The sequence below is a fragment of the Methylobacterium sp. 1A genome (assembly GCF_058072805.1).
This window is the reverse complement of sequence record NZ_JBYQVE010000003.1, coordinates 167384-223015: the sequence shown is the minus strand read 5'-3', so window position 1 is coordinate 223015 and position 55632 is coordinate 167384. Positions and strand designations below refer to the sequence as shown.

The following is a 55632-nucleotide window of genomic DNA, read 5'->3' as shown; positions in this document are numbered from 1 at the left end:
TTCAATCTGACAACGCCCGCGGCCGCCAACAGGTGCCTGCTACCGGATACTCACATCGCTAGTCCCTAAGCTCGCCCTGGAGTGCACCCTGTTTGACCGGACAGGCAGCGGGGCGGGTTTAGGCAGTCCGGCTGAGGTACTCTCGGGGCGAGAGCATGCGCAGGCCGGAGTGCGGGTGGATCGTGTTGTAGTCCTCGAACCAAGCCGGCAGAAGCCGCATCACGGTCTCGGCGTCGGCCAAGATGGCAAGGCGGGCATAGTCGCGCTTGAGCGTCTTCACGAACGCCTCCGCGATGCCGTTGCTCTGCGGCGAACGCACCGGGGTGAACAGCAGCCGTAGGCCGAGCGCGGCGGCCGTCTGCGCTGTCTCCTTGGCGATGTAGGCGGAGCCGTTGTCGGATAACCACTCGACCGGGTGCGGGGTCTTCGTCGCGCCGAACCGGCGCTCGCAGCAGGCGATCATCAGGTTGCAGACCATCTCGGCCGAGACGCCTGTCGTGGTCGCCGACCACGCGATGATTTCACGGTCGCACGCGTCGATGGCAAACAGCACGCGGACGACCGCACCGTCCCGGCAGCGCAGTTCGAGGTGATCCGAGCACCAGCGCACGTTCGAGCGTAACGCCACCACGGTGCCGTCGTGGGTGCGGCCGGGCCGCCGGGCGGTGTGCGGCGCGAGGGTGAGCCCGTTCGCCCGCAGGATGCGCAGCACCCGCTTGGCATTGACGCTCGCTTCGCCGCGCGAGCGCAGGGCCCGGTTCACCAGTGCGGTGACGCGGCGATAGCCGTAGCTCGGGCGGGCATCGACGATCGCGCGGATCGTCGGCAGCAGCTGCGCATCCTCAGGCTTGCGGTAGGGACCGCGCGGCTGGGCGGGGCGGCTCAGGCGCTCGGCCAGGTGGGAGCGGGCCACGCCGAGCGTGTCGGCGACCGCCTTCACCGCGAACCGCCCGTCGAACCGCCCCAGGAGCTGAGCGGCGAGGTCGGTTTTTTTGTGCGGGCGAGGTCGAGCGCCTCCTTCAGGATCTCGACCTCCATGGTCTTGCGCCCGAGCAGACGTTCGAGGTCGCGCACGCGCCGCTCCAGCTCACGAACCCGGCTGGTGCCGACGACCTCCTCGTCGGCGTGCACGGCCTGATGGCCGCCCTCCAGCATGCGCCGCTTCCACGAGAACAGCAGGCTGGGCGAGATGCCGTAGCGGCGGGCGACGAACGACACGGACGAGCCGGGCTGCTGGCTCTCCTCGACGAGGCGGATCTTCTCGGTGGTGGACCAGCGCCGTCGACGCTGAACGCCGGTCAGGATCTCGCCGTGCACCGGTGGGGCGGTCGGATCGGATGACATAGCCTTACCCATAGGCCAACGCCTATGCCTTCGTGAGCTATGCCGCCTGTCCGGTCAAAACGGGGTGCGGTTCACGCCCCGTACTCGCGGCGATCACCGGCTATTTTTACCGAACAAAGAGTGTGCGGGTGGCGTTGATGTACGGCCCCAAACTCGGGACCATTGAGGAAACGCCTATGCGCACGAAGATGTACGGCCTTGCTGCCGCGCTTGCCATTGCTCTGACCGGAACAGCCTATGCCCAGCAGCCAGCCGGCGGCGGTAGCGCTACGGGCAACATGAATAACCCGGGTTCTGTGAAGAGCGAAGGGCAAAAGGCGGCCGAAGAGACGACAGGTACCAGCACACGCTCACCCGCAGCTGGCGCCGCAGCTGTGCCCGGAACCGGCACCGCGCGTCCTGACGTCGGTGCTGGCGGGAGCACCACCGCACCTGCGCGGTAAAGACCGCGAGATTACCCGCACCACATACTCTGTAAGTTTACGGCAGAGCCGCTTCGAAGGCGGCCCTGCTGTCGCCGCGGATCATGCATTAGTTGCAGGCATAACTGCAGCCGCTTGGGCCTGCTGCCGACCCGACAAAGCCGTTCCCGGCGCGTCGCGCTCTGCCTGAAAGCATCCAATCAATACGCCCTAAAATTCAGGACGCATCACAAGTGCCATCGCCGTGCGCTGCCTGATAATCGCGAGGCGACAAGCCAAAGCGTCTCCTAAAACTCCGATTGAACGTAGGTACGTCAGTGAAGCCGCACGCATAGGCAACTGTAGAGATTTTCATCCTCTCATTCCCAGGCGCCGCCAAGGACCGCTGCACCAAATCAAGACGCGCATCGCGGATTACTGCTGCGATGCCGCCGGTTTCTACAAGAGCTCGATACAACGATGTTCGAGAGACCCCGAGAGCGATGGAAATAGCAGCTGGGTCTAGTTCGGGATCTCGAAGGTGGCGGATGATATACGCTTGGGTCAGCGAGGCAATTGTTGCGTACTGGAGAGGTCTCTCCCGTGAAGATGCGGAAGCATCAATGGCGCGGCCTATCAGGTGCAAGGTTCCTTCGAGCGCGGCCTGCGCTTCACATTCTGTCATCCAGCCCAGCGACGACGCCAGTCTTTGAAAATTCGCCCGGGCTTCAGCTGTCGTAGGATGCTCGCTGATGGAGTGGCCTGCCAACGCGTCGACGCTGCCGACTAGGCTTTCGAAGGTTGCTCGTGGCACAGCAAGCCGGATCTCCTCGTATGGGGTCTGGGTGCCTGTCACTAAAGGCCGGCTCCTTGTTAGGAAGCTCAGATCACCAGCAACGAGGCGGCCTCCACGATCGAGCTGCATCTGGTAGCCGAGCCCAGCCAAGCCCAGCCGGATGACCACCATATCCTGCGCGTTTCGGTCGATGTGGCGCGACCTGATCTCTAACGAAACCGGACTGCTGACCGTATGCAAAAGTATACAATCGCCAATTGTTACGGTGAGACGCTTGGCGGAGAACGGCTCCCGAGGCCTTATTGGTTCAACATCACCAAATCCAGCCAACGCACTGTAGCGCCAGAACTCGAAGGCACGCTTCTTATCGATGTGGGCAGTTGTTTCGATTAGAGTTGGCACAACCAATAAATTCGACACGCAGAACTCTTTGCCGAGATTTGACGGTTCCTAGATAGGCTCATGCGCCCAATTGCTCGGATCTCCGTCGGTTCCGAGTCCAATCGAGACATCGGATTAAAACAGCGTGTTTTTTCTGCTCGGGAGTGAAGTTGCGCGCCAAGGTGTAGCGGCTGCTGGAGCCCGGCTGTCGAACGGCCACTGCACTCAAATATGACTGACGACAGCCAGGGGTTCGCAAGCCGTAGGCCAAACGGCGACGTCTGCTTCGATGCGTGAGCCGCTCAAGAGCGGACTGGCCGAAATCCACCCCGAGCGGTAATTCCGCTTGCGACCCAACTCGGCCCTTCAGCATCTCTTTGTCGATGCTCCGAAGCAGACGCGATATTCGTTGCGCATGATCAGGACGCCATCTGGGAAGGCGAAGCCCGTCCACGATGGACGACGGGACGATCTCCACCGACGCGGTCGGCGCTGCTGCGACTTCCAAACGTCGATGCCGACCGCGCGGTTACAGCGATGGGTCTGTGCGGGTGCCGTCGCCGGGCCGACCATCGACCAGCCTGCGGATCTGCTTCCTGACGGACGGCGTGGTGGGGTTATAGACGATCAGGCCGAGGTCGGGGCGACCGTCGACGGCGAAGGAGGAATACTCAAGCTCGATGGCGCCGAGGATTGGGTGCTTCAACCGCTTCGTCCCCTCGCCGTGATGGTGCACCTCGTTCTCGCGCCACAGCGCCGCGAAGTCCTCGCTCGTCCGGCACAGTTCCTCGACCAGCGTGCCGACCTCGGACGCCGCACCGGCGCGGGCCGCATCCGCACGAAACGCCGCGACCACGTAGCGGGCCACGCTGTCCCAGTCATGCTGGATCGCGCGAACCTGACCGGAGCCGAACATGCGGCGAAGGATGTTGCGCTCGCCCGGCGGGACCGTGTTCCAATCGGTCAGCACGACGGCCGAGGCACGGTTCCACGCGACGACGTCCCAGGTGGCTGTCTTGATCAGTGCAGGGCTGGTCTCCAGCGTGTCGAGCAGTCGCTGCAGCCGGGGCGTGACCCTCTTGGCGACCGCGTAGCGGACCTCCGGCGGGCGCCCGAGGCCCAGCATGAACAGGTGCTCGCGCTCGGCATCAGTCAGCTGTCGACGCCGGATGAATGATGGGCGGAGGCGCCGACTGAATAATCCCCAGTTACGCGTGCCTCCGCTGAGGCGGGCGCGCAGATCCGGGCAGCCGGGCGTCGTCACCTCGCCGATGATCAACCCTCGTGAGCGCACGAGGAGCATTGGCGATGGTCCAGCTCGGGGAACTCGTCATGATCCTGGACCTGCACCGCCAGGGCCTGTCCGTCACTGCCATCGCCCGGCAGCTCAACCTCGACCGCAAGACGGTCCGCAAGTACATCGCCCGCGGCCTCGAGCCACCCGCCTACAAGCCGCGCCCACCTCGCGAGCATCAGCTCGATCCCTTCATCGCCTATCTGCGCGAACGCGTCGCCGCCTATCCCGCGCTGACTGGCTCCCGGCTGTGGCGGGAGATCAGGGAGCGCGGCTACACGGGCGGCTACACCGCGGTGACCGATTACCTGCGCACCGTTCGACCGGCGCTACCCGCTCCCTTCGAGGTCCGCTTCGAGACCCCGCCCGGCCAGCAAGCTCAGGTCGACTTCGCCCGCTTCGAGGTCACGTTTGCCGACGAGCCGGGTGTGACCCGCATCGTCTGGCTGTTCTCGATGGTGCTGGGCCACTCTCGCCACATCTGGGCACGCTTCGTCCTGCACCAGGACCTGCAGACGGTCCTGCGCTGCCACATCGCCGCCTTCGCGGCCTTGGGCGGCGTGCCCGGCGAGATCCTCTACGACCGCATGAAGACCGCGGTGACCGGCGAGAGCGAGGACGGCCACATCGTCTACAACCGCTCGCTCGTGGCGCTGGCCGCCCACTATGGCTTCCTGCCGCGCGCCTGCCGGCCCTACCGGGCCAAGACCAAAGGAAAGGTGGAGCGGCCGTTCCGCTACGTGCGCGAGGACTTCTTCCTCGCCCGTCGCTTCCGCGATCTCGAGGATCTGAACGCCCAGCTCGGCGGCTGGCTCGCCACGGTCGCCAACGTGCGCCTGCATGGCACCACGCAGCGCGTCGTCGCGGAAGCCTTTGCCGAGGAGCGGCCTAGCCTGCAGCCGCTCCCGCTCGTGCCGTTCCGGGCGGTGCTGCGTCTGGAGCGGCGCGTCACGCACGAGGGTCTCGTGAGCGTGGGCGGCAACTTCTACAGCGTGCCGGACCGGACGCGCCGTCTCGTCGAGGTCCACCAGTTCGCCGAGGAGATCCAGATCTTCGATGCCGGGCGCTTGGTCGCCGTGCACCCCGTGATCGAGGGCCGTCGGCGCACCCAGGTCGCCTCGGGTCACCGTCGCGGGTCGGGCCTTCCTCCGCGTGCGCAGGGGCCGGCACGTGAGGGCAGCCTCATCATCGGCCGCGCCGGAGAGCAGGTCGCGCGGCGTTCACTGGAGATCTACGCGGCGGTCGGTCGCCGCCTCGCCGCGGGAGGCCAGCCATGACGGACGGGCTCGATCCCGCCTCGACGCTGGAGCGGATCCGGCGCAACCTCGTCGGGCTGAAGATGGCCCGGGCGCTCGAAGTTCTCGACCAGACCCTGCGCCGGATCGAGCAGGGACAGATCGGTGCGGTCGACGCCATCGACGTATTGCTGTCCGAGGAGCTGACGCTGCGCCAGAACCGGCGGGTGAAGATGGCGCTGATGACCGCGCGCATCACGAGCGTGAAGACGCTCGCCGGCTTCGACTTCGCCTTCCAACCCTCGCTCGACCGCAACCGCATCCTGGCGCTGGCGGGTTTGGACTTCCTCGACCGCCGCGAGGCGGTGCACCTGCTGGGGCCACCCGGCACAGGAAAGAGCCACTTGGCTGTGGCGTTGGGTGTGGAGGCGATCAAGGCGGGGCGCAGCGTCTACTTTGCGACGTTGGCCGACATCATCGCCTCGCTGGCCAAGGCGGAGCGGGAGGGGACGTTGCGCGAGCGCATCCGCTTCCTCTCGGCCTTCGCCCTGCTGATCGTGGACGAGATAGGGTACCTGCCCGTGGTGCCTGGCGGGGGCAACCTGTTCTTCCAGCTCGTCAACGCACGCTACGAGCGCGGCGCCATGATCCTGACCTCGAACCGCGGCTTTGCCGAATGGGGCGAGGTGTTCGGCGATCCCGTCGTGGCCACTGCGCTCCTCGACCGTCTGCTGCATCATGCTGTCGTGGTGCAGATCGAAGGGGCGAGCTACCGGCTGCGTCAGCATGCTGATCTGGTGCCTGAGCACGTGCGCTCGAAGGCGCTCATCACACCGCCACCGGCCCCGAAGCGACGAGGTCGACCGCCCCTGCGACGCGATCCTGAGGTTGGCCCCAGCTGATCAAGCTGAAGTGAGGATTTTTCCTTCGGCGGATCTGAGGACGCTGCACTCGGCGTTGACAGCGTATTCCTCACGGGCGCTACTGGCTTCATCGGCTCGGCGCTCATCCCGGAGCTCGTTGCCTCCGGGCATCAGGTCCTGGGGCTGACCCGGTCCGAGGCCGGCGCGGCGGCGCTCCGAACGGCGGGGGTCGAGCCGCACCGGGGCGACCTCACGGACCGGGTCAGCCTACACGATGGGGCCGCCCGGGCCGACGGCGTGATCCATGCCGCATTCGATCACGACGACTTTTCGGACTTTGTGGCTAACTGCGAGAAGGACCGGCGGGCCATCGATGCCCTTGGCTCCGCGCTGAAGGGCTCGGATCGGCCCCTGCTGATCACGTCCGGCGTAGCGATGGGATGCCCGTCGTCCGGCCGTACGGCCACCGAGGACGTCTTCGACAGGGACCACCAGAACCCCCGTGTCGTCTCCGAACAGGCGGGTGAGGCGCTCCTGCAGGCGGGCGTCAACGTGTCGGTGATGCGGCTCCCGCAAGTGCACGACACCGTCAAGCAGGGCCTCGTGACCTATCTTGTCGCCCATGCTCGAGCCAAGGGCGTCTCCGCCTATGTGGGCGACGGGGCGAACCGCTGGGCGGCGGGACCAAGGCGCGACGTCGCCCGCCTCTACGTGCTGGCCCTGGAGCGTGCCGAGGCGGGGGCCCGGTACCATGCCGTCTCAGAGGAGGGCGTCCCGCTTCGAGCCATCGCGGAAGCCGTCGGCCGGGGCCTTGGCGTCCCAGCGGCCTCCGTCGCGCCTGATGCCGCCGCCGCGCATTTCGGATGGTTGGCGGGGTTTGCCGGGGCCGACATGGCGGCGTCGAGCGCGTTGACGCGGTCCCGGCTCGGCTGGCAGCCTGACGGCCGGGGCCTCATCGCCGACCTCGACGCCATGGATTACGCCCGCGGTACAGCGTGAGGCGTCAGCGCCCAGCCGCATGATCGGTGGGGTCGTGGGCCGCGAAGTCCGGCCCGAGGTCCGTGATCGAGGTCCGCACGAAGCCCTCTCGCGGCACGCGTTGTCATGCCCTTGGCCACGAGCATCAGCTGGAATTCGACGCCGGTCGGTGGTCGGTGGAAGCAGGCGGCGAGGAAACACGAACGTACGCTTCCACCCTATGTCGAGCGGAAGCAGACTGGCGGCAATCCACCCAAGCGGTCCTACGGCTTGCGACAGACCCCAGCCGTCCGGACCGCCGCTGGCAAGTCTACAAAGCGGCCGCCCGGACGTTGATTGTTATGGTACTATACGAAAGCTAGCCATTTCGATCCTTGATGCATCGTTCAAGCTAAGCCGCCATTCTGTCTCGGCCTGCTCAAATTTAACATTGTACACGTCGCAGTCGTCGGCCATCGAGATGCCCCTGAATTGGATGGATTTCAGCTCGCCCCACCTTTTAAGTGCTCGCTTGTTATCTGGGATCTGCTCTTCGAAAGCTCGTGCCAGGCCGGCAGCCATTAAATCAGGTTCCGAAACGCCAAGTTGGGTTGCTTTTATGATGCGACGAAGCGCCTGCTCGCTACCGGATCTTGGCTCGTTCGTAGCCTTTCGTGCTTCGATGGATTGCTCGACTGCAGCTGCCTTTTCACGGCTGATGCGCGGTGCGGATTGTTCAATGCCGTTTTGGTGAAGCTCTAATGAGATCACCGCGCCAATGTCGTCTCTTTCAAAACTAAGCTGCGCCTTAATAAGCGAATTTCTATAAAAGAACTTCGTCGGACTTTCCGCAAGCAAGGAATAGAATGTTTGGCCCGTCAGCCTTGACATAAGTCCATCTTCGTCGCGCTCAATGGTCAAGATACTCTTGGGAGCCAATTGGTAGAAGCCGATAAATTGACCCAGCGTTGTGGGATCGATGGGCCGCGCTTTGCGAGGGAGCGCCTGTTCCGCGGCTAGGCGTTCAACCTTATCGGCAGTACTTTCTGCGCTCGTTTGACCCGTTAGCTTCTGAACCTCTGCCCGCAGTCGGCGCCAGCTAGAGAACCCGTATTTGCGGGCAACCTCCTTTTGAGCTTTCGACAACTGCGCAGTTGGATCTGACACACGCAGCGTCTTAAGCCGCGCCTTCGCTTCGTTGCGAAGATACTCAAGGTTCGGACGCTCTGGGAGCGTATGCCTTTGAATGGCGTGCGATAAGACGGCTTCGGCCATGGAATCCTTCCTTCCTCAGCGCCCATCGTCCGCGTTGCTGGGCAGGAAGTCAGGTCATGATCAAGGATTCCGAATGGGCTAAGCCCTTCACGCGGACCGTTGGCCTATCCTGAGGCCGGATAGACGTTACGTCCGGACTTGGAGGACCGCAAGTGGAGTGTGCTGAGGGGCCGTTTACGGAGGGAGCGGCAACGTCTTCTTCGATGCCTGAGACGCTCGGAAGCGGACCGGCAGAAATCCACCCTGTCCGATCATTCCGCATCCGACCCAACCCAGCCGCTTGAACCACCGTCAGCAGTTCTCCAAAGCGGTCGTTCATCTTTCATCCAGCAACTTCGGCACGGGGGTGGTAAGCAGACGGGCGCAAAGCGCAGCTTGGAATTCTTCCAGATTTGAACTGTTGTAAGTGTGTGTTTTGGAACACGTTTTCGGCTTGTTCAACGAGCCGTGAACGGTGATCACACTGGCAATGCGCCGCTCGGGCGCGTGTCAGCGTGATCTATGTCCCACCGCTCTTCGCTCCTCGCTATCCTTCTCGCCACAACCGCCCTCGCCGGCCCCGTAGCGGCGCAGGACGGGACCGTCCAGCTCAACGAACTCTCGGTCGAGGCAGCAAGACCCGGCAACTCAGCTCCCGGACCGACGGGCTCCGGTGGGGTCAACCTCAGCGGCGGCGACGGCGGCACGGCCGCCACCAGCGGCGGCGGTGGCGGTCCCTCTGGCATCACCGGCTACACCGCTCGCGTCGTCACCGCCGGGACCAAGACCAACACCCCCGTCATCGAGGTCCCGCAAGCCATCTCCGTCGTCACCCGCGAACAGCTCAACGACCGCAACGTTCAGGGCTTCGCCGAGGCGGTCCAGTACATCCCCGGCGTCTCGGTCGCCACGCAGGGCTTCGACCCGCGCTTCGACCAGATCTTCATCCGCGGCTTCGACGTGCTCACCAACCAGGGCATCTACCGCGACGGCCTGCGGGTGATCGGAAGCGGCTTCAACTACCCGCGGCTCGAGCCCTACGGCTTGGAGGCGGTGACCGTCCTGCGCGGGCCCGCCTCCGGCCTCTACGGGCTGGGCTCGCCTGGTGGCATTCTCGACGCGACCACGAAGCGACCGGTCTTCACGCCCTTTCGCGAGATGTGGCTCCAGGGCGGCAGCTTCGGTACCGCGCAGGGCAACTTCGACTTCGGCGGCCCAGTCGACGGCACTGATGGCACCTTGGCCTTCCGCATGACCGGCATGAGGCGCGAGGGTGGCACCTTCATCGGGCTGGGCACCAACAACGACCGGCTCTATCTCGCCCCGGCGCTCACTTGGAAACCGTCGGCCGATACCACACTCACGTTCCTGAGCGAGTTCCAGACCAATAAAAACCCAACCACCTCATTCTTCTATAACTATCCGGGCTTCCGGGTGAGTCCGTACTACCTGGGCGACCCGGCCTTCGACGGCCTCAATCAGACCCAGTTCCGGGTCGGCTACGCGTTCGAGCACCTCTTCACGCCCGACCTCGTGTTCCGCCAGAACTTTCGGAACTACGGCTCGTTCGTCGATGCGGCTTACACGAGCATCGACAGCATCAACGCAGCGAACACGATCGGCACGCGGAGCACCGGCTACATCCGCTCGGGCCTGATGCAGCAAACCCTGGACAACCAGTTGGAAGCCCGCTTCGCAACCGGACCGATCGCCCACACCGTGGTCGGGGGCGTCGACTACGCGCGGTACAGCCTGAGCCAACGCTTCGGCTTCGGCCCCGCCCCGGACCTCAACCTCATCACCCGGAACTATGGCCAACAGTTCATCGCGACGCCGCCCCTCGCGGCGGCGACGCGCCAGACGCAGGACCAAGTCGGTATCTACCTGCAGGACCAAGCCAAGCTCGGCAATTTTATCCTGACGCTTAACGGGCGCTACGACCAGACCTTCCAAGACAGCTTCGCCACGCCAAGCAGCGCGGTTTCGCGCCAGGACAACTCGGCGTTCACCGGCCGCGTCGGGTTGGGCTACATCCTGGCACCTGGCCTCGTGCCCTACGCGAGCTACGCCACCACCTTCACGCCGCAGGTCGGCACGGACCGGAACGGGCAGGCGTTCAAGCCAGCCACCGGTGACCAGATCGAGGCGGGGGTGAAGTACCTGATCCCCGGCACCAACATCCAAGTCGCGTTCGCGGGCTTCGACATCGTCCAGTCGAGCATTCTGCGCACGGACTCGGGCAACATCGCTTTCCAAGCCGCCACCGGCGCGGTGCGCTCCACTGGCTTCGAGGCGGAGGCTACCGCCAACCTCGCGCCGGGCACGAACCTGACGATCGCCTACTCGCACGTCGACATACGCTTCATCAACGGGACAGGCTTCGATCCGAGTGGAAACGTCGTCTCGACCAATGGGAACCGCGTCTCCGGCATCCCCGGCGACACCTACGCCTCGTTCCTCACCTATGCCTTCCCGCCGTCATCGCCCATGCGCGGCGTTCAGTTCGGCGGCGGCATCCGCTTTATCGGTACGAGCTTCGCGGACGATGCCAACACGGTGCGCAACACGGCCGTCACGCTGTACGACGCGTTAATAGCCTACGATTTCGGGGCTATTGACCCGAAGTACAAGGGCTTCCGTGCCCAGATCAACGGCTATAACATCTTCAACCGCAACTACACGAGCTGCTCGTTTGGGTTCTGCAACCGCAACGAGCCGGGTCGGATCCTCGGCAGCCTGATCTACCGGTGGTAAACGTCGCGCCAGCCACCGGGGCGTCCGCCCCTGCCTGGCTGGAGGCCGCCGTGAGGCACGTCAAGTGAGTACCCTCGTCTCACGCCGAGCAGCGATGTGTCTTCCGGCGGCGATTTGGCCGATGTTCCTGCCGCGCTTCGCTAGCGCGGGCGCAGACGAGCCGGCCCGGCTTGCCCGCACGGTCACCTTTGACCTCGGCAGCAGGGACGGACAGGCGCCGTGGCGGATCACACTCTACGTCCCGCCCGGAGATGCACCAACCACTGGCTGGCCTGTCCTTTACCTACTGGACGGCAACGCGGTGATGGCCACTGCGACCGACATTGAGCGCGTGCAGGCACCATACCCGGATGCGACCGGGGTTGAATCACGGTTTGCGATTGTCGGGATCGGGTATCCCGGGGATGAAGCCTATGACGGCGTACGTCGCTCCTGGGACTACACGCCGCCGCCGGGGCAGTCCTACCCGCCGTACAAGCCTGGCGGTCCCGCCCTCCGAACAGGTGGCGCCCAACAGTTTCTACATTTCGTCTTAACCGAGCTTAGGCCCGCGATCGAGCGGCGTTGCCCGGTTGACTCCACCCGGCAAGCCCTCTTCGGCCATTCATTCGGCGGGCTCTTTGTCCTCTATGCCCTTGCCAACGCGCCGACGGCCTTCTCCCATTGGATTGCGGTCAGTCCTTCTATTTACTGGGAGGATCTTGTGCTGCTGAAGAGCATTGCCGGGCTCGAAAGCGGGGCACCCGTTCGTGCGCATGTGCTTCTTTTGGCGGGGGCCTACGAGGAGGAACTCGCGCCGTTTCAGCGGGATGCGCCGGATCGCGAAGCACGCATGAAGCGCCTGAAAGCGGCACGAACGGTTGAACTATCGCGAGAGATGGCGGACCGCCTCTCACGCATTCCCGGATTGACAAGTCAGTTCCGATTGATCCCCGAGAGAACGCATATAAGCGTTTTACCGGAAGCCGTAAACGATGCAGTCGCCTTTTTCTTGAAACGGTGAGGATGGGACTGCCCTAACGGTCGTCGACTTGCAATGACTAAAGATGCGTTGCTCCGAGAGTGCGCCAAATGGGGCATTGGGCCACGCAACTATAAATCAATATTCGCATTCACGATTTTGCCCTTCGTAGTCATTATAGAGACCACCAACTCAAATGTTCGAAAGAGCCCTGACCAGCCCCCACGCGGTGGTCCGAGTTCAAAGTTAGTGCAGGGTCAGGGTCAAGGCCTCTGCCTCAACAGCCTAGAGCGGTTTCGGTTTAATCGGGGTCGTATCCTGCCGCGACGAAGAAGTTTGCGGCCTCGTCGGGCGTAACGGCATCGACGAGCCGCCCGATTGTGGTCCAGAGCCCTTCGCGCGTGCGCGCCGCGGCCTTGCGCAGCCCCGCCTTCAACTTCGAGAACGCCATCTCGATCGGATTGAAGTCCGGCGAGTAGGGCGGGAGGAACAGGAGCCGCGCGCCCGCCGCCTCGATCGCCGCGCGCACGGCCGGGCCTTTGTGGCTGCCGAGATTGTCCATGATCACGATGTCCCCGGGTGCGAGTTCGGGCACCAGGACCTGATCGACGTAGACTTGGAAGGCGTCGCGGTTGATCGGCCCGTCGAGCACGAACGGCGCGGCGATCCCGGACAGGCGCAGGCCCGCCACCAGGGTCGTGGTCTTCCAATGACCGTGCGGGACGGGGGAGCGCAGCCGCTGGCCGCGGGGACAGCGCCCGCGGGTGCGGGCCATGTTGGTGGCGGTCCACGTCTCGTCGAGGAACACCAGCCGGTCCGGGTCGAGATCGGGCTGGCTCTCGAACCACGCTTCCCGGGCGGCCTTCACGTCCGGCCGATCCTGCTCTGCGGCGTGGGCCGTCTTTTTTTGTACGTCAGGTCGCGCGCGTCGAGGAAGGCCCACAACGTGCCGAGCCCGACGGTGAGGCCATGCTCGTCCTGCAACCGGGCGCGCATCTCCTCCAGGGTGATGTCGACCGTCTCGTCGATCAGCGTACGCAGGAACGTCTCGTACGGGTCGAGCTTGGAGCGGCGGGCACGCCCCTGCGGCCGGGCGGCCACCGTCCCAGTCGCGGCGAGCGCCGCCATCCAGCGGATCGCGGTTGCTTGGCCGACCCCGAAGCGGGCGGCCGCCTGACGGCGCGAGGTCGCCGCAGCCGCGGTCACCACCCGCTCGCGCAGGTCCAAGCTGTAGGGGCGGCCCATGCATCACTCCGGCTGTCGACCGGCCTGAGTGAATCAGCCTCCCAGCGCCGCGTGAACCCTACCAACCCGACTCAGCCCAAACCGAAAACGCTCTAGCACGCGGTTGCCCAGCCAAGGTCCGTAGAAAGGCCAAGACGCGGGGTTCTGCCGCAGCACCGATACGGCGCGCCTCGGGTTGGTCGGGAGCCAACCCAGGAGACAGCATGGCGGACAAGGCTGACGTGACGACCTACACGGTGAAGCAGGCGCTGGCCGCCAAGGTCGACGATCACATCGAGATCGCGATTGAGGCCCAGGACGGCACCAAGCTGAAGCTCAAGGCGACAGCCGACCAGCTCGACGCACTGGTGGGCGATCTGGAAACGATCCTAGACGGTGATGACGCGGAGGTTGAGGCGGCCGAGTAGCCATCTGCGGCTTTCTAAATTGTTGAATGAGACGCCGCTCCGCAATCATGGAGTGGCGTCTTCGGCAACATCGCCCTCCCGTCTGAGATCGCAGAGGCCGACTTGCTGAACAGTCTTAGCCCCCTTCTGTACAATGAGGGTCGCCTCTGTGAGCAGCCACGGTAGCAGCCGTGATCAGCATCAGCTTCACGGCATACGGCGACTCGAGAGAAGCTGCCGGCAATTTGTTTGATGGCCCATAGTCCTGTTTAGGCCTCGATCGATTGCAGTGCTGAGTGATGGCTTCTGTCCTAAGGGCGGAGCCATTCTGTCGCACAGCACAGAACTCATGCTCGGTTTGTTGACCCCGAAACAAGCTGGGAGCCACGTAGCTTTGTCTCTTCCCCTAGTCATCATGCTCGTGGCGGCGGTCTGCGCCATCGCCCTCACGATCGCAGCCCTTCCCGGCCTGGATCGGTTCATCAGATGGTGAACGGTGTCCTGAGAAACTTCGCCGACTCCAGATGGTTGATTGCCCACAATCGTTTTGGAGGTGGAGCGTGGAGTTTGTGGTGATGGTCGCGGGGGTGGTAGGAGCCGCTGCAACGCTGGCTTTCCTGATGCCAGGACTGGACTCGTTCTTCTCTTGGTGACGGCACGAAAATGCCGGGCTAGGTCAGATAAGCAGCATCCTGCTTGATCACCGTTGATCCGTCGAATACGTAGCGCTCCCCGGACAGAAAAAAGGCCACTCCCGACGGAGCGGCCCGAAGTCTTGGGAGGAAACGCCCTTGGGAAGGGCTGCGAAACCGCGACGCCATCGCGATCTCACGTGGTCGACCTAAGCCTGCACGGTGCAGCGCACAACTGCCGCAGGGCCTCGTAGCGTGCATAAGTCGCCCTGAATGTGTGCCAAGGTGCGCCTCCACACCATGACTCAGGCTTCCGCCGTGTCTTGGGGCTGCGTCACGCCTCACTTTAAGGACGACGCAGTCGTGTCGTCCGTCAGCGGGCTAAGGCGTCGGCCGGGCCACCGGCGTGCTGGCCCGAGTACCGATAGGCGGGGGCCGCACGGTAGTGAGTCACCGAGATCTCTGGCAGGACCACAGAGGCATTGCCGACGTAGCCCGAGTAGGCTGAAGCCGGGTAGGGGCTGTGCTTGCTGTCGATGCCCTGCGCCAAGGCGGGGGTGGCAACGGCAACCAGAGCGGCCGCGGCGAGCAGATGCAGCTTCATGACGATCTCCATGCGGGTTCGTTTGACTTCACAAGGAAGCCATCCGGTAAGTCGTGTCGCGTGAGGAAGATCGTCGGTCTGGCGGTCTTGATCGCGGCGGCTGTGCTTGGCCGACTGTGACCTCTCAACGGCATACTCTGCCAATCGTTCGCCGGGTTTTGTGCGCCGCCACACAGGACACGAGCGCGCTAACGGGCGAGCTCGTCCGCTGGAGAGCTATTGCTTCGACAGGCCCGGCCACGTCATAGCGGGATCGAGAGCGTCCGTGTCGATGCTGGTGCTTTTGGATGTCTCAACGACCAGCAGCCCCGCCACGAGCAGGACCGCGACAGTCGACAGGACGAGTCCAATCCGCTCAGGATCAAACCAGCGTGTCCTCAGCACGGCGCAGCCGAACGTGAACACCGCCGTCTCGGCCAGCGGTATGAGGTTGATCAGCGCCAAAGCTCACTCCTCGTCGAACCGCACTATTCGGCGGCAGCTGCCTTCGATTTGGCCGGAGGGAGGGCGGTCGCAGCTGCGGTCAAGTTGCGTCGAGCCTCGGAGATCGCTGCCGTCGTCGCCTCGCCTTGCGCGTTCAAGGCCTCGAGGAAGGCGATCCAGTCCGGTCGTGCGGCAGCCGGGATCTCGGCGTCGAGCTTTGCCCTCAGGTTTGCCACCCGCGCCTCGGGCGTCGCGCTGATCGGTGCAGCGATATCGGCATCGTAGACACCGACCGCGCAGGTCTGATCGCCGGCCTTGGTGTAATAGGTCGTCTTGGGTTCTTCGACCGTGCTCCCGGGCTTGGGGAACAGGTAGCGGATCACCGAGATCTGCCCAGGCTTAGCCGTGTCCATCATCGTTCGGATGAAGTGGTTGCCGGTCCGATCGTGCAGGTCCCGCACATCCTGCCCTCTTAGGATCGGGTTTGGGTGGGCGTTCATCACTCCATCCGGACCAACACAGAAGACGTAAGTCTCCGCTGTGCGGAAGCCATCAGCGCCTTTGCTGAACGCATCGAGCGCCTTCGCCTGATCGGAGCTTACCGCCTTGCTGGCGCGCGTCAGAAGCCACTTGGCGCTCGCTTCGATACCCGTACCGGCATCATCGCAGGACAGGCCTGCCTCGCTATCGCCGCAGGCATAGACGGCGTGCGGTAGCGCTACCCAGGCCAGAACAGGAGCAAGAATGGCGATGCGCAGGCTCATGGCAGGCCTCACGAGCTATGGGCAGCGAGCTCAGTCCGGCGCTGCGCCAGGGCCCATTTCCACGATGGCACCTGGGTAGAGCGACAACACCCGGCGCGCGTCCTCCAAACGAGGGAAACGGTCTGTCTTAATGTTTCAGCTACGTAGCCTGAGCGTTCGCCAGACCGACCGCCCATAGACCCTCACCGCATAGCTCGGCCCATCTACCGCCGCGAGAATTCTCACAGGATCGCTTCGGCTCGGGTCGACCGCTGCCCCTCGGCAGCCTTTCCTCGGTACCAACTCGTCCGCCCTCAGGGTTTTTCGTCGCTTTTCTGTACAGGCTCACCGGACCGACGTTCGGTCCCGGAGGATGGGTCGATGTTGGAGAAAGGCTTGCGCACGCCCCTTACGTGGGCGCCCGGGAAGTAGCCCGCGATGATGGAGGCTTGGCTCCTGAATGTCGCCCCCGACAAGCGGATGTCATGCGGCGCGCTCCGCACTGCGGTGGTCCTGAGCTTCGCCTTCAACGCGACCACAGGGGGGTGCTGGCAGACCAAATCCACGATGGCGAAGTCGGCCGCCGTCAGCACCTCCAGCATCAAGCAGGGCCTGTCGGAGCTTGAGATCGGCGGTCACATCCTCCGCAGAGAGGAGCCGATCCGGGGGAAGCCCATGGGGTGATCTATCCGGTGCTCAACGCCGAGATCGAACTGCAGGAACCTCGTGCGCGGCGCGGAGGGGTTCCGAAGGGTGTCGACCCGCGGCGACGGGCGGCAGAGAATGCGGCTCGCAACTGTGGCGAGGTCAAAGCCAAGAGCGTCGTGCCGACGCCCGCAGAGGTCCTTAAGACGCCGCAGCCCACCCCAGAGCCAGCGCCCGCTCCAAGCCTAGTCGCCGACGCGACGATCAGCGCGGCCGTCCCCGCCGCGGCGGCGCCCGAGCGCGAGGACCACCCTATCGAACCTAAAGCTGGGTCGGCTGGAAACGTGATGAATGAGGAGCACCCGAAGCGCGGCATCCCGTATCACGCCGTCCGGCAGCGAATGGGCATGCAGGGCTTCAGGTCCCGTCCCGGGATCCGACTGACCCCGGACGATCTCCGAGCCGGGAGCCAAGCCTGGGCAGACGGTCAGTTCGATAGCTGGGCAGAGCATCTGACCGGGGAAGGGCCAATCCATCGGTCCCCCACCCGGACAGAGGGTCAGTCCAAGCCGCGGGCAAAGGGTCAACCCCCATGTATCCAGGAGAAATCAAAGAGCATTATCCCAGACCCTATCGAAGAGAGGCGAACCCCATCTAGCCAAGTCGTGGCCGGGTGCTCCCATGGCGGGTGCAGATCGGCGGCAACATACCGCTGCTCCCGAACCGACCTCGCCTTTTGCGTTCGACACCGTGGCAACTCTTACCCCGCGGTCGAAATCCGTGAAGGCCTGTAGGGTACGCACGAGACGCGTACCCCTGAGAGGAACTTAGGTCGTCGCCCTAGCGCAGGCGGCTTCCATATCCCGCTGACACTGCCCGGCTACATCGTCGGGATCCGGGTCCGGGACGAGGCTCGCGTGATAGGCGGCCAGTGCTCGGAAGCCGGTGGCCGTGGTCGGGGTCGTGCGTCGAAGCTCCTGGCGCTTGCTATGCCGCAGCTTGCGCAGCCGCCTCATCTCGGCGCGCAGTTCGCCCGTGCAGCTGAGCCCGAGGCGAGAGGCGTGCGCCAAGGCGGAAACCGCGGAGGCCTCCTCCCGCGCCACCTCTCGGTGCGTCTCGATCGCCGAAAAGATGGGATCCGGCGACGGCAGGGCCATGGCCGGCGCGGGTAGGCCCAGCCCGAGGAAAGCGCCGAGGCTCCGGCGGGTGACGGTCGCGTGCATGGTAGGCTCCTCTCGGTAGGCGTGAGACAGCCGCCGGCCGTCGCTCGCGCGCGTGGCACGAGGCGTTGTTCCGGTTCGGCGGGTTGATGTCGGATCAGGCGGCGGGATCGCCCGACCGCGGATCCTCGAGCGATGCACGCAGGCGCAGGGCCTGCGGCGGCTCGGGTGCGTCGAGGAAAGTGGCGATCCTGGCGCTACAGGCCAGCCATCGCCGCGCGGCCCGCTCCTATCGGGCAAGCCCACGGTCCGGCCCGATCCGGACCATGCGCCGAGCTGCGGCACGGCGGCGGGCGCCATGCCAGTGGAAGGGCGCCAAGAGGAGGGTCAGCCAGACCCCTCCCCAGGGGGTCGGAAGGCGGCGCGGAAGTCCCGTCGGCACGGCTATGCCTCAAGGTCGCGGTCGGAGCCGCGAAGCCAGACGACTTGGCTGCCGTGATGGTTCTCCGGCGCTCCGAGGCTCGGCTCCGCGTCACCGCCGTCCTCGCGGTCTGGATCGCCGTCGCCTTCGTCCAGAATGGACACGATGCGGTCGACGATATCGAGCGCCAGTTCGGCAAGGCGCTCGAACTCCTCACGCGGGATCGGATGGGCGGCGGGCAGCTTCTGACGGCCGTGGGGCGGGAACGGGACAATTTTGCTCATGGGTGTCTCGGTTGTTGTTGGTGGGACCGGTAGTCCGCCGGCAGGCCCGGCCGGTGCGGGACGCGGTACGCAAGGAGGTGGAGGGGTCAGGCCCCTTCGTTCTCCGTCTCGGCCTCGACTGCGGCGAGCGAAGCCAAGAGGAAGTCGCCACAGAACTCCTGCTTGGCCTTGGCTCGCCAGTCGGCGCCGAAGGTGAGTTCCGCCTGGAAAGCCGCATTCTGGACGAGCGCGGCACGGCCCTCGGCAGTGGTCGGCACGGTGGCCCAGACCGCCGCGCGGGTGGCCCGCTGATCCTGCTCGATGGCATCCTCTTGGATCCGCTCGGCATCCGTCAGGCAGCGACCGGTAACGGTTGCAGCAAAGTCCGTCATCGCAGCCTCGGCGCTCTGGCTGGCGGCGATGGCCGCGAGAACAGGATCCGGAGTGCGAAGAGCCAGTGCGTCCTCGTCCGACGCCACGGGGTACTCATCCGCATGAGCCAGGGCGAACAGCTCCCCGCTGCGCAGCTCGTGCGCGATCTCGGCAAGGCGCAACTCGCGCTCGCTGGCGATAGGCTGCAGCCGAGCGAACTCGGCCACGGTGATCTCGCCGTCCTCCATGGCCCGCATCAGCCCCCGCGTGGTCCATGCGCCTCCCTGTAACCGCGGCGACGATCATCCCGAACTTCGGCCAAGCGCCCGGCAGCCCATCCCCCGCCCTGCACTCCTGGTGGGCTGGTCCTGCGGCCTTCCTCATCCTATTCTTCGTGGCTCTCGCAGCCTACCGCTTCCTGCGCAGCGAGGATTGATCGTGACCGACCCGAACCTCTGGATCAGCTACGGACTGCCCGCCTTCGGGGTCGCTTTCGGCCTTGTCGGACTCGCGGTCGCGTGGATCTCAGCACGCCGGTTTGATGCTCGGTTCGCTGATGTTGAGGTCACGGCGCCAGTCGAGCGGGCCCCGCGCGTCACGCCCTACCGGAAGCCCAGTAAGCACCCTCGTCGCGGCTCGCCTAGCCGGCCAGCCTCCGTACGGACGTAGGCGGAGCCGACGCTGCTCTACTCCACCGTGCGCCACTTCATGGGCGGTAGGTTCTCGCCCGGTGTGGTCGCATCCCTCTGGTAGAAGGTCCGCCGGTCGCCGGTCACCACCTCGGCAACGTCGTCGATCGCGTCGATCACCTTCGAGGTCGCGTTGTAGAGCGGGCCCTGCGGCTTGGCCCTCGTGAGGACCAAGACGCATCGCTGCCGCCAGCGCCGCGCCTCCTCCAGGAAGGCGACCTCCTCGGCCCGCACGAAGACCCCCCGTCTCGCCATTCTGCCGCTCCGCCCGCACGGTGAGCAGATAGAACGGGGCGCGAACATAGCTAGGCGGATGATCGAGAACGTCAGGTGGGTCAGCCCCTCCGTCACGGGCATATGGGAACAGAGTAGGACCCGTTGACCACTCGTTTACCACGATGGCGCAGCTTGCGCGCGCGAGGGCCCGGCGAGCGGCCGCATCGGCACCTTGCCAGTTCCCGCATATCGCGCGGTCGAAACGCAGGCTCGCCTTAAACGTCGTGAAGCCCGCCTCGTTGAACCAAAATTTGACCCTTTGTTCGCCGCATTGCACCATAGGCTGTCCTCCCAAGGGACACCCATCGGCCCGGTCCGGATGGCCCCCCAATCATAGGCTGGGCCGGTGGGGCTCAGGCATCGAGCAGCTCAGCGGGACGGAACAACGCAGCGCAGCACTCGTTATTGCGGTGCAGCAGAGCGATAGCGCCAGCGTCGCCGAGTTGTAGCCCTTCTTGGGCGTTTCCTCCCTAGACTCGGGCCACTCCTTCGGGGGTGGCCTGTTTTGTTCTGAAGCGCGTGGCGAACTTCGTCCCGGTCATGCAATGGTGTGATCGCCTGCCCATCAGAAAAGGCACCAAGCCTCGCCAGCCCGATGATCAGATCGGGCGACGGGGCCAAGCTAAAATCCAGTCCCATAAGCCTCCGGCGTCCCTGGAACAGGGGATGCGGCTCAGCTTGCAGCCACGCTATAGATAGTGCCTCGAAGCTGCATCGAGGGCATCACAGCATGTCTTCCGCCCCGCGCGACAATGGCCGCTCATTTCGACGCTGGTCCAAGCCGGAGCAGTCGCCGGCCTCGCGCCGCGGGCGCGAACACTGGACCGTCCGTTGGATCGGTACTGTCAAACGACGTCCGAAGAAATCGACCGACATCCCGGCGAACGAGCCAACAAGTGGGGGCATCATCCGGCTAAGTTGTGCGGCGACCTTCAGCCGGCCGGTGCGTCCTGATCTTGCCGGCATGGCCGCGCAACTCCTGATGTTCCCGGCCAAGCGGGACGTTGGGTGCACAAGCTCACTGGCGGCCTTCACTGCCCTCGTGACGATCTTTGCGGCTTGCGGGCTTACGGGGCTGGCGCCCTAAACATACCCTCAACCGCCAATAGTAGTCTTCAGGGACTGAGCAACCGCGCTCGCCTGATCTCGGGTCAAGCCCGTCACCAGAATGGCATCGTCCCGGTACACCGTGTACGTGCCGTCGTCAGTCACGCGGATACGGATCATGTCGCCCCCCCGTGGCGAACTGCGTAGCAGCGTATACTCGAGTAGGGTATTGGCAAGAGCCAGACGGCAAGACTCTGTTCACCACCGCGCCGCAGGTTGCGCCTACGGCCGGAGCGCGACCTCCGAGCGTCGGCAGAGCAGCGCCAGGGCGCGATCTCGTCCCGGCTCTTGTGCGGCCTCGCCGTCGCAGTCGCGCTTGCCTAGCGTGGGCCGCTATTCTCGGATCTGACGCCGTGCACGAGAGTCGCCAAGTAGATGGCCGATGCGATCACGGCGCAGGCCATGACGCCGAGGGCTTGAGCTGTTGGCAAGGTCATACCGCCGACCTTGCCGTCTGGTTGTGGCGGTCATGTTGCCGGATATGGACAGGGCGATCACGAGCTAGCGATATGGTGTGCCGAGCTCCGCGGCGGGCGTTTAGGTCAGTGCCATGCTTTGGTCCTGCCTGATTCTCATCGCCGAACAGGCGTTCGTGCCCGCGCAGTGGGAGCGCGTCTCCGTACGAAGGGAGGCGGTTCTCGAAGGGCTACTGCTCGGTGCTGTGGGCGCCGTCATTGGCACTGGCGCTCTCGCGTTCTCGATGGGCGCGATCGAGATCAGCGGCATAACCCACTGCGTGGACTGGCAGCGGAGGCACGACCAGGTGCGGCTGGACGATGGGCCGCTACCGCCCCTCGCCTCTGAGCCCGTCATCCCTCGGCTGCTCGAGCAGGATGCTGCGGCTCCCGGCCGACGTGCCAGGATGTAGAACGATGGGGAGTGCCGGTCCGTCCAATTTCTGCTTGGACGGACTGAGATTGCCAACTGGCGCAGGCCGCTCGGTGACAGGGCGAGCGCTCGTGGGTTGCCTGATCAATCAGGGAAGGAACACCCATGAAGCTCTACGCCCGATGGATGCCGATCGCCGTCGCGATGTCGTGCTTCGCGCCGGTCGCGCATGCCGAGCCGCCGAAGGCTGCCGTCTTCAACTTTCAGCTCGCCAACCTGGGAGCCCAGGGCCCTACAAAAGCTGACGTGGCGCGCCTCGGCCCGATCAGCGACCTGCTCCGTCAGCAGCTCAAGGATACCGGCCGCTACGAGATCGTTTCGACCGATCTCGTGAAGGCCGATGTCGCCAAGGCGGATCTTCGAGCGTGCGGCGGCTGCGCCAATGACTTCGCCCACAAGCTCGGCGCGGAAGTGGCGATCACGGGAGAGATCCAGAAGGTCTCCAACCTGATCCTCAACATCAACAACTACGTGAAGGACCTACGGTCGAAGACGCCTGAGCGGGCCTACAGCGTCGACATCCGAGGCGACAACGACACCTCATTTGATCACGGCGCGAAGTACCTCGTGAAGAACAGGCTGCCGCCGCCCGGCACCGAGAGCAGCGCTAGCCAAGCCACGCACAACTAGGGACCAAAACCCAGCATCACCCTGTGATTAGATTGGGCGACGCGGCGCTTCAACTTGCCCGCTTCGCGCTCCAGCTACCGCTGCACTCGACCAAGCCGCCAGACGTGCGCCAAGTGCCGCTGCCGCTGCCTTTCGCGGTCAGATTGCCGGCGATCGGCACCTTGTTCGAGCCTTGGGTGATTGTGGCTTGTACGGCGCCGGCCGCCGAGACACCGCCATCGATGTCGACTTCCTCCCCGGGGATCGACGCGTCGCTATCCTTGATCTGCACCTTGTAGCTCGTGCTGGCCGAGCAGGGGCCCTCAGTCGTGGTCGCAACGATGGTCCAGGAGCCATCGAACTGGTTCGGTACCTTCACCTTCTTCGTCGCGGCATCCGCTGGGAGGAAGGCGCCTGCCGTCAGGCCAGCAGCGAGGATCAGGGTCAGGGTACGTGCCACAGACTGCTCCGGAGATCGCGCCGCCGGAGACGGCTGCGCCACCGCAGAACGAATGTGTCGGCTCGATAGTTTCAGCGGCTAACCAGATCCCGCTGCGGCCGAAAGCCAAGGTGCTTCGGCGGCTCTTCGCAGAGCGCCCCTTCCACGAGCAATTCGACCTTCGGCAACCTTCTGTTAACCATAACGGCCGAGGTAGATACCAGCGACCGGCTGGGGGTTGAGCGTCGGCAGAGCAGCACCGAGACCCGGATGTTGAAGTAGCCCCCTAAATGACCGGACAGGGGCTCACGCTTATGGAAGTGTGTGCCTATGACCGACCGTATGGTGAGTTCCAACGACCCGCCCCGCGCCGAGCGCGTCGAGGTGATCACCTCGGTCCAGCGCCGGCGGCACTGGACCACGCAGGAGAAGGTGCGCCTCGTCGAGGAGACCTATCTGCCTGGCCAGTCCGTCTCGCTCGTCGCCCGCCGCCACGGGCTGAACGCCAACCAGCTGTTCACGTGGCGTCGGCTGATGGAGCGCGGCGCGTTCACGGCCGCCGGTGCCGGTGAAGAGGTGGTGCCAGCCTCCGAGCTTCGTGTTGCCCAGCAGCAGATCCGTGAGCTGCAGCGGCTCCTGGGCAAGAAGACGCTCGAGACCGAGATCCTGCGCGAGGCGATGGAGCGGGTTGCCGCCCCCAAAAAGTTGCCCTCGCGCGTGACCTCGTGGCCGGGGGACGGCCGGTGAGCGCTGTGGCCGCAGCTTTGAGCGTGTCGCGCCCGCACCTCGCCTCGTCCAGGCAGGCCTCCCCCGCCTGGAAGCCCAGGGGCCGACGCGGCCGTCCGCCTGCACCCGACGCCGCGTTGCTCGGCGCGATCCAGGCGCTTATCGCCGATCTGCCAACCTACGGCTATCGGCGAGTCCATGCCCTTCTGCGCCGGCAGGCCGAGCGGGATGGGCGGCCTGCGCCGAACGCCAAGCGGGTTTACCGGGTCATGAAGGTGCACGGCCTCCTGCTCCAGCGACATGCGGGCGGAGCCGAGACGCGCCGTCACGAGGGCAAGGTGGCGGTGGCCGTGCGCAACACGCGTTGGTGCTCGGACGGGCTGGAGATCGCGGCAGAGAACGGTGAGCGTGTGCGGGTCGCCTTCGCGCTCGATTGCTGCGATCGGGAAGCGATGAGCTACGTGGCGACCACGGCGGGCATCACGGGCGAGGACGTCCGAGACCTGATGGTGGCGGCCGTCGAGCATCGCTTCGGGGCGGTCAACCAGCTACCGAGCCTGATCGAGTGGCTGACTGACAACGGCAGTTGCTACGTCGCCCGCGACACGCGCCGCTTCGCCCGCGAACTCGGCTTGATACCGAAGACGACGCCGCTGGAGAGCCCGCAGAGCAACGGCATGGCCGAAGCGTTCGTGCGAACCTTGAAACGCGACTACGTGCGTGTCTCGGTGCTACCGGATGCCGAGAGCGTGCTGCGCCAGCTCCCCGTTTGGTTGGCGCACTACAACGATCTTCATCCTCATCGCGCGCTCGGCTACCGCTCGCCGCGCGAGTTCATCACCCGATCAACCCAGGAGACCCTGTCCGGTCTTTAGGGGGCAACAACAGATGTACGGTCTTGCGGTGCGGCCTCGTCGGCGCAGTCGCATCAAGCCCGCACCTGGAACACCAGGGCGGACTTCTATCGTCATATCAATGGACGAGTCCTACCCACCTCAGGTGAGCGCCTGCGGATGCGGCGACGGCGTGCCGGTGTCGGTGTCCGGCTTTAGCGGACAGCCCCCGTGCGATTTCCGATGGGACATCGACCGGCGAACATCAGGCCTGCTGTAGGTGCCCAGGATCATCACCCGGCCGTGACAGGCGGGGCAGCGCTTCAGCGCGGCAGAGTGGGCGACCGCGGCTTCGTTCAAGCTGACGGCTTGCCATAACCCGTCGACCTTCACCTCGCAGGTGAGCGGCTCATCCACCGGCATGCTCTACGCCGTCAGACGCGGATCTCTTCCGCGGACAGGCCACCGGCCCGCAGGTGATCAGGGATGTCACCGTGGTCGTAGTACCCGGCCTCGTGGGCCATGGCGTCGAGAGCGGCGATCGGGTCGGACGCCGAGCCGGTCCAGAGGATTGCACCCGTCGTGGCCTGACGGATCTGGAACACCTTCATCATCGGATCCTCAAGCTGCGGCGTATGGTAAAGCGCCGTTGCCACCGCTCGTTCCGAGGCCGCTTGCTGAACGAGAGTAAGCGACGGTGCACACCATCCTCACGATCGCGCGGGCTGACGCCAAAATCGCGCGCCATTGATCTAGGTTGTACGCAACCGATACGGATCATGATGCGGTCCAGCGAAACATCAAAGGGTTGCACGTGGACCGGCGCGTTTTCTCCAGAGCAGATGGTGATGGTGAGGGGCTTCCGGTTCCGTCACCTGATGCCGTGACCGAGTTGATCGTCGCCTTGTCGATCTGCGCAACGTCACTCGACCAACTGGCCGATGAGGTGGTCCGGTGTGCTTCGCATTCGAACGACCCTGTTGCGCAACAGGACCTATTGGCGGCCGCACGAGGCCAACGCATCCGAGTTCTAGAGGTACAAGGCATGCTCGCCGTTCTGAGCGGCGCCTTCGTTGATCGATATGTCGCAGATAAGCAGCCGTGACGGACTGCGCTTGAAGGGTGGCTATAGCCGCGTCAGACGGGTGATCTGTGCCTTTCTAAGGTGCCCCGTCTCAATGTAATCGCAGAGCCTGCAGCGCCCTACGCACCAGCCTTTCTCCGCACGGTTTCGCAATGAAATGGGCGGCGTTCGGCAAGAGTGCTGCTTCCTCGCGACTGCACCCTGAGCAGACGATTATCTTCGTCTCAGGCCATCGCTTGCCAGCAGCATGGGCAAGATCACAGCCGTCCATCGAACCGGGCATATTCACGTCGGTGTAGAGGAGTGCGACATCTGCGTGCGCCTCCATGTGCTGGATTGCGCCCTGAGCATGCTCGGCTTCGAGCACTTCGAAACCCATCGCAGACAATATGTCAGCAGTGACGAGACGGGTGAATTCGTCATCGTCGGCGAGCACGGCGAGGGGGCGCGATCCTGACATAGATCGGGAATGCGCCCATTCGACGCGCGTTGCAGCTTAGCCGCAGATTTATTTAGGACTGTCGCTGGGAACAGCTTCAGCGTCGTGAGCCCAGATATAGGCCGACACTGATGCCTCTTCTGAATTTTGTGTGCAGCTTGGAATGCTGCGGTGGGCCATGCGTTATCAAGCATGGCCATTCCCAGTCGCTCCGCTCGCACCATCGCGACGCTGAAACAGCTCGCCCGAGAGCTTAACGTCCCAGTTGAGGCGTTTCTCCGGGCGCCAGCAGAGGGCGAGGCAGGAGATCTGCTGACTCTTGTGCGCCTTTGGTCCTCGATACCGGACACGCAGGGGCGTCGCCGGGTCCTCAGCGTAGCGCGCCAGGAAGCGGAGCGATCAGAGGGCAAGGAGCGCGCCTGAGCCGTCCCAATCCACGTTGGGCAACCCCGCTTCTGGCCGCATAGCCCGGCAGTCAAGCTTGCCGTAGCCCGTGGGATGGCTTCCAGTTTGGCACCCACCATGCTCCCCGACGCCGCCGCCCTGTGGCGCAGCGCGCTTAAGGATCTGTCCGAGCATGCCTCGCCGTGCCGGTATCTCCTACCGGCTCGATGGGTGGCGCTCCGAACGAACGCCATAGCCTTCTGCGAGAAGTTCGGTGCCGAGGCCCACCGGCTCGGCTAGACGGCACCTGAGCTGTTCGCGGTGCATCCGGAGCACGGCACCCTGCGGGTGGACTACTGCGGGGTTCTGATGGTGGTGAGCGAGCCTGCCCGTGGTGTCGAGGCACAGCGCATCCTGTTCGAGCGGCTGACCGGCTATCCAGTTCGCTGGCTTGTTCGCACGCGTCGGACAGCCCGCGGCCTGCCCCTGGCGGCTGGCGCTGATCACGCTGCTGCAGTTCTCCGAGAACCCGTCCGACCGCCGTGCGGCCGATGCTGTACGGGCTCGCATCGACTGGATTTACCTGCTCGGCCTCGACCTGACCGATCCCGGTTTCGACGCCTCGGTCCTGAGTGAATTCCGCTTTCGCCTCGTGGCCGGCGAAGCCTAGGCCCTGCCGTTCGACACCCTGCTCACCCTCTGCCGCGAGCGCGGCCTCTTGGCCAAGCGTGGCCGCCAGCGCACAGACGCGACCCACGTCCTCGGTGCTTTCCGCAGCCTCAACCGCCTCGGCTGCGCCATCGAGACCTTGCAGGCCGCCCTGAACGCCCTGGCTGTCGTCGCGCCGGACTGGCTACGGGCCCATACGGATCCGAGCTGGATCGAGCGCTACGGCCGTTCCATCGGCGACTTCCATATCCCGCAGGGCGAGACGGCGCGCCGCGCCTGCGCGGAGACGATCGGTGACGACGGGCACCGGCTGCTTGCAGCCGTCGACACCAAGGCTACACCGGGCTGGCTGCGCAACGTCCCCGCCATGGTGGTCCTTCGCCGCGTCTGGCTGCAGAATTTCCACGTCGCCGAACCACCCGCTGAAGGATCGGATGGAGACGGGCGGATCCGCTGGCGGACGGAGGCCGAGGGCATTCCGCCCGCCCTGGCGATGGTCGCCTCGCCCTACGATCCGGACGTGCACTACGCCAAGAAGCGCGCGACCACATGGATCGGTGACACCGTCCATCTGACCGAGACCTGCGACGACGCCCAGCCACCGCTGATCGTCCACGTCGCGACGACACCGGCCCCGGCGTGGACCGGGCGGTGCTCGACCCGCTGCACGCGGCGCTGGCGACGCAGGATCTGCTTCCGGCGCGCCATCTCGTCGATGCTGCCTATATCGACGCCGACGGCCTCGTGGCCGCCGCGCGAGATCACGACGTCGCCCTGACCGGACCGGTGCCGAAGGACAACAAGTGGCAGGCGCGCACCGAGGGCGCCTTCAACATCGAAGACTTCCATATCGACTGGGATCGACAGATCGCGACCTGTCCGGCGGGACATGACAGCCGGAGCTGGCATCCAAATTACAACCTCGGTCGCACGGTCATACGGATTCGCTTCGCGGCACAGCACTGCCAAGCCTGCAGCTTGAAGCCTCGCTGCACCCGCTCGCAGCGCCGTCTGCTGACCCCGCGCTCACGTGAGTAACACGATGCGCTCGTCGCGGCGCGGGCGCGAGAGACCTCGTCGGCCTTCGCAGTTGACCGGCGACGGCGCGCTGGCATCGAAGGCACGCTCTCACGTGGCGTACGGACGATGGACCTGCGTCGCAGTCGCTATATCGGTCTGGCCAGGACGCATTTGCAGCACCTGCTGACGGCGAAGGCGATCAATCTCGGCCGCCTTGCCGCCTGGATTGGCGACACGCCCGCTGGCCGAACCCGACGCTCTGCATTCGCACGCCTCATGGCTCGGCCAACGGCCGCGTAGGAATTCGCCAGCAGTATCTTTCTCGAGGCAAGCCCAGCATCCACACACGTCACCGCAAGGGTCGATCGCCCTCATCCACGACGCGCGCGTCCCACCCCGCCATCGTCAGCCGGGCGACGGTTTCGAGCTCCTCCCGGGTCGCGCCGTCGCGGGCCTGGAGCGACATGCCGTTCTGCACCGTGAGCACGAAGCGGGTGAGTGCGGCGACGTCGACGGCGGCGCCGATCTCGCCCGCCGCGACCGCGCGCGCGAGCCGCTCCGCGACCCGTCGGCGTCCCTCGGCGCGGGCCGCGCGCAGCAACGCGCCGAGCTCCGCCTGTCCCTCGCTGCCGGCAGCCGAGAGCGTCACCATGCAGCCGAGCGGCTCGATGCGGCCGCAGGCGCCGGTGAGCGCGGCGGCCGAATCCATCAGGAGCGCCTCGACGGCCCCGCGCGCCGATGCGGCAGCGTCGAAGTTGGCCCAGACCATTCCGCCGTACCGGTCGCCGTAGTGGCGCAGCGCCTCGGCGTAGAGCGCCTCCTTCGAGCCGAACGCCGCGTAGAGGCTCGGCGACCCGATCCCCATGGCCGCGGTGAGATCCGAGATGGATGTCGCGGCGAAGCCGCGGCGCCAGAACAGCTGCATCGCCTGATCGAGCGCCGCCTCCCGGTCGAAGGCGCGGGGCCGGCCGCGACCGCGGGCGGGCGCGGCTCGGTCCCCTGCCCGGTCCCCTGCCCGGTCCCCTGCCCGGTCCCCTGCCTGGATCGAAGCGGATTTTTGCATCGATCGTTATATAAACCGCTTGACCCGGGCCGGCAACGCATCTAGCCATTTATGTGTCGTTCATTACAGAAAGAGGCGGACGTGAGTGAGCTGGCAGGCAAGCGCGCCCTGGTGACGGGCGCATCACGCGGCATCGGTGCGGCCATCGCCCTGGCGCTCGCGGACCGGGGCGCGGACGTCGCCATCACGTACGAGCGGTCCGCCGAGCGGGCGGCCGAGATCGTCCGCGCCATCGAGGCGAAGGGCCGCCGCGGGCGCGCCATCCAGGCCGACAGCGCCGACGCCGCGGCGGTGAAGCGCTCGGTCGACGAGGCGGCCGAGAGCCTCGGCGGGCTCGACATCCTCGTCAACAACGCCGGCATCGCCCGCGGCGGCCCCGTCGCGGAGATGAGCCTCGCCGACATCGACGCCATCCTGGACGTCAACGTCCGCTCCGTCGTGCTGGCGTCGCAGGCGGCCATCCCGCACCTGAAGGAGGGCGGCCGGATCATCTCCATCGGCTCCTGTCTCGGGGAGCGGGTCCCGTTCCCCGGAGTGACGGTCTACTCCATGTCGAAATCCGCCCTGCTCTCGTTCACGCGGGGTCTGGCGCGCGAACTCGGGCCGCGCGCCGTCACGGTGAACCTCGTGCAGCCGGGATCGACCGACACCGACATGAACCCGTCCGACGGGGCGCAGGCGGACATGCAGCGGGCGATGACCGCCCTCGGCCATTACGGAACGCCGGACGATATCGCGGCCGCGGTGGCCTTCCTGGCGAGCCCGGCCGCGCGCCAGATCACCGGCACCACCCTCACGGTCGACGGCGGCGCCAACGCGTGAACCTCCGCGGCGGACCGCCGGACGCGGGCTCCGTCGCGTCGATCCGCCGATGGCCGCCCCGCCCCCGGTCGGGGCGGCCCACCTGCGCGGCCCTCCTGCGCGGCCCTCCCGGGCCGAAGCCCCGGGTCGCGCGCACGGCTTCGGCTCAGCGGACGCGCTCCCACGTGATGGCGATCCGCGTGCCGTCCGGGCGCCGGAAGCTCTCGCTCAGCCGGTCCCCCTCGACGGTCAGGCGAAGCTGCTCGGTCGTGCGCACGTCGCCGACCCAGTTCGGGAAGGTCGAGCCCTCGACGCGGTTGCCGCTGAACGCGCCGTCGGCGTCCACCGTGTAGGTGCCGAAGAACCCGATGCTGCCGGCCATGGCCGCCCGGTTCTCCTCCGCGGTCCCCTGACCTCGCGCGCTCGAGGCGAACCGGGGAATGTCGGCGTCCGTGAGCACCTCGACGAAGTGCATGTCGCGCGTGAACACCAGCAGCCCGCTCGGGCGCGCGCCGTAGGCCGGCGCGTTGCGCCCCTCCGGATCGAGCCGCGCGGATACCATGCGCCACGTCCCCAGCACTTGGTTGGCGGGCTCGGCTCTGGCGGTCGATGCCGCCGCGAGCGCCGTCACGAGCGCCGCCGCGAGCACGGCCAGTCCCCATCTCGATCGGATCATCCCTCCCCTCCCCTTCTGCCCGCGGCAGGCACCGCGACCGACATGGACGGCGCGGCGTCCCACCCTAGCCGCCCCCGTGGACGAAGACGCCATCGTCGTCGCGTCATCGTCTCCGCGACGCTGCCCCGGCGCGCGGTCGGGCACCGACACGCGCGCAGGCGCAGCGCCGTGGATCAGCGGATGCCGCCGCTGGCCGTGATGTTCTCGCCGGTGAGCCAGCGCGCGTCGTCCGAGGCGAGGAAGGCCACGACGGTGGCGATGTCGTCCGGCTCGCCGGCCCGGCCGAGGGGCGTCTGCGCGACCATTCCGGCCTCCATCTCCGAGCCGGAGATCCCGGCCGCGTGCGTGCCCTCGGTCACCACGTAGCCCGGGCTGACGACGTTCACGCGGATCTTGCGCGGCGCCAGCTCGTTGGCGAGCACCCCCGAAATGGCGTTCACCGCCCCCTTGGTCCCCGCGTAGACCGCTGCCGCCGGCGTGTGGACGTGCGTGATCGCCGAGGAGACGTTCACGATGCTCCCGCCCTCGCCGAGATGCTTCGCCGCCGCCCGCGTCGCCAGCAGGACGCCGAGCACGTTGACGTCGAACTGGCGGCGATAGTGTTCCTCGGTGACCTCCTCGATCGCCGCGAACTCGTAGACGCCGGAATTGTTGACCAGCACGTCGAGCCGCCCGAACGCGCGGATCGCGGCCTCGATCACATCCTGCGCCTCGGACGCTCGGGACACGTCGCCCTGGGCCGCGACGGCCCTGCCGCCGGCGGACGTGATCGCGGCCACGACGGCGTCGGCCCCTGCCCTGCTGGACGCGTAGTTCACCACCACGGCGGCGCCGTCCCGCGCCAGCGCCTTGGCGATCCCCGCACCGATGCCCTTCGATGCCCCGGTCACGACGGCGACCTTGCCCGCAAGCTTCGACATGTGTCCTATCTCCGACATGGGCCGGCCGCGGGATGGCGGCCTGAGTCCCATAGTTCGGAACTTCGGAACTAACGGAGCGTCGTTCAAGACCCCATATGGACGAAAGATGAGACCGCTGTTTCACCCCGCCATCGAGGACGTGCGACCCGAGGCCATCCTGCACGCCCTCGCCGACCCGAGCCGCGCGGCCATCTTCGCCAGGATCATGCGGGCGGGATGCGTCGAGGCCTGCTCGGCCGTGTCGGCGCTCGGGGACCGCGTCATCCCGAAATCCTCGTTGTCCAACCACTTCAAGGTCCTGCGCGAGGCCGGGTTGATCCGCAGCGAGCGTCACGGCGTCGAGGTGCGCAACCATTCCCGCTGGGCCGAGGTGGAGGCGCGCTTTCCCGGCCTGCTGATGGGCATCATCAACGCCTACGCGGCGGAGGCCGGCCCCGCCGCAGAGGCCGCCGGACCGCGATAGGGGCCTGGCCCGGGTCGGCCGCCGCGGGCGCCTCGAGCGCGCACGGCCGCTCGCCCGGAGCGGCCGGCGGTCGGTCAGGACCGATCCCGCCGAGACACGGCGGGACGGCCGATCTCGCCGTCACGCGCGCCGGATCAGCGCGGCCCGATCGGCTCCGAGGCCAGCAGCGTCTCGAAATACGCGATGGTTCTCATGAGCCCGTCCCGCAACGGCACGGTCGGGCGCCAGTCGAGGAGTTGCGCGGCCAGGGCGATGTCCGGCCGCCTCTGGCGCGGGTCGTCCACCGGCAGCGGGGCGTGCACGAGCTTCGAGCGCGAGCCCGACAAGTCGACGACGAGTTCGGCGAGCTGCCGGATGGTGAACTCGTCCGAGTTTCCCAGATTGACGGGGCCGGTGATCTCGGCGTCGGTGGCCATCATCGCCTGCAGCCCCAGGACCAGGTCGTCGACGTAGCAGAACGAGCGGGTTTGATGCCCTTCGCCGAAGATCGTGATCGGCGCGCCGCGCAGGGCCTGGACGACGAAGTTGGAGACGACCCGGCCGTCGCTGGGATGCATGCGCGGGCCGTAGGTGTTGAAGATCCGCACCACCTTGATCGGGACGCGGTGCTGTCGGTGATAGTCGAAGAACAGGGTCTCGGCGCAGCGCTTGCCCTCGTCGTAGCAGGAGCGCGGGCCGAGGGGATTGACGTTCCCCCAGTAGCCCTCGGGCTGCGGGTGCACGAGCGGATCCCCGTAAACCTCCGAGGTCGAGGCCTGGAGGATCGGCACGCGGAGCCGCTTCGCCAGCCCCAGCATGTTGATCGCCCCCATGACGCTGGTCTTGGTCGTCTGTACCGGGTCGAACTGGTAGTGGATCGGGGATGCCGGGCAGGCGAGATTGTAGATCCGATCCACCTCGACGAAGAGCGGGTGCGTGACGTCGTGCCGTATGAGCTCGAAGCGCGGATTGTCGAACAGGTGGGCGATATTGCTCTTCCGGCCCGTGAAGAAATTGTCGACGCAGAGCACCTCGTGGCCCTGCTCCAGCAGGCGCTCGCTGAGGTGCGAGCCGATGAAGCCGCCGCCGCCGGTGATCAGGATCCGATCGCTCATCCGTGATGCTCCCGGTGCTCAGAGCCTGGCCGCGTCGGTGGCGGCGCGGGTCCCGAAGAGGGTGAGCCGTCTCAGCCAGTGCGGGCGCGCGGCGCGCCGCTCGGGCAGGTTCCGCTCGACGAAGCTGGCGAACTCTTCGAGGTCGAGATCGAAATCCTCGCGCTCCCGGCTGCCGGGGACATGCAGGGCGTTGGTCGAGGTGTCGAGGTCCGTCACCCGCTCGGCGGGGAAGTAGTGACAGGCCGACACGTTCTCGCGAAAGATCTCGGTGTCGTAGATGCGCAGATCGTCCTTCCCGCTGAGCACGGATCGGCTCGATATGACGCATCCGGGCGCGTTGGCGACCCACTTATACTTGGCGAGCCCGGCCCCGAAATGCGTCACGAACAGGTCGGTGTGGAGCGCGGCCACGAGGCTCGCCCCCATCGAGCAGGGCACGAGCGGCAGCAACTCCACGTTGGAGACATCGGCGACCCGTGCGCGGAGCGCCCCGATCAGCTCGAGCTCCTTCCGGACGATGGACGGCACGGTCCCCTCCGCGGGCACGAGGCTCTCGCAGTAGCTCTCGACGTAGCCGCCCGCAGTGCCCGCGAGCGTGTTGTGCCCGTCGACGATGACGAGGAATCTCTCGCCGCGCCGCCGGCCGAGGCGTCGGATCAGCGCCACGTAGCCGTCGAGCTGCCGGACCCACTGGCGGTTCTCCAGGCGCAGCCCGATCAGGACGATCGTGGCCCGGCGCGCCGCGTCCGTCAGGCGGGCATCGAGCGCGGGTTCCGCGCTCCGCGCCAGGGCCGCGAGACGATCGGCCAATCGCTGGCTCACGCGGTAGGAACGGAAGGGCAGGAAGGTGGCCGCGCCGGCGACGGCAGCCTGCAGCAGGGGCAGCGGGCCTTCGATCCCGCGATACACCTGCCCGGCGAGCTCCGGGAAGACGGCGTCGACCGGAGAGATCGGCTCGTTGCAGCTCGCGAACAGGAACACCGCCGGCGCGCGACCGAGCGACAGCACGTCGTCGACCGCGGCCAGCTCGTTCCAGATGGCGTGACTGATGTGCGCGTGCTCGAAGACCACCCCGACGCGCGTCGACCGCGCCGCGCCGTCGATCAGCGCCGGCAGGAGGTACTGCCGCCACAACCGGACCTGCACCAGGGTCGCGGCGTCGAACCCGACGCTTCCCAGGTTCGGCCGGGCGTAGGCCGTGTTCGCGCGAACGTCCAGCAGGGCCGATGCGAGGCGCGAGTTCTTGCCGATCAGCGTGCACAGCGTCTCGTTCCGGTCCGCCGCGTAGCCGACAAAGCGGAAGCCCGGCATGGGCAGGTAGATCGAGAAGCGCAGATCGCCGCCGTCCGGATGGGCCGTCTCCTGGCCGCCGCGCGCGACGATCGCCTTCGTCACCAGTTCGGGCAGGTGGGGCGGAGCCCCCGCCGGTGCGGCGTTGAGGCGTGCCAGCGCCGCGTGCATCGCCTGCGCCCGCGGATCGGAACCGCCGCCCGTGACGACCCGGACAGCGTGCTCCGGGCTCGCGGCAGCCGCGCGTGCGAGGGCTTCGATCAGGAGGTGGAGATCCTCGATCATGGCCCGCGTGTTCGACGCGTCGCCGTCGTCGGTGTGGAGCGCCTCGGCCTGCCAGTCGAGCGGGCCGGCGCCGTCCCACGGCGCGGCGAGGAAGTCCGTAGCGCAGAACGCCAGCGGTGTGCCGTCCGGGTTCAGGAATCGGAACGCGCGCGCGTCGTTCGGACCCAGAAGCGCGACCACCGTGACGCGCCCGCCGAGATCGATCAGACCCAGGACATCCCAGTCGGGCTCCGTCGGGGCAGGCGCGACGAGCCGACCATCGCGGCTCGCGACCGCCTCGCCCGATCGCTGCAGCCTGCGGGTGTGGCGGATGATCATGGGCGCCCGTCCTCGATAGCTCCGTCCGGGTTTGTCGAAGTTCGGGCGTTGCCACAAGGAGGCCCGTGGGCGCGCCCCCGGAACAGGCCGATCCGATCGGATGCGCCCGCAGCGGACCCGCGTCCCGTTGACGGGGTGAAGGCTGCTAGGCGGCCCGCGATCACCTGTCCCGCCGACATAGCAGAGCGGGGTGCCGCGGCGCGCTTCGATCGATGACGGCGTTGTCGGGTCGCCGGGAGCACTGACGCATTGTTGCGGCGGCGCCGAGGAGTTCTTGCCGCGCGTCGCGCCGATCCTGGCCGACACGGTCTGCTGCAGAGAGTTGTATATCTGCGGTTCATGCAGATACTAGAAGTTGCCAAATTTCCGGTACGGGCGGTATGATACTGGTACCGAATATCGATTTTGGTATATCGCTACCAGAGATCGGGTTTGTGCGAACCGATTTGCGCCGGAGGAGGCCAGGCTGTTGCAGACTACGGCTGATCTTGCATTGCGCGCGGCCGGCTATGTCGGCGCCTGGACAGCGGACGTGTCGGCGGGACAATCCCTCCTCGACGAGGGGACGGCGGCGCTGCTCGCCGGGGATGCGACCCTGGCCGGGCGCCCGCTGCCCATCGAGATCGCCCTTCGATGCACCCATCCGGACGATCGCGACTGGGTCTTCGCGCGCATCGCCCGGGCGCGCCAGACCGGCGGCCCCGTCTCGGCCGAGTACCGCGTCCTCACGGACGGCGGCGAGGTTCGATGGGTTCTCGACCGTGGCAGCCTCACGCCCGATCCGGCGGGACGGATGCGCGGTCGCGGCATCATCATCGACACCACGGACAGCCACCGCGGCCCCTTCCTTCCGAGCGCGGCGGGCGATCTGCCGGCGGACGACCCGATGGTCCTCGCGATCGATCACCTCCTGCAGGCGCGCGCGGCGATCGTCGCGATGGGCCACCAGCGGCTGCAACAGGTGTCGGATCTGGCGCTCTTCGAGGTCGGGCGAGCGCTGGCGCGGCGCGCTCGGGCGTAGCCGGACGGTCCTGCCCGCGGGACGCCGGCGCGGATCTCCCCGGATTGCCACGGACGCGAGTCAGTGTTCGAGGGCGTGCGCCGGAGCACGGTCGGCGGCCTCGGCCCGTGAGAGCTTACCACCAGGCCGAGAGATCAGTATTCCCGGTGGAGGCTCCGATGGCTGATGCTGCGATCCGCGAGACGATACACCTCGACGAAGGCGACGTGATCGTCTTGCTCCCCGGCAACCTGTCCCCGGCCAGCATCGGCCTGCTCCAGGCCAAGCTCGACGGCTTGGCCGCGGACCTGAACGCGCGGTGCCTGGAGGAAAGCCGCGCTTCCCTCTCGGGATTGGCCGGGCTGGCCGCCTTCCTCGCGAGCTGAGGCCGCCCAGACAGCGCAGCACGGGCCGTTCTCGACCGTGCTGCGACGGCTGGAGGACAGGTGTCGCCGGTCGAGACAGCCGCGACATGCCCCCTCGCCCGACCCGGTCGGGAGCGGCCCTAGTGCAGGTGCAGGGCCTTGAGCGCCTTGCGCACCAGTTTCTCCCCGCAGGGCTTGGCGATGAAATGGGCCTCCTCGGGCAGCGCGGTCGCCTCGCGCGGATCGCAGCCCGAGCAGACGATGATCCGGGTCTCCGGCCAGCGTGCCCGAACGGCGTGCGCGAGCGCGCGGCCGTCCATCGTGCCGGGCATGTTGATGTCGGTGTAGAGCAGGACGGCCCCGTCACATGCCTCCAGATGCTGGAGCGCACCCTGGGCGTGTTCCGCCTCCAGCACCTCGAACCCCAACGCCGTCAGCATGTCGGCCGCGACGAGCCGGCTGAACTCTTCGTCCTCGGCGAGGACGGCGATAGGGCGAGGTCCTGACATGCAGCGGCAACTGCATCGCCGGGTCGCCTGTTTCAGCGTGGCCGGGGATTTTCCGACGCCTGCGACCCTTTCGACAGATCCGGCTCGCCGGCGGCGCTGTCGACCTCCCGACCGCGCACGCGGCGCACGAGGCCAACCCTGCGCGACCCCAGCCGGACGCTTCGGTCACCGATCCGGCAAGTCATCGCCGCGCTTGCCGGGCTTCCGGGCGCCGTCGCCGAGATCAGCGTGCGCCGCCGCAGCCTCGTCCTCGACCGATGCGGCACGCGCCTCCAGTGCCGCGCCGACCTGTCCAGGCGAATACCTGACTCAGCCGGCCTCGCGGCCGCCGAAATATGTGCCTCGTCTGCGAGAGACTTCATATCCGGAAGTCGCCCATCGAGCCGGGTGCCCCTGTCGACGTAGAAGCGGCCGCGTCCTGTAGGGCGAAACCTGACTTATGATGCTTGCAACGGTTTGCTACGGCTGATGGTTACTGCTCGCGAAAAGCGTGGAGAGCTCGATGTACGCCTCGGTGCTGGGTGGTCCGGAGATAGCGGTCGAGCCTCCGGGTGCCGGTCCGCCGCCTGAGGCGATCACCCTCCGCGAACACATCCGCCTGATCCTGCGCAAGCTCCCGCGCCCCGCGCCCAGCGCTCAGTACAGCTGAAGGGAACGAAGCACGACGCCGTCGGTGGTGTGGATCTCCACGCACCAGCGCTCGTCGGGATCGGGCAACTCGCCCCGTGCGTGCATCTCGGCGATCAGCTGCGTCGCCTCGGCCACGGCGATCTCGATCGAGTTTGCCAGCACGCCCTCCTCGTCCTCGATGACCTCGTCCGGCCCCCTCAGGCGGAAATGGTACCGCTCTACCATGTCGCTCCTGCTCACGCCGTCGGCACGGCATGCCGACCGCGCGAGGGTAGCATCGAATGGCCGGATAAAGCCAAGCTGGCATGCCAAGTCGGGGCCGGCCGTGGCGAGATCCGCCCTGGGCGGCGCAGGTTCCCGCCTGTGATCTGCGAGGATGTCGGGGGCAAGGCCGGTGCGCGCCGACGCAGGTTGTTGCGCCGGTCAAGCTCTTAACGCGTCAGGCCTTTTCGCGGCGCATTGTGCGGGCATGTGCCATTGCCCGACGAGTTCGCCATGCATTTCGAGATCCGCGCGACCGACACCCGTCTGTGGACCTGGGTCCTCCTCGATGCGACGCAGATGCCGGTCCTGACATCGGACCGCACCTTCCCCTCGGAAGCCCAGGCCTCGGCGGCGGCGCTGGCCTTCGCCAAGCTCGTCACGCGGGCCGGCAGGACCCTCACCGCCGCACCGCCGGGCGGCCTGATCTGAGGCGACCGCCGTTCCCCGGCGCGACGGGTCTATGGCTGACGCCTGACGCAACCCCGCAGCGCCATGTCGGTGTGCAGGGCGACGATCTCCGCCTTGGTCATCCGGCCGTCGGGCCTGTACCACGTGCAGGCGCTGGTGAGCATCCCGAGGATCGCGTAGCCGGCGACCCGCGCATCCCGGACGTCCAGCTCCCCCGCCTCCGATCCCCGCTCGAGCAGCGCGACCAATCGGTCTTCGTAGGCCCGGCGCAGGGCGACGATCGCCGCGTAATGCGGCGGGTCGAGCGAGCGCAGCTCGAAATTCGCGATGAAGACTTCCTGCTTCTTCTCGAGATGGTACGTGACGTGGTGCGCCACGAAGGCGCGGAGACGGTCCGTCGGGGTGCCGGTCGCCGTCGCCAGCGCCGCGTCGGTCCGCGCCAGCAGCGTCTCCATGTGGTCGCGGACGATGTCGAACAGCAGATCCTGCTTGCTGCGGATGTGGTTGTAGAGCGAGGCCGCCTGGATCCCGACCTCGGCGGCCAGGGCGCGCAGGGTCATCGCCTCGTAGCCGTGGCGATAGATGAGCCGAAGCCCGGCCCGGCGGATGGCGGCGGCCGTGCGCGGCCCGTTCGATCCGGCAGTGCGACCCACGAAGACACTCCGAAGACAGTTCAGAGCGCAACAGACACCGGGGAATGCTCACGCCGATCCCCGCTATAGGCTAACGAACAACCGTTCGTAAATCGCCTTGCCAGCACCGCTTAACGAACGTACGTTCGTTTCAAAGAGGCGAGTGCCCGATTCTCAGGCGAGGAGACGCGCGATGCCCATCGGCCTGCAGGATTTCGACTTCGGCCTGGGCGAGACGGCCGACGCCCTGCGCGCCGAGGTGGAGCGCTTCGCGCGCGCCGAGATCGCCCCCCGCGCGGCGGCGATCGATGCCAGCAACGCGTTTCCCGCGGACCTCTGGCCCAAGCTCGGCGCCCTCGGCGTTCTGGGGGTCACCGTCGAGGAGACCTATGGCGGCGCCGGCATGGGCTACCTCGAGCACGCGGTGGCCATGGAGGAGATCAGCCGGGCCTCGGCCTCGGTCGGGCTGTCCTACGGCGCGCATTCCAACCTCTGCGTGAATCAGATCCGCCGCAACGGCACCGAGGCGCAGAAGCGGCGCTACCTGCCGAAGCTGATCGCGGGCGAGCATGTCGGCGCGCTCGCGATGTCCGAGCCGGGCTCCGGCAGCGACGTCGTCTCCATGCGGCTGCGGGCCGACAGGCGCGGCGACCGCTACGTCCTGAACGGCACCAAGATGTGGATCACCAACGGTCCCGACGCCGACGTCCTGGTGGTCTACGCCAAGACGGATCCCGAGGCCGGCCCGCGGGGGATCACGGCGTTCCTGGTCGAGAAGAACTTTCCCGGCTTCTCCACCGCGCAGAAGCTCGACAAGCTCGGCATGCGCGGCTCGAACACCTGCGAGCTGCTGTTCCAGGACTGCGAGATACCGGAGGAGAACGTCCTGGGCGCGGTCGGGCGCGGCGTCGGCGTGCTGATGTCGGGCCTCGACTACGAGCGCGCCGTGCTGGCCGCCGGGCCGCTCGGCATCATGCGCGCCTGCCTCGACGTCGTCCTGCCCTACCTCCACGAGCGCCGGCAGTTCGGTCGGCCGATCGGCGAGTTCCAGCTCATGCAGGGCAAGATCGCCGACATGTACACGGCGACGAACGCCGCCCGGGCCTACGTCTACGCGGTGGCGCGGGCCTGCGACCGCGGGCGGGCGACGCGCCGGGACGCCGCGGGCGCGATCCTGTTCGCGGCCGAGCGCGCGACCGCGGTGGCCCTCGACGCGATCCAGGCGCTCGGCGGCAACGGCTACATCAACGACTATCCGACCGGCCGCCTGCTGCGCGACGCCAAGCTCTACGAGATCGGCGCCGGCACGAGCGAGATCCGGCGGATGCTGATCGGCCGCGAATTGTTCGCCGAGACGGCCTGAGCGGGGAGCGGGCGCCGTGCCGGTGATCGACTCCGCTCTGGATCCGCGCGCGCCCGAGGCCCGCGCCAATGCCGAGGCCATGCGCGCCCTGGTGGCGGACCTGCGCGCGACCGCCGACCGCGTCCGCCTCGGCGGCGGGGAGGCCGCGCGGGAGCGCCATCGCGCCCGCGGCAAGCTCCTGCCCCGGGACCGGATCCGGGCGCTGATCGACCCGTTCTCGCCCTTCCTGGAAATCGGCCAGCTCGCCGGGCACGGCCTCTACGGCGGCGAGGTCCCCTCGGCCGGGATCGTCACCGGCATCGGCCGCGTCGCGGGACGCGAGTGCGTGATCGTCGCCAACGACGCGACCGTGAAGGGCGGCACCTACTTCCCGATGACGGTGCAGAAGCACCTCCGGGCGCAGGAGATCGCGCAGCAGAACCGGCTGCCCTGCCTCTACCTCGTCGACAGCGGCGGCGCGCATCTGCCCAGCCAGGACGAGGTCTTCCCGGGCCGGGACCATTTCGGCCGCATCTTCTACAACCAGGCGACGATGTCGGCGCAGGGCATCGCCCAGATCGCCGTGGTGATGGGCTCCTGCACCGCCGGCGGCGCCTACGTGCCGGCGCTGTGCGACGAGTCGATCATCGTCCGCGGCCAGGGCACGATCTTCCTCGGCGGGCCGCCGCTGGTGAAGGCCGCGACCGGCGAGGTGGTCAGCGCCGAGGAACTCGGGGGCGCCGACGTGCACGCCCGGACCTCGGGCGTGACCGACCACATGGCGGAGACCGACGCCCACGCCCTCGGCATCGCCCGCCGCATCGTGGCCAACCTGAACGCGGTGAAGCGCCCCGCGCTCGCGCCGCGGCAGCCCGAGCCGCCGCGCTACGCCGCCGAGGAGATCTACGCGGCGGTGCCGGCCGACCGCCGGACGCCCTACGACGTGCGCGAGATCATCGCCCGGCTGGTGGACGGCAGCGATTTCGACGAGTTCAAGCACCTCTACGGCCAGACCCTGGTCTGCGGCTTCGCCCATATCTGGGGCTACCCGGTGGGGATCGTCGCCAACAACGGCATCCTGTTCTCGGAGAGTGCCCTGAAGGGCGCCCACTTCGTCGAGCTCTGCGCCCAGCGCGGCGTGCCCCTGGTGTTCCTCCAGAACATCACCGGTTTCATGGTCGGCCGGCGCTACGAGGCCGGCGGCATCGCCAAGGACGGGGCCAAGATGGTCACCGCCGTCGCGACCGCGGCGGTGCCGAAATTCACCGTCCTGATCGGCGGCAGCTTCGGGGCCGGCAATTACGGCATGTGCGGGCGGGCCTACGGGCCGCGCTTCCTCTGGATGTGGCCGAACGCGAGGATCGGCGTGATGGGCGGCGAGCAGGCCGCCTCGGTCCTGGCCACGGTCCGGCGCGACGGTGTCGAGGGCCGCGGCGGCACGTGGTCGGCGGAGGACGAGGCGGCGTTCAAGGCGCCGATCCGGGCGCAGTACGAGGAGCAGGGCCACCCCTACTATTCCAGCGCCCGGCTCTGGGACGACGGGGTGATCGACCCGGCCGACACGCGCCGCGTCCTGGCGCTCGGTCTCTCGGCGAGCCTCAACGCGCCGATTCCCGAGACCCGCTTCGGCCTGTTCCGGATGTAGGAGGCGCGGGATGAGCGGCACCTTGCTGGAGACGGTCGACGAGCGCGGGGTCGCCACCCTGACGCTCAACCGTCCGGAGCAGCACAACGCCTTCGACGACGGCCTGATCGCCGCCCTCACCGCGTCCCTGCACCGGCTGGGCGCCGCTGCCGGGATCCGGGCGGTCGTCCTGGCGGGCGCGGGCCAGAGCTTCTCGGCGGGCGCCGACCTCGCCTGGATGCGCCGGATCGCCGGCCAGTCCTTCGACAGCAACCTCGCCGACGCCGCCGGGCTCGCGGGGCTGATGCACAGTCTCGACCGGCTGCCGAAGCCGACGCTCGCCCTCGTGCACGGGGCGGCCTACGGCGGCGGCGTCGGGCTCGCCGCCTGCTGCGATATCGCCATCGCGGCCGAGAGCGCGCGGTTCTGCCTGAGCGAGGTGCGGCTCGGCCTGATCCCGGCGACGATCGGCCCCTACGTGGTCAACGCGATCGGCCCGCGCTGGGCCCGGCGCCTGTTCCAGACCGCGGAGGTCTTCTCCGCCGAGCGCGCCCGGGCGATCGGCCTCGTGCACGAGGTGGTGCCCGACGACAGGCTGGAGGCGGCCGGCGCGGAGGTGCTCCGCGACATCCTCCGGGGCGCCCCGGGCGCGCAGGCCGAGGCCAAGGACCTCGTCTTCCTGTGCGAGGGGCGGCGGGTGGACGCCGACCTGGGGCGCGAGACGGGCCGGCGCATCGCCCGGCGCCGGGCCTCGGACGAGGGGCAGGCGGGCATCGCCGCCTTCCTCGACAAGCGCTTAGCCCCGTGGCGGCGGGACTGAGGGGGCGGCCATGTTCGGCAAGATCCTCATCGCCAACCGCGGGGAGATCGCCTGCCGGGTGATCGCCACCGCCCGGCGCCTCGGCATCGGCACGGTCGCGGTCTATTCGGAGGCGGATGCCGGCGCCCGACACACCCGGATGGCCGACGAGGCGTGGCCGATCGGGCCCGCCCCGGCTCGCGAGAGCTACCTCGTGGCCGAGCGGATCCTCGACGTCGCCCGGCGCGCCGGGGCGGAGGCGATCCATCCGGGCTACGGCTTCCTGTCGGAGAACGCGGACTTCGCCGGCGCCTGCGCCGGGGCCGGCCTCGTGTTCGTCGGCCCGCCCCCGGCGGCGATCCGCGCCATGGGCTCCAAGGCCGAGGCCAAGGCGCTGATGGAGCGCGCCGGGGTCCCGCTGGTGCCGGGCTATCACGGCGCCGCGCAGGATGTCCCGGCGCTGAAGGAGGCGGCCGCCCGGATCGGCTACCCGGTCTTGATCAAGGCCTCGGCCGGCGGCGGCGGCAAGGGCATGCGCGTCGTCGAGGCCGCCGCGGCGTTCGAGGCCGCGCTCGCCGGCGCGCAGCGCGAGGCGCGGGCGTCCTTCGGCGACGACCGGGTGCTGATCGAGGCGTACCTGACCCGCCCCCGGCACATCGAGATCCAGGTCTTCGCCGACAGCCACGGCAACACCGTCTCGCTGTTCGAGCGCGACTGCTCGATCCAGCGCCGCCACCAGAAGGTGATCGAGGAGGCGCCCGCCCCGGGGATGGATCCGGTCCGGCGCGCGCGGATGGGCGAGGCCGCGGTCGCGGCGGCGCGGGCGGTCGGCTATGTCGGCGCCGGCACGGTGGAGTTCATCGCCGAGGGCGAGACCTTCTACTTCATGGAGATGAATACCCGGCTCCAGGTCGAGCACCCGGTGACCGAGATGGTCACCGGCCTCGACCTGGTGGAGTGGCAACTGCGCGTGGCCGCGGGCGAGCGGCTGCCGCTCGGCGCCCCGGATCTGGCCCTGCGCGGCCACGCGATCGAGGCGCGGGTCTACGCCGAGGATCCGGCGCGCGATTTCCTGCCGGCGGTCGGCACCCTCGCCCACCTGCGCCAGCCGCCGGAGGTGCCGGGGCGGGTGCGGGTCGAGACCGGCATCGTGCAGGGCGACCGGATCACCCCGGATTACGACCCGATGATCGCCAAGCTGGTCGTCTGGGGCGAGGACCGGGCGGCCGCGATCCGGCAGCTCGCGGCCGCGCTCGCCGCCTACGAGGTGGTCGGCGTGACGACCAATCTCAGTCTCCTGCGCGCCGTCGCCGGCCATCCCGCCTACCGCGCGGCCGACCTCGACACCGGCTTCATCGCCCGCCACGCCGACGACCTGCTGGCGCCGCTTGCGACCGGTGCGGTCGATCCCGCGCTCTGGGCCGCCGCCGCCCTGACCGTCCTGCGCGACCGGCGCACGGCCGTCGCCGCGCAGGCGCAGGCGAGCGGCGACCCGTGGTCGCCCTGGGCCGATCCGGATGCGTGGCGGATGAACGGGGCGGGCTACCAAGACCTGCAGTTCCGCCACGGCGACGCGCCGCCCGTCACCCTGCGGGCATGCCCCCTCCCCGACGGCAGCGCCCGCCTCGACCTGCCGGGCGGCACCGTCCTGGCGGCGCTCGCCGAGGACGCCGAGGGCGAGCGGCTGATGCTGGACGGCGTCTGGCGCCGGCTGCGCACGGTCCGCCGCGGCGCGGAGCTGACGGTGATCGTCGGCGGCCGGAACGCGACGCTGGTCCACGTCGATCCCCTCGCCCCGCCCCGGACCGAGGCGTCCGGCAGCGACCGGGTGACGGCGCCCGTGCCGGGCCGCCTGACCCAGCTCTGGGTGCGGCCCGGCGATGCCGTGGAGAAGGGCGCGCCGCTCGCGGTGATCGAGGCGATGAAGATGGAGATCACCCTCCGCGCGCCGCAGGCCGGCACCGTCGCCGAGGTCCGCCACGCCGTCGACGACATGGTCGAGGAGGGCACCGAGATCGTCACCTTCGCGGCGGAGGAGCGGCCCGCATGAGCTATCCGGCCCGGGTGCAGGTGGTCGAGGTCGGGCCGCGCGACGGGCTCCAGAACGAGCCCGCGCCGGTGCCGATCGCCGCCAGGGTGGCGCTGATCGAGGCCCTGGCCGAGGCCGGGCTGACCCGCATCGAGGCCGGCAGCTTCGTGTCGCCCCGATGGGTGCCGCAGATGGCCGAGACCGCGGAGGTTCTGGCGCGGCTGCGCCCCCGGCCCGCGGTCGGCTATTCCGTGCTGGTCCCGAACCTGCAGGGCCTGGAGCGGGCCCTCGCCTCCGGCGCCCGGGACATCGCGGTGTTCGCCGCCGCCTCCGAGAGCTTCTCCCGGCGCAACGTCAACGGCTCGATCGCCGAGACCCTCGACCGCTTCGCCCCGGTGCTGGAGGCGGCGCGCGCGAGAGCCCTGCGGGTGCGGGGCTACGTCTCCTGCGTCCTGGGCTGCCCCTACGAGGGCGACGTCGCGCCGGCGGCGGTCGCCCGCGTCGCCGCGTCCCTCCACGCGATGGGCTGCCACGAGATTGCCCTCGGCGACACGATCGGGACCGGGACGCCGCGCGCGGCCCGGCGGCTGGTCGAGCGGGTGGCCGCCGACGTGCCGCTGCAGGCGATCGCCCTGCACTTCCACGACACCTACGGGCAGGCCCTGGCCAACATCCTCGCCTGCCTCGAACTCGGCGTGTCGGCCGTGGACGCCGCGGTGGCGGGCCTCGGGGGCTGCCCCTACGCGCCGGGGGCCGCCGGCAACGTCGCCACCGAGGACGTCGTTTACATGCTGCGCGGCATGGGCATCGAGACCGGGATCGATCTCGATGCCCTCGCCGCGGCCGGGCGGTCGATCGCGTCCCAGCTCGGCCGGGAGCCGGCCTCGAAGGTCGCCCGCGCGCTGGCCGCCGCGCCGCCGCCGACACCCTGATCGAAGGGCGGCCTCGGACAGCGCCGCGGCGGCGCGCGCGTTCGGAGGAACGAGGGAGGACGACATGAGCGACCGGGCGGTGAGCTATGTCCACGGGGCGATCGGCGAGCCCCTGCTCGGCCTGACCATCGGCCAGGCCCTGGATCGCGCCGCCGCGGCGTGGCCGGATCACCTGGCGCTGGTCGCGCACGCCCAGGGCGTCCGATGGACCTGGCGCGAGCTGAGGGACCAAGCCGACGCCTTCGCGGCCGGCCTGCTCGCCCTCGGACTCCGGCCCGGTGACCGTATCGGGATCTGGTCGCTCAACCGCGCCGAGTGGGTGCTGACCCAGTTCGCCGCCGCTCGTGCGGGGCTGATCCTGGTGACGATCAACCCGGCCTACCGGCTGTCGGAGCTGGAATTCGCGCTCAACAATGTCGGCTGCACCGCCCTGGTCACGGCGACGGCGTTCAAGACCAGCGACTATCTCGGGATGCTCCGCACCCTGGCCCCCGAACTCGCCGCCTCCGGGCCGGGCCGGCTGTCCGCCGCCCGCCTGCCGCACCTGCGCACGGTGATCCAGATCGGCGGACCGCCGGCCCCGGGGACGGTCCCGTTCGACGCGGTCGCGGCCCGGGGCGACGCGGCCGGCACCGGCGCCCTGCGCGACCTCGCCGACGCGATGCAGTTCGACGACGCGGCCAACATCCAGTTCACCAGCGGCACGACGGGCGCCCCGAAGGGCGTGACGCTGACCCACCACAACATCCTCAACAACGGCCACTTCGTCGGCCGCGCGATGCGGCTGACCGCCGAGGATCGGATCTGCATCCCGGTGCCGCTCTACCATTGCTTCGGCATGGTGATGGGCAATCTCGCGGCCCTGACCCACGGCTGCGCCATGGTCTTTCCGGGCGAGGGCTTCGACCCGCGCGCGACGCTGGAGACCGTGCAGGCCGAGCGCTGCACCGCGCTCTACGGCGTGCCGACCATGTTCATCGCCGAGCTCGACCATCCCGAGTTCGCGCGCTTCGATCTCCGCTCCCTGCGGACCGGGATCATGGCGGGCGCGCCGTGCCCGATCGCGGTGATGCGCCGGGTCGTGGAGCAGATGAACATGCGGGATGTCACCATCGCGTACGGCATGACCGAGACCAGCCCGGTGAGCTTCCAGAGCTCGAGCGACGACCCGCTGGAGCGGCGCGTCACGACCGTCGGCCGGATCCACCCGCATCTCGAGGTCAAGATCGTGGATCCCGAGGGACGCGTGACCCCGCGGGGCGAGCGCGGCGAGCTGTGCACGCGCGGCTACTCGGTCATGCTGGGCTACTGGGGCGACGCCGCGCGAACCGCGGAGGTCCTCGACGACGCCGGATGGATGCACACAGGCGACCTCGCGACGCTGGACGCGGAGGGCTACTGCAACATCGTCGGCCGGATCAAAGACATGGTCATACGCGGCGGCGAGAACATCTATCCGCGCGAGATCGAGGAGTTCCTCTTCCGGCATCCGCAGATCCAGGATGTCCAGGTCTTCGGGGTTTCCGACCCGAAATACGGGGAGGAGCTGTGCGCCTGGATCAGGCTGCGCGACGGCGAGACCCTGTCGGAGCCGGCGGTGCGCGCGTTCTGCGCGGGGCAGATCGCGCATCAGAAGATCCCGAAATACATCCAGTTCGTCGACGCCTTCCCGATGACGGTCTCCGGAAAGATCCAGAAATTCGTGATGCGTCGGTGCGTGGAGGAGCAGCTGGGCCTCGCGCGATCCGAGACGACCTGAGCCAGTCTCCGCGAATGCTGTCATCGCCCGGCGGAACGAAGATTTCGTCGTCCGATCGGGCTTGAACGTTGCTGCGCGCGCCGCGAGCGGACATGCTGGCGCGCGACATCACCGAGGCGGCGTATCAGTGTCGGCATGGCCACAGGGCGACGGCGAGATGGCCGCGCGCATCCGCGACTTCGGCTGGGAGCGGACGCCGCTGGGCCCGGCCGCCCGCTGGCCGGAGCGCCTCAAGGTGATGGTCGAGCAGGTGCTCGCGAGCCCGCTGGTCGCGTCCCTCGTCTGCGGGCCCGAGCGCCTCCTGATCTACAACGACGCCGCCGCCCGGCTCTACGGCGCCCGGCACCCCGAGGGTCTCGGCCGGCCGCTCGCGCGCACGTTCCCGGAGGGGTGGGCGACGGTCGCGGACTTCTACGCGCGCGCCTTCGCGGGCGAGGCCGTGCAGGTGGCCGGGCAGCCGCTGGACACCCGCGGCGAGGGCGCCGCGGAGGACGTCTTCGACGCGCTCCTCGTGCCCGTGCGCGACGCCGACGGGCAGGTGGTGGCCGTCCACATTACCGGCTTCGAGATCGGTGAGCGCCTGCGCGCCGAGGCCAAGCTGCGCACGAGCGAGGCCCGGTACCGCCACCTCTTCGACGCCATCGACGAGGGCTTCTGCACCATCGAGGTCCTGTTCGACGCGGCCGGGCGGGCGGTCGATTACCGCTTCCTGTCCGTGAACGCGGCCTTCGAGCAGCAGACCGGGCTCCGCGACGCGGTCGGCCGGACGGTCCGGGCGCTGGCGCCCGACCTCGAGCCACACTGGTTCGAGACCTACGGCCGGATCGTCCGAACCGGCAAGGCGGAACGCTTCGAGGACCGCGCCGACGCGCTCGGGCGCTGGTACGAGGTCTACGCCTTCCCCATCGGGGCGCCGGAACGGCGGCAGGTGGCGGTCCTGTTCAAGGACATCCTCCAGCGCAAGCGCGCCGAGGATCGGCTGCGCGCGAGCGAGGAGCGGTTCCGCGCCCTCGTCACGGCCAGCTCAGACGTCATCTACCGCATGAGCCCGGACTGGAGCGAGCTGCGGGTCCTGGAGGGCCGCGGCTTCCTGGCCGACACCGTCACCCCGAACGACGACTGGCTGAGCGCCTACATCGATCCGGCCGACCAGCCGCGCCTGCGCGAGGCCATCCAGCGGGCGATCCGATCCAAGACGATGTTCGAGCTGGAGCACCCCGTCCGGCAGGCGGACGGGAGCCTGGGCTGGGCGCTGTCCCGGGCCGTGCCGCTGCTCGACGATGACGGCGAGATCCGCGAATGGTTCGGCGCCGCCAGCGACGTGACCGCGCGCAAGCGGGTGGAGGACGATCTGCGCGCGAGCGAGGAGCGGTTCCGCGGGCTGGTCGAGGGGTTCGGTCAGTTCAGCTGGGAGGCCTCGGCCGAGGGCCTCATCGAGGTCGACAGCCCGGGCTGGCGCGCGTTCACCGGGCAGCGCCCGGACGAGTGGCTCGGGCGCGGCTGGATCCACGCGATCCACGCGGACGACCGGGCGCTCACGGAAGCGAAGTGGCGGCAGGCCGTCGCGACGCGGACGGCGGTCGATCACGAGTATCGCCTGTGGCACGCCCCGAGCGCGTCCTGGCGGTGGTCGAACGTCCGCGCGGTGCCGATCACGAACCCCGACGGGTCGATCCGCAAGTGGTCGGGGGTGAACATCGACGTCACGGACCACCACAGGCTGCTGGCGCGCCAGGAAGTGCTGATCAACGAGCTGCAGCACCGCACGCGCAACCTCCTCGGCGTCGTCAGCGCCGTGGCGGGCAAGACACTGCGGCAGGGCAGTTCGGTCGAGGCGTTCGAGGCGCGGCTGCAGGCGCTCAGCCGCGCGCAGGGCCTGCTCAGCCAGTACGGCAGCGACTCGGTCGAGGTGGGCGCGCTGGTGCGCGCCGAGCTGGCCGCCTACGTCGACGGCGCGACCGACCGCATGACCGTCGCCGGCCCCGAGGTGCACCTGACCGCGCGACAGGTGCAGAACTTCGCCCTCGCCGTCCACGAGCTGACGACCAACGCGGTCAAGCACGGGGTGCTCAAGACCGGGACCGGCCATCTCAGCGTCACGTGGGAGATCGTGCGCGACCGGCGCGAGCGCCGCCGACTGGCCCTGTGCTGGATCGAGAGCGGCCTGCCCGCGCAGGCGGCGCGCGTCACCCGCCGCGGCTACGGGACCGAGCTGATCCAGGAGGCGCTGGCATATGCCCTGGGCGCCACGGTCGAGTACGCGCTGGACCGCGACGGCGTGCGCTGCCGCATCGAGATGCCGGTGTCCTAGGTTGCGCGAAGGCCGCGATGCGCGCGCGATCCGTCAAGGTTGGTCAGCGGATTCCGCGATCACGAGACCGTCCACCCGAAGCATTCAAGCATCATCATCGCGGATCCAGCGCGGAAAAATTCAACGACAACCGTTACCGCGCGATCTACCGCGTCCCCACCCGGCAGATAATATCGTCTGACGGCGCCCCAGTTACGATCGTAACCAAAAACTCTTCCGACAGACACGAAAGCGGTCGATCACCGAACTTACTATGCATCTCGGACAGTCATGAGGTCTGAGAATGAACGGTGTCGCCCCCTCGATCCGCCCTGCCGCGCGAGCCGGAGATCCGGACGCGGCGTTTCTCGCGACCGTCGCGGCGCTTCGGCCCCTCATCGCGGAGCACCGGTCGGCCCTGGCTGTCGGCCCGGACCTGCCGGAGCCGGTCGCAGAGGCGCTCATCGACGCCGGTCTCGCGCAGCTCTGGCTTCCGCGGGGCCTGGGCGGTCCTGAAGCGCATCCGCTGAGCGTCCTGGCGGCGATCGAAGCTCTGGCGGAACTCGACGGTTCGGTCGCCTGGTGCGCCGCGATCTCGTCCGGGGGCGCGTCACGCTTCGCCGACCTGATCGACGCCGACGTGATGCGTTCGCTCATCCCTGCCGGCAGGAAGTTCGCGGGCAGCGGGAGCGGCCAGCCGACGGGAACAGCGGTTCGCCATGGATCCGGCTGGCGGATCAACGGACGCTGGTCCTGGGCGAGCTTCTGCCGCTACAGTTCCGTGTCCGCACTCATGTGTGTGGAGATCGACGGCGAGCGGCCGAAGCTCGACGAGAACGGGCGGCCGTCGCTGCGCGGCGTCTTCATCGCCTCGAAGGATGTCGAGGTCGTCGGCAACTGGAATTCCGGGGGGCTCCGGGCCAGCGGGAGTCACGACGTCGCGTGCACCGACATCTGGGTGCCGAACGCGCAGACCATCGACGGCGCGAGCCTCATGATGCCTCGCGACAGAAAGCCCCTCTACATGCTGCCCATGGCATCGGCGGCCGCGATCGCCGCCATCGGTGTTGCGCTCGGGATCGCCCGGGCGTCGATCGACGCCTTCATCGATCTCGCGCAGACGAAGACGCCGCATGGCGGCAAGGTGCCCCTGAGACTTCGCGAGGACGTCCAGGTCGCGATCGCGCGTGCCGAGACGAGCCTCGGTGCCGCGCGCGCCTTCGCCCGGGACACGGTCTCCGAATTCTGGTGGGAAGCCGAGAACGGCCGTCCGATAACGCTCGCGTGGCAGGCCAAGCTTCGGCGGGCCTGCTGGTACGCGGGCCATGTCGGGAAGCAGGTTGTCACGAGCATGTACGAGGCGGCCGGCAGTTCCGCCGTCCTCGAAGACCTGCCGTTCGCGCGCCAGCTCCGCGATGTCTACGCGGCCTGCCAGCACATGCATTATCAGGACCGGCTGCTCGTGCCGACCGGCCGCATCCTTCTGGGCCTCGAAGCCGACGCGCCGTTCATCTAGAGCCGTCGCCGATCACGCATGCGCCGACCGCTCCTCGCGCCACGGTCGCCCCCATTCCTCAGGACTCCATCGAGGAGGGACGCGGCCCTGGCTTCACGAACAGGCGTTCTCGACCTTCGAGAAGATGGTCGTCTCGAGCGCGACGTGATCGGCCGCGGCCTTCGGCTGCGAGGACCGTTCGACGGCGTGGAAGACCGCGTGGATCGCCTCGGCCGTCTTCTCGTCGGTCCGGACGAGGCGCCCGGTCCAGGCCGTGATCTCCTGGGGCGACGACGTGCTGGTCACGAAGCCGATGATGTCGCCCTCGGCCGTGCCGACGAGGATGCGGCTTCGATGCGTCTGCGCGTAGCCGGGATCGGCGGCGGTGTAGGTCCCGGAGACCGCCTCGCCCATCTGGAGGAGGCGGAGTTCCGCGCCGGCTTGGCTCCGCCAGACACCATCGAACATCGTTGCTCAAGCCCGCCGATCGAGCGGCCGCTCGCACGGCCCATCACAAGCGATATAGCAGATTTGATATAACGGATGCGCGAGCCCGGCAATGCTCGGTCGCGGTCCGCGTCGCGTGAGGCCCTGAGCGCGGCCCCGCTACCAGAGGGCCCCGTGCGGGTGGAACCGCACGGCGTCGCCCGGCACGACCTCGGTCCGGTCATCCTCCAGCTCCACGAGGCCGTCGGATTCGGTGAGCGATGACAGCATGCCCGCGCCGTCGCGCTGGAACTTCCGGGCCTCCCAGGCGCCGTCGGCGTCCCGGGCGAGGCTGACCCGGACGAACTCCCTGCGGCCCGCGCGCTTCCGATAGGGGAAGGCCGCCCTGACGGTGAATCCGCGCGACGGCGCGTAGGCCTCGCCGGCGAGCCGGGCGAGGAGCGGCCGCACCACGAACAGCAGGGTGACGTAGACAGCCACCGGGTTGCCCGGCAGGCCCAGGAACGGCTTGCCGTCGATCATGCCCATCGCGACCGGCCGTCCCGGCTTGATCCCCAGCCGCCAGAACACGAGGCGCCCGATGCTCTCGACGGCGGTCTTCACGTGATCCTCGTCGCCGGTCGACACGCCGCCCGAAGTCAGGATCACGTCGTGCTCGGCGGCCGCCGCCGAGAGCCTGGCCGCGAGGGCCGCCGGGTCGTCGCGGATGACGCCGAGGTCGCGCGCCGCGACGCCCATCCGCCGGAGAAGAGCGAGCAGCAGGACGCGGTTCGAGTCGTAGATCGCGCCTGGCCCCAGGGGCGACCCGGGCTCGACGAGTTCGTTGCCCGTCGAGAACACGCCGACCCGCAGGGTGCGGCGGACCTTCACCGTGCGCAGGCCGACCGCGGTCGCCAGGGCCAGGTCCTGAGGCCGGAGACGCCGGCCGGCCGCGATGATCGTCGAGCCCTTCGCCGCGTCCTCGCCGGCGTCGCGGCTGTTGGCGCCCCGCTTCAGCCCGAGCGGCAGGGACACCCGGCCGTCGGGCAGGACCTGGACGTCCTCCTGCATGAAGACGGTGTCGGCCCCCGCCGGCATCGGGGCCCCGGTGAAGATCCGGGCGGCCGAGCCCGCCACCGACACGCCTTCGGGGGAGGCGCCGGCCGCGACGACCGCGCCGACCGGCAGGATCGTCGCATCGGAGGCGCGCAGGTCCGCGAAACGGACCGCGTAGCCGTCGACGGCCGAGTTGGGGAACGGCGGGACGTCGATGGGCGCGACGCAATCCTCGGCCAGGACGCGCCCGTCGGCGTCCGGGACGGGAACGTCCTCGGTGCCGACGATCGCTGCGAGGCGCTCGCCGAACAGCGCGTGCGCGTCCTCGATGGTCATCAGAGGGCCGCCGAACGCGAAGCAGTCGTCGCTGAGCTGGGCCATCCGGCTAGAGCCTCCCGAGGACGTCTTCGAAGGGAACGGCCACGTCAAGCATCAGCCCCGTCACCGCCGCCGCGTCGTTCAGATCTACGACGGGAATGCCCGAGGCCGGAAACGCGACGTCGCTCGCGATGCCCACGATGGTGGTGTCCAGTGGATGGAGGGGCGGGCGGCCGTTCTCGGCGCGATGGACCTCGATCTTGGGGATGGGCTCCCGCTTGTACCCTTCCACGACGACGAGGTCGCACGGGCTGATCCGCCGCAGGAGCTGGCCCAGGCTCGCCTCCTGCTCGTCGCGCAGCTCGTGGACCTGGGCCCAGCGGCGGCCCGACGAGATCAGAACCTCGCTCGCGCCCGCCCTGCGGTGCTCGTAGGAATCCTTCCCGGGCCAGTCCGTGTCGAAGTCGTGATGGGCGTGCTTGATGGTCGCCACCCGCACCCCGCGGGCGACGAGCAGGGGGATGGCCCGGACCAGCAGGCTGGTCTTGCCGGCCCCGCTCCACCCGGCGAGTCCGATTACGCGCATGCCGGACACCGCTGACAGCCCCTCTCGTGCCGTTCCCACTGCCCCGCGCGAGGGCTCAGGGCAAGCGTCGGCCGCGCCGCCGGGACGCGTGACCCCGGCGTCACGCAAATTGAAACGACTTCAAAAACGATATAACACCTCCGCTATAACGGCTGCCATTTGGTATGCCACGAGCGAGCGCCACGCCAACGGACCCGAACGGGCACGCCATGCACGACTTCAACCGTCCCTCGATCGCGCAGGCCTAAGCATGGGCGACGCATCCTCCGCGGCGGACTGGGCCGCCATCGTGACGGACGCCTACTGCGCCGACGCGAAGCCGCCGCTCACGCAGGAGCTCGCCGGCCGGGTCCGCGACGCGCTCACCCAGGCGGTCGCGTCGCCGGCCGGAGACGCGCCGGGCTCCCTGATGGACCGCCTGAACGACGCCCTCGACGCGTTCGAGACCGAGCTGCGCTCCGTCGTCGGACCCAGGGTCACGTCCCTGGACGAGGCGACGGGCACGGCCACGATGAAGCCGCGGTCCGAGGCCGGCCAGCCGCTCCGGGCCTTCGGCGGCCAGTAACCCCCGACCGGACCTCAGGACACCGCGACCACCCGTCCCAGCAGTTGGAAATCAGATACCGCATGAGTGAGGCACCGGGGACAGTCAGGACTTTCTCGCATCCCGGCCGGGGGCGGAACAAGGCGCGCAGCGTCCCCAAGGGGCGCCAGGTCGAGCCGCGGGCGAAGGTCGAGATCGAGGAGCTTCTCGGCTCCCGCTCGCGCCAGCGCGACCTGCTCATCGAGCACTTGCACCTGATCCAGGACACCTACGGCCAGATCAGCGCCGAGCACCTGGCGGCGCTCGCCGACGAGATGGCCCTGGCGTTCGCCGAGGTGTTCGAGACCGCGACTTTCTACGCGCATTTCGACGTCGTGAAGGAGGGTGACGCCTCGATCCCGCGGCTGACCGTCCGGGTCTGCGACAGCATCACCTGCGCGATGTTCGGCGCCGACGAGCTGCTGGAGACGCTCCAGCGGGAACTCGCCTCCGACGCCGTCCGCGTCGTGCGCGCGCCCTGCGTCGGCCTGTGCGACCACGCGCCCGCCGTCGAGGTCGGGCACAACTTCCTGCACAAGGCCGACCTCGCCTCCGTGCGGGCCGCGGTCGAGGCCGGCGACACGCACGCCCATATCCCGGACTACGTCGACTACGAGGCCTATCGGGCCGCCGGCGGGTACGCGACCCTCGACCGGCTCCGCAGCGGGGACCTTCCGGTCGACGACGTCCTGAAGGTGCTCGACGACGGCGGCCTGCGCGGCCTCGGCGGCGCGGGCTTCCCGACGGGGCGCAAGTGGCGCTCGGTGCGCGGCGAGCCCGGGCCCCGGCTGATGGCGGTCAACGGGGACGAGGGCGAGCCCGGCACCTTCAAGGACCAGCTCTACCTCAACACCGACCCGCACCGCTTCCTCGAGGGCATGCTGATCGGCGCCCACGTCGTCGAGGCGCCCGAGGTCTACATCTACCTGCGCGACGAGTATCCCATCTCCCGCGAGATCCTGACGCGCGAGATCGCGAAGCTCTCCGCGGGCGGTCCGCGCATCCACCTGCGCCGCGGCGCCGGCGCCTATATCTGCGGCGAGGAATCCTCGCTGATCGAGTCCCTCGAAGGCAAGCGCGGGCTGCCGCGGCACAAGCCGCCGTTCCCGTTCCAGGTCGGCCTGTTCAACCGTCCGACGCTGATCAACAACATCGAGACGCTGTTCTGGGTCCGCGACCTGATCGAGCGGGGCGGCGACTGGTGGAAGAGCCACGGCCGCAACGACCGCGTCGGCCTGCGCTCCTACTCGGTCTCGGGGCGCGTGAAGGAGCCGGGGGTGAAGCTCGCCCCGTCCGGCCTCACCATCCAGGAACTGATCGACGAGTATTGCGGCGGCATGGCGGACGGCCACACCTTCGCGGCCTACCTGCCGGGCGG

Annotated in this window: 52 protein-coding genes and 2 pseudogenes (1 of these 54 running past the window's edge); 26 read left to right on the top strand and 28 right to left on the bottom strand. The window is 68.1% G+C overall.

Annotation, left to right across the window (positions count from 1 at the left end; translation table 11 throughout):
* Positions 1-118 precede the first annotated feature (118 nt).
* From ACX9MN_RS32620 to ACX9MN_RS32610, 3 genes are all read right to left on the bottom strand, one after another.
* A protein-coding gene (locus tag ACX9MN_RS32620; RefSeq protein ID WP_489726463.1) for an IS3 family transposase occupies positions 119-1356 on the bottom strand; the annotation gives its coding sequence in 2 pieces (ribosomal slippage) (positions 119-996 and positions 996-1356; 1239 coding nt in all).
* 627 nt (positions 1357-1983) lie between these two features.
* Positions 1984-2961 carry a helix-turn-helix domain-containing protein gene (locus ACX9MN_RS32615; protein ID WP_489726462.1) on the bottom strand — a complete coding sequence of 326 codons (978 nt, stop codon included), beginning with the start codon at positions 2959-2961 and terminating at the stop codon, positions 1984-1986.
* A 490-nt stretch (positions 2962-3451) separates the two neighbouring features.
* Positions 3452-4225, bottom strand: a complete 774-nt coding sequence (locus ACX9MN_RS32610) for an MmyB family transcriptional regulator (protein ID WP_489726461.1) — start codon at positions 4223-4225, stop codon at positions 3452-3454.
* Positions 4226-4230: 5 nt separating this feature from the next.
* Between ACX9MN_RS32610 and istA the strand changes: the two genes are divergently transcribed.
* From istA to ACX9MN_RS32595, 3 genes and pseudogenes are all read left to right on the top strand, one after another.
* Positions 4231-5493 carry an IS21 family transposase gene (gene istA / locus ACX9MN_RS32605; RefSeq protein ID WP_489725687.1) on the top strand — a complete coding sequence of 421 codons (1263 nt, stop codon included), beginning with the start codon at positions 4231-4233 and terminating at the stop codon, positions 5491-5493.
* On the top strand, positions 5490-6353 hold the full coding sequence (istB, locus tag ACX9MN_RS32600) for an IS21-like element helper ATPase IstB (protein WP_489725688.1): 864 nt from the start codon (positions 5490-5492) through the stop codon (positions 6351-6353). The genes istA and istB overlap by 4 nt, the downstream gene beginning before the upstream one ends.
* A 63-nt stretch (positions 6354-6416) precedes the next feature.
* Positions 6417-7313: pseudogene (locus ACX9MN_RS32595) on the top strand (SDR family oxidoreductase); the annotation flags it as partial.
* A 318-nt stretch (positions 7314-7631) separates the two neighbouring features.
* Here the strand turns inward: ACX9MN_RS32595 and ACX9MN_RS32590 are convergent.
* Entirely contained in the window at positions 7632-8546 is a 915-nt protein-coding gene (locus ACX9MN_RS32590) for a DUF3471 domain-containing protein (protein ID WP_091683431.1), read from the bottom strand.
* A 501-nt stretch (positions 8547-9047) separates the two neighbouring features.
* Here ACX9MN_RS32590 and ACX9MN_RS32585 point away from each other — a divergent pair.
* Together ACX9MN_RS32585 and ACX9MN_RS32580 are read left to right on the top strand one after the other, a co-directional pair.
* On the top strand, positions 9048-11279 hold the full coding sequence (locus ACX9MN_RS32585) for a TonB-dependent siderophore receptor (RefSeq protein ID WP_489726460.1): 2232 nt from the start codon (positions 9048-9050) through the stop codon (positions 11277-11279).
* A gap of 121 nt (positions 11280-11400) precedes the next feature.
* The gene (locus ACX9MN_RS32580; RefSeq protein ID WP_244527090.1) at positions 11401-12282 is read left to right on the top strand and encodes an alpha/beta hydrolase; all 882 of its coding nucleotides are present in this window, start codon (positions 11401-11403) and stop codon (positions 12280-12282) included.
* A 259-nt stretch (positions 12283-12541) separates the two neighbouring features.
* Here ACX9MN_RS32580 and ACX9MN_RS32575 read toward each other — a convergent pair.
* Positions 12542-13485, bottom strand: a protein-coding gene (locus tag ACX9MN_RS32575; protein ID WP_100250497.1) for an IS630 family transposase whose coding sequence is annotated in 2 segments (ribosomal slippage) — positions 12542-13149 and positions 13149-13485 — 945 coding nt in all. Because the reading frame shifts where the segments join, the coding sequence is not laid out codon by codon here.
* Between the two features lie 203 nt (positions 13486-13688).
* On the opposite strand from ACX9MN_RS32575, the gene ACX9MN_RS32570 reads away from it, so the two are divergent.
* A complete protein-coding gene (locus tag ACX9MN_RS32570) occupies positions 13689-13892 on the top strand; it encodes a hypothetical protein (protein WP_056530990.1) in 204 nt (67 codons plus the stop codon).
* Positions 13893-14876: 984 nt separating this feature from the next.
* On the opposite strand, the gene ACX9MN_RS32565 is transcribed toward ACX9MN_RS32570, so the two are convergent.
* The 7 genes from ACX9MN_RS32565 to ACX9MN_RS32535 form a co-directional block, all read right to left on the bottom strand.
* Positions 14877-15107 (bottom strand): hypothetical protein, encoded by a 231-nt coding sequence (locus ACX9MN_RS32565; RefSeq protein ID WP_091928689.1) that lies wholly within the window; start codon positions 15105-15107, stop codon positions 14877-14879.
* Between the two features lie 216 nt (positions 15108-15323).
* Complete coding sequence (locus ACX9MN_RS32560; protein WP_091928685.1) at positions 15324-15551, bottom strand: hypothetical protein; 228 nt, start codon at positions 15549-15551, stop codon at positions 15324-15326.
* A gap of 23 nt (positions 15552-15574) precedes the next feature.
* Entirely contained in the window at positions 15575-16294 is a 720-nt protein-coding gene (locus ACX9MN_RS32555) for a cache domain-containing protein (protein ID WP_132368282.1), read from the bottom strand.
* 293 nt (positions 16295-16587) lie between these two features.
* Entirely contained in the window at positions 16588-16875 is a 288-nt protein-coding gene (locus ACX9MN_RS32550; RefSeq protein ID WP_132368281.1) for a hypothetical protein, read from the bottom strand.
* An 870-nt stretch (positions 16876-17745) separates the two neighbouring features.
* On the bottom strand, positions 17746-18141 hold the full coding sequence (locus ACX9MN_RS32545) for a hypothetical protein (RefSeq protein ID WP_132368280.1): 396 nt from the start codon (positions 18139-18141) through the stop codon (positions 17746-17748).
* A gap of 381 nt (positions 18142-18522) precedes the next feature.
* Positions 18523-18783 carry a hypothetical protein gene (locus tag ACX9MN_RS32540; protein WP_056530388.1) on the bottom strand — a complete coding sequence of 87 codons (261 nt, stop codon included), beginning with the start codon at positions 18781-18783 and terminating at the stop codon, positions 18523-18525.
* Positions 18784-18869: 86 nt separating this feature from the next.
* Positions 18870-19382: a hypothetical protein gene (locus ACX9MN_RS32535; RefSeq protein ID WP_132368279.1), complete on the bottom strand. Its 513-nt coding sequence runs from the start codon at positions 19380-19382 to the stop codon at positions 18870-18872.
* A 26-nt stretch (positions 19383-19408) separates the two neighbouring features.
* On the opposite strand from ACX9MN_RS32535, the gene ACX9MN_RS32530 reads away from it, so the two are divergent.
* Complete coding sequence (locus ACX9MN_RS32530) at positions 19409-19570, top strand: hypothetical protein (protein ID WP_489726459.1); 162 nt, start codon at positions 19409-19411, stop codon at positions 19568-19570.
* A gap of 250 nt (positions 19571-19820) precedes the next feature.
* Here the strand turns inward: ACX9MN_RS32530 and ACX9MN_RS32525 are convergent, their stop codons facing one another.
* Complete coding sequence (locus tag ACX9MN_RS32525) at positions 19821-20078, bottom strand: hypothetical protein (protein ID WP_482961355.1); 258 nt, start codon at positions 20076-20078, stop codon at positions 19821-19823.
* A 2121-nt stretch (positions 20079-22199) separates the two neighbouring features.
* On the opposite strand from ACX9MN_RS32525, the gene ACX9MN_RS32520 reads away from it, so the two are divergent.
* A complete protein-coding gene (locus tag ACX9MN_RS32520; RefSeq protein ID WP_132368276.1) occupies positions 22200-22724 on the top strand; it encodes a DUF3280 domain-containing protein in 525 nt (174 codons plus the stop codon).
* 49 nt (positions 22725-22773) lie between these two features.
* Here the strand turns inward: ACX9MN_RS32520 and ACX9MN_RS32515 are convergent, their stop codons facing one another.
* Positions 22774-23163 (bottom strand): heme utilization protein, encoded by a 390-nt coding sequence (locus tag ACX9MN_RS32515; RefSeq protein WP_489726458.1) that lies wholly within the window; start codon positions 23161-23163, stop codon positions 22774-22776.
* 321 nt (positions 23164-23484) lie between these two features.
* Here ACX9MN_RS32515 and ACX9MN_RS32510 point away from each other — a divergent pair.
* A protein-coding gene (locus ACX9MN_RS32510) for an IS3 family transposase (protein ID WP_489725237.1) occupies positions 23485-24743 on the top strand; the annotation gives its coding sequence in 2 pieces (ribosomal slippage) (positions 23485-23829 and positions 23832-24743; 1257 coding nt in all).
* A 120-nt stretch (positions 24744-24863) separates the two neighbouring features.
* On the opposite strand, the gene ACX9MN_RS32505 is transcribed toward ACX9MN_RS32510, so the two are convergent.
* Together ACX9MN_RS32505 and ACX9MN_RS32500 are read right to left on the bottom strand one after the other, a co-directional pair.
* On the bottom strand, positions 24864-25124 hold the full coding sequence (locus ACX9MN_RS32505) for a hypothetical protein (protein WP_020094813.1): 261 nt from the start codon (positions 25122-25124) through the stop codon (positions 24864-24866).
* An 11-nt stretch (positions 25125-25135) separates the two neighbouring features.
* Positions 25136-25357, bottom strand: a complete 222-nt coding sequence (locus ACX9MN_RS32500; RefSeq protein ID WP_132368274.1) for a hypothetical protein — start codon at positions 25355-25357, stop codon at positions 25136-25138.
* Between the two features lie 101 nt (positions 25358-25458).
* Between ACX9MN_RS32500 and ACX9MN_RS32495 the strand changes: the two genes are divergently transcribed.
* Positions 25459-25806, top strand: a complete 348-nt coding sequence (locus ACX9MN_RS32495; RefSeq protein ID WP_489726457.1) for a hypothetical protein — start codon at positions 25459-25461, stop codon at positions 25804-25806.
* A 70-nt stretch (positions 25807-25876) separates the two neighbouring features.
* Here the strand turns inward: ACX9MN_RS32495 and ACX9MN_RS32490 are convergent, their stop codons facing one another.
* Complete coding sequence (locus ACX9MN_RS32490) at positions 25877-26164, bottom strand: response regulator transcription factor (protein ID WP_489726650.1); 288 nt, start codon at positions 26162-26164, stop codon at positions 25877-25879.
* A gap of 883 nt (positions 26165-27047) precedes the next feature.
* Here ACX9MN_RS32490 and ACX9MN_RS32485 point away from each other — a divergent pair.
* A pseudogene (locus tag ACX9MN_RS32485) lies at positions 27048-28597 on the top strand (IS1182 family transposase); the annotation flags it as partial.
* Positions 28598-28646: 49 nt separating this feature from the next.
* On the opposite strand, the gene ACX9MN_RS32480 reads toward ACX9MN_RS32485, so the two are convergent.
* Positions 28647-29222 carry a TetR/AcrR family transcriptional regulator gene (locus ACX9MN_RS32480; RefSeq protein WP_489726456.1) on the bottom strand — a complete coding sequence of 192 codons (576 nt, stop codon included), beginning with the start codon at positions 29220-29222 and terminating at the stop codon, positions 28647-28649.
* A gap of 219 nt (positions 29223-29441) precedes the next feature.
* On the opposite strand from ACX9MN_RS32480, the gene ACX9MN_RS32475 reads away from it, so the two are divergent.
* The gene (locus ACX9MN_RS32475) at positions 29442-30182 is read left to right on the top strand and encodes a glucose 1-dehydrogenase (protein WP_020094818.1); all 741 of its coding nucleotides are present in this window, start codon (positions 29442-29444) and stop codon (positions 30180-30182) included.
* Positions 30183-30327: 145 nt separating this feature from the next.
* Here the strand turns inward: ACX9MN_RS32475 and ACX9MN_RS32470 are convergent, their stop codons facing one another.
* Together ACX9MN_RS32470 and ACX9MN_RS32465 are read right to left on the bottom strand one after the other, a co-directional pair.
* On the bottom strand, positions 30328-30837 hold the full coding sequence (locus ACX9MN_RS32470; RefSeq protein ID WP_042675022.1) for a lipocalin-like domain-containing protein: 510 nt from the start codon (positions 30835-30837) through the stop codon (positions 30328-30330).
* Positions 30838-31010: 173 nt separating this feature from the next.
* Positions 31011-31757 carry a glucose 1-dehydrogenase gene (locus ACX9MN_RS32465; RefSeq protein ID WP_020094820.1) on the bottom strand — a complete coding sequence of 249 codons (747 nt, stop codon included), beginning with the start codon at positions 31755-31757 and terminating at the stop codon, positions 31011-31013.
* Between the two features lie 106 nt (positions 31758-31863).
* On the opposite strand from ACX9MN_RS32465, the gene ACX9MN_RS32460 reads away from it, so the two are divergent.
* The gene (locus ACX9MN_RS32460; protein ID WP_020094821.1) at positions 31864-32220 is read left to right on the top strand and encodes an ArsR/SmtB family transcription factor; all 357 of its coding nucleotides are present in this window, start codon (positions 31864-31866) and stop codon (positions 32218-32220) included.
* A 134-nt stretch (positions 32221-32354) separates the two neighbouring features.
* Here the strand turns inward: ACX9MN_RS32460 and ACX9MN_RS32455 are convergent, their stop codons facing one another.
* Both ACX9MN_RS32455 and ACX9MN_RS32450 read right to left on the bottom strand, forming a co-directional pair.
* Positions 32355-33314, bottom strand: coding sequence for a UDP-glucuronic acid decarboxylase family protein (locus ACX9MN_RS32455; RefSeq protein ID WP_020094822.1), 960 nt, complete (start codon positions 33312-33314; stop codon positions 32355-32357).
* A gap of 18 nt (positions 33315-33332) precedes the next feature.
* Positions 33333-35207 (bottom strand): hypothetical protein, encoded by a 1875-nt coding sequence (locus ACX9MN_RS32450; RefSeq protein ID WP_489726455.1) that lies wholly within the window; start codon positions 35205-35207, stop codon positions 33333-33335.
* A 469-nt stretch (positions 35208-35676) separates the two neighbouring features.
* Here ACX9MN_RS32450 and ACX9MN_RS32445 point away from each other — a divergent pair, with 469 nt between their 5' ends.
* Both ACX9MN_RS32445 and ACX9MN_RS32440 read left to right on the top strand, forming a co-directional pair.
* Positions 35677-36228 (top strand): PAS domain-containing protein, encoded by a 552-nt coding sequence (locus ACX9MN_RS32445; RefSeq protein ID WP_244492098.1) that lies wholly within the window; start codon positions 35677-35679, stop codon positions 36226-36228.
* 158 nt (positions 36229-36386) lie between these two features.
* Complete coding sequence (locus ACX9MN_RS32440) at positions 36387-36593, top strand: hypothetical protein (protein WP_020094825.1); 207 nt, start codon at positions 36387-36389, stop codon at positions 36591-36593.
* A gap of 119 nt (positions 36594-36712) precedes the next feature.
* Here ACX9MN_RS32440 and ACX9MN_RS32435 read toward each other — a convergent pair whose 3' ends face one another.
* Entirely contained in the window at positions 36713-37081 is a 369-nt protein-coding gene (locus ACX9MN_RS32435; RefSeq protein WP_020094826.1) for a response regulator, read from the bottom strand.
* A 636-nt stretch (positions 37082-37717) separates the two neighbouring features.
* On the bottom strand, positions 37718-37936 hold the full coding sequence (locus ACX9MN_RS32430) for a DUF6894 family protein (protein ID WP_020094827.1): 219 nt from the start codon (positions 37934-37936) through the stop codon (positions 37718-37720).
* Between the two features lie 270 nt (positions 37937-38206).
* Here ACX9MN_RS32430 and ACX9MN_RS32425 point away from each other — a divergent pair, with 270 nt between their 5' ends.
* On the top strand, positions 38207-38404 hold the full coding sequence (locus ACX9MN_RS32425) for a hypothetical protein (RefSeq protein WP_056530425.1): 198 nt from the start codon (positions 38207-38209) through the stop codon (positions 38402-38404).
* A gap of 29 nt (positions 38405-38433) precedes the next feature.
* Here the strand turns inward: ACX9MN_RS32425 and ACX9MN_RS32420 are convergent, their stop codons facing one another.
* Entirely contained in the window at positions 38434-39036 is a 603-nt protein-coding gene (locus ACX9MN_RS32420) for a TetR/AcrR family transcriptional regulator (RefSeq protein ID WP_020094829.1), read from the bottom strand.
* Positions 39037-39208: 172 nt separating this feature from the next.
* Here ACX9MN_RS32420 and ACX9MN_RS32415 point away from each other — a divergent pair, with 172 nt between their 5' ends.
* From ACX9MN_RS32415 to ACX9MN_RS32380, 8 genes are all read left to right on the top strand, one after another.
* Positions 39209-40378 (top strand): isovaleryl-CoA dehydrogenase, encoded by a 1170-nt coding sequence (locus tag ACX9MN_RS32415; RefSeq protein WP_489726454.1) that lies wholly within the window; start codon positions 39209-39211, stop codon positions 40376-40378.
* Between the two features lie 79 nt (positions 40379-40457).
* Entirely contained in the window at positions 40458-42002 is a 1545-nt protein-coding gene (locus tag ACX9MN_RS32410; RefSeq protein WP_489726649.1) for a carboxyl transferase domain-containing protein, read from the top strand.
* A 10-nt stretch (positions 42003-42012) separates the two neighbouring features.
* The gene (locus ACX9MN_RS32405) at positions 42013-42801 is read left to right on the top strand and encodes an enoyl-CoA hydratase-related protein (protein WP_489726453.1); all 789 of its coding nucleotides are present in this window, start codon (positions 42013-42015) and stop codon (positions 42799-42801) included.
* A 10-nt stretch (positions 42802-42811) separates the two neighbouring features.
* The gene (locus ACX9MN_RS32400; protein ID WP_489726452.1) at positions 42812-44830 is read left to right on the top strand and encodes an acetyl/propionyl/methylcrotonyl-CoA carboxylase subunit alpha; all 2019 of its coding nucleotides are present in this window, start codon (positions 42812-42814) and stop codon (positions 44828-44830) included.
* Positions 44827-45741 (top strand): hydroxymethylglutaryl-CoA lyase, encoded by a 915-nt coding sequence (locus ACX9MN_RS32395; RefSeq protein WP_489726451.1) that lies wholly within the window; start codon positions 44827-44829, stop codon positions 45739-45741. Before ACX9MN_RS32400 ends, ACX9MN_RS32395 begins: the two co-directional genes overlap by 4 nt.
* Before the next feature lie 64 nt (positions 45742-45805).
* Entirely contained in the window at positions 45806-47500 is a 1695-nt protein-coding gene (locus tag ACX9MN_RS32390; protein WP_489726450.1) for an AMP-binding protein, read from the top strand.
* 157 nt (positions 47501-47657) lie between these two features.
* Entirely contained in the window at positions 47658-49811 is a 2154-nt protein-coding gene (locus ACX9MN_RS32385; RefSeq protein ID WP_489726449.1) for a PAS domain-containing sensor histidine kinase, read from the top strand.
* A 283-nt stretch (positions 49812-50094) separates the two neighbouring features.
* Positions 50095-51306 (top strand): acyl-CoA dehydrogenase family protein, encoded by a 1212-nt coding sequence (locus ACX9MN_RS32380; protein ID WP_489726448.1) that lies wholly within the window; start codon positions 50095-50097, stop codon positions 51304-51306.
* A gap of 93 nt (positions 51307-51399) precedes the next feature.
* Here ACX9MN_RS32380 and ACX9MN_RS32375 read toward each other — a convergent pair whose 3' ends face one another.
* The 3 genes from ACX9MN_RS32375 to mobB form a co-directional block, all read right to left on the bottom strand.
* Positions 51400-51753: an avidin/streptavidin family protein gene (locus tag ACX9MN_RS32375; protein WP_447683161.1), complete on the bottom strand. Its 354-nt coding sequence runs from the start codon at positions 51751-51753 to the stop codon at positions 51400-51402.
* A 138-nt stretch (positions 51754-51891) separates the two neighbouring features.
* Positions 51892-53148 carry a molybdopterin molybdotransferase MoeA gene (locus ACX9MN_RS32370; RefSeq protein WP_489726447.1) on the bottom strand — a complete coding sequence of 419 codons (1257 nt, stop codon included), beginning with the start codon at positions 53146-53148 and terminating at the stop codon, positions 51892-51894.
* Between the two features lie 4 nt (positions 53149-53152).
* Positions 53153-53671, bottom strand: a complete 519-nt coding sequence (gene mobB / locus ACX9MN_RS32365) for a molybdopterin-guanine dinucleotide biosynthesis protein B (RefSeq protein ID WP_042675035.1) — start codon at positions 53669-53671, stop codon at positions 53153-53155.
* Between the two features lie 250 nt (positions 53672-53921).
* On the opposite strand from mobB, the gene ACX9MN_RS32360 reads away from it, so the two are divergent.
* On the top strand, positions 53922-54236 hold the full coding sequence (locus tag ACX9MN_RS32360) for a hypothetical protein (protein ID WP_489726446.1): 315 nt from the start codon (positions 53922-53924) through the stop codon (positions 54234-54236).
* Positions 54237-54298: 62 nt separating this feature from the next.
* Positions 54299-55632 carry the 5' portion of an NAD(P)H-dependent oxidoreductase subunit E gene (locus ACX9MN_RS32355; protein WP_489726445.1) on the top strand. 385 nt of this gene lie beyond the right edge of the window, so the window shows 1334 of its 1719 coding nt (coding positions 1-1334); the start codon lies at positions 54299-54301; its stop codon lies beyond the right edge, outside the window.

What these genes read in the sequence shown, in the direction of transcription:
- ACX9MN_RS32610 (WP_489726461.1), bottom strand. Translation starts at nt 4,225, where the DNA reads ATGCTCCTCGTGCGCTCACGAGGGTTGATCATCGGCGAGGTGACGACG.
- istA (WP_489725687.1), top strand. Translation starts at nt 4,231, where the DNA reads ATGGTCCAGCTCGGGGAACTCGTCATGATCCTGGACCTGCACCGCCAG.
- istB (WP_489725688.1), top strand. Translation starts at nt 5,490, where the DNA reads ATGACGGACGGGCTCGATCCCGCCTCGACGCTGGAGCGGATCCGGCGC.
- ACX9MN_RS32590 (WP_091683431.1), bottom strand. Translation starts at nt 8,546, where the DNA reads ATGGCCGAAGCCGTCTTATCGCACGCCATTCAAAGGCATACGCTCCCA.
- ACX9MN_RS32585 (WP_489726460.1), top strand. Translation starts at nt 9,048, where the DNA reads ATGTCCCACCGCTCTTCGCTCCTCGCTATCCTTCTCGCCACAACCGCC.
- ACX9MN_RS32580 (WP_244527090.1), top strand. Translation starts at nt 11,401, where the DNA reads ATGTTCCTGCCGCGCTTCGCTAGCGCGGGCGCAGACGAGCCGGCCCGG.
- ACX9MN_RS32570 (WP_056530990.1), top strand. Translation starts at nt 13,689, where the DNA reads ATGGCGGACAAGGCTGACGTGACGACCTACACGGTGAAGCAGGCGCTG.
- ACX9MN_RS32565 (WP_091928689.1), bottom strand. Translation starts at nt 15,107, where the DNA reads ATGAAGCTGCATCTGCTCGCCGCGGCCGCTCTGGTTGCCGTTGCCACC.
- ACX9MN_RS32555 (WP_132368282.1), bottom strand. Translation starts at nt 16,294, where the DNA reads ATGAGCCTGCGCATCGCCATTCTTGCTCCTGTTCTGGCCTGGGTAGCG.
- ACX9MN_RS32550 (WP_132368281.1), bottom strand. Translation starts at nt 16,875, where the DNA reads ATGCTGGAGGTGCTGACGGCGGCCGACTTCGCCATCGTGGATTTGGTC.
- ACX9MN_RS32545 (WP_132368280.1), bottom strand. Translation starts at nt 18,141, where the DNA reads ATGCACGCGACCGTCACCCGCCGGAGCCTCGGCGCTTTCCTCGGGCTG.
- ACX9MN_RS32540 (WP_056530388.1), bottom strand. Translation starts at nt 18,783, where the DNA reads ATGAGCAAAATTGTCCCGTTCCCGCCCCACGGCCGTCAGAAGCTGCCC.
- ACX9MN_RS32535 (WP_132368279.1), bottom strand. Translation starts at nt 19,382, where the DNA reads ATGGAGGACGGCGAGATCACCGTGGCCGAGTTCGCTCGGCTGCAGCCT.
- ACX9MN_RS32530 (WP_489726459.1), top strand. Translation starts at nt 19,409, where the DNA reads ATGCGCCTCCCTGTAACCGCGGCGACGATCATCCCGAACTTCGGCCAA.
- ACX9MN_RS32525 (WP_482961355.1), bottom strand. Translation starts at nt 20,078, where the DNA reads ATGGCGAGACGGGGGGTCTTCGTGCGGGCCGAGGAGGTCGCCTTCCTG.
- ACX9MN_RS32520 (WP_132368276.1), top strand. Translation starts at nt 22,200, where the DNA reads ATGAAGCTCTACGCCCGATGGATGCCGATCGCCGTCGCGATGTCGTGC.
- ACX9MN_RS32505 (WP_020094813.1), bottom strand. Translation starts at nt 25,124, where the DNA reads ATGCCGGTGGATGAGCCGCTCACCTGCGAGGTGAAGGTCGACGGGTTA.
- ACX9MN_RS32490 (WP_489726650.1), bottom strand. Translation starts at nt 26,164, where the DNA reads ATGGGTTTCGAAGTGCTCGAAGCCGAGCATGCTCAGGGCGCAATCCAG.
- ACX9MN_RS32480 (WP_489726456.1), bottom strand. Translation starts at nt 29,222, where the DNA reads ATGCAGCTGTTCTGGCGCCGCGGCTTCGCCGCGACATCCATCTCGGAT.
- ACX9MN_RS32470 (WP_042675022.1), bottom strand. Translation starts at nt 30,837, where the DNA reads ATGATCCGATCGAGATGGGGACTGGCCGTGCTCGCGGCGGCGCTCGTG.
- ACX9MN_RS32465 (WP_020094820.1), bottom strand. Translation starts at nt 31,757, where the DNA reads ATGTCGAAGCTTGCGGGCAAGGTCGCCGTCGTGACCGGGGCATCGAAG.
- ACX9MN_RS32460 (WP_020094821.1), top strand. Translation starts at nt 31,864, where the DNA reads ATGAGACCGCTGTTTCACCCCGCCATCGAGGACGTGCGACCCGAGGCC.
- ACX9MN_RS32455 (WP_020094822.1), bottom strand. Translation starts at nt 33,314, where the DNA reads ATGAGCGATCGGATCCTGATCACCGGCGGCGGCGGCTTCATCGGCTCG.
- ACX9MN_RS32450 (WP_489726455.1), bottom strand. Translation starts at nt 35,207, where the DNA reads ATGATCATCCGCCACACCCGCAGGCTGCAGCGATCGGGCGAGGCGGTC.
- ACX9MN_RS32440 (WP_020094825.1), top strand. Translation starts at nt 36,387, where the DNA reads ATGGCTGATGCTGCGATCCGCGAGACGATACACCTCGACGAAGGCGAC.
- ACX9MN_RS32435 (WP_020094826.1), bottom strand. Translation starts at nt 37,081, where the DNA reads ATGTCAGGACCTCGCCCTATCGCCGTCCTCGCCGAGGACGAAGAGTTC.
- ACX9MN_RS32430 (WP_020094827.1), bottom strand. Translation starts at nt 37,936, where the DNA reads ATGGTAGAGCGGTACCATTTCCGCCTGAGGGGGCCGGACGAGGTCATC.
- ACX9MN_RS32425 (WP_056530425.1), top strand. Translation starts at nt 38,207, where the DNA reads ATGCATTTCGAGATCCGCGCGACCGACACCCGTCTGTGGACCTGGGTC.
- ACX9MN_RS32415 (WP_489726454.1), top strand. Translation starts at nt 39,209, where the DNA reads ATGCCCATCGGCCTGCAGGATTTCGACTTCGGCCTGGGCGAGACGGCC.
- ACX9MN_RS32410 (WP_489726649.1), top strand. Translation starts at nt 40,458, where the DNA reads ATGCGCGCCCTGGTGGCGGACCTGCGCGCGACCGCCGACCGCGTCCGC.
- ACX9MN_RS32405 (WP_489726453.1), top strand. Translation starts at nt 42,013, where the DNA reads ATGAGCGGCACCTTGCTGGAGACGGTCGACGAGCGCGGGGTCGCCACC.
- ACX9MN_RS32400 (WP_489726452.1), top strand. Translation starts at nt 42,812, where the DNA reads ATGTTCGGCAAGATCCTCATCGCCAACCGCGGGGAGATCGCCTGCCGG.
- ACX9MN_RS32395 (WP_489726451.1), top strand. Translation starts at nt 44,827, where the DNA reads ATGAGCTATCCGGCCCGGGTGCAGGTGGTCGAGGTCGGGCCGCGCGAC.
- ACX9MN_RS32390 (WP_489726450.1), top strand. Translation starts at nt 45,806, where the DNA reads ATGAGCGACCGGGCGGTGAGCTATGTCCACGGGGCGATCGGCGAGCCC.
- ACX9MN_RS32385 (WP_489726449.1), top strand. Translation starts at nt 47,658, where the DNA reads ATGGCCGCGCGCATCCGCGACTTCGGCTGGGAGCGGACGCCGCTGGGC.
- ACX9MN_RS32380 (WP_489726448.1), top strand. Translation starts at nt 50,095, where the DNA reads ATGAACGGTGTCGCCCCCTCGATCCGCCCTGCCGCGCGAGCCGGAGAT.
- ACX9MN_RS32375 (WP_447683161.1), bottom strand. Translation starts at nt 51,753, where the DNA reads ATGTTCGATGGTGTCTGGCGGAGCCAAGCCGGCGCGGAACTCCGCCTC.
- ACX9MN_RS32370 (WP_489726447.1), bottom strand. Translation starts at nt 53,148, where the DNA reads ATGGCCCAGCTCAGCGACGACTGCTTCGCGTTCGGCGGCCCTCTGATG.
- mobB (WP_042675035.1), bottom strand. Translation starts at nt 53,671, where the DNA reads ATGCGCGTAATCGGACTCGCCGGGTGGAGCGGGGCCGGCAAGACCAGC.
- ACX9MN_RS32360 (WP_489726446.1), top strand. Translation starts at nt 53,922, where the DNA reads ATGGGCGACGCATCCTCCGCGGCGGACTGGGCCGCCATCGTGACGGAC.